Below are 57,671 nucleotides of genomic sequence, written 5' to 3'. Positions count from 1 at the left end.
GTTGTTTGAGAGGCTTGACGGTAAGTAGCCGACATCACGATGAGTTTGTTCAACTCCTTCACATCCCATCCGCTTTCTCTGAACGTAACCGCTAAAAAATCCAACAAACCCAAATGACTCGGCAGTTCTCCCTGATTTCCAAAGTCTTCAGTGGTTTTTACCAAACCCGTTCCGAAGAAATTTTGCCACAAACGATTCACCGCTACCCGCGCCGTGAGGGGATGGTCTTCGTGCGTGAGCCACTGCGCTAATCCGTAGCGATTTTTGGGCAAATCTTTGGGGAAAGCTAAAATCGTTTCGGGCGTATTGGGAAAAACTTCTTCGCCAAACGCATCATAATTGCCACGCAAAAGGACGTGCGCTTTTTTCGGTTTTGGCGATTCCTGCATCACCATCAATTCTTTCACTTTCTCGGTCGAATCGGCCAAGGTTGAGCGCAATTGTTGCAATTTTTGCCGCGCCATGAGGGTCGTCGGCTCAATGGCAGATAAGTAATATTCCTTTAAATCGGCCAATTCAACTGCCGAAAGCTGCGCTTTGGTTTTCGAAGCAAGGGCGTTCCAATTGGCTTTTTGGGCCAATTGTTTCAATTCAAACGGCGTCAAAACGCGGTCGTAAAACGTAATATCGTCCACTTTTCCGTCGGTAAATCCCCAACCGCGCCACCATCCACCTACCTGAATCCCCGACTGCTCCCGCGACCGAAACAAAATGTCTTTTTTGAGTTGGTCCATTGTAGTTTCCATCGCCAATTCGCTGCCATCCAAGTACAACCGAAGCCCCTGCGCTTGCGCTGAGCCATCATACGTAATGGTCAACTGAATCCATTTATCTCGCACCACTGGTTGCTTTGATACGCGTGTAATGGCATTTGACGGCCCAACGTGCGCCATATTGAGTTCAAACTTATTGTCTTTCAAATACAAATGCCAGCCCCTAAAATTATACAATCGCTCCGCTTGGCTTTTGTGAATAATGACCCCTTCTTTCAGATTTTTGGGGATATTTACCCAAAGACCTACGCTGAAAGGTTGTGATTTTCGGTAAGCGCCTACGCAATCCAAATCCAACCACACGTCCCCGTTGAGGGTCAAGGCCTTAGCGGCCCCTCGGTCGGCAAAAGCTGGCGTTTCCTCGCCCGACTCTCGCAACATTCGGCCCGATTGTTTGGGGTTAAGGCTGTTTTTTAAGTCATTTTCAAAAGCAAAATGGGCTACCAAACCCGTTTGTGGAATCGTTTGTTTGGCCAATTTTTGATGACCGTTTATCACCAGCCATTGGTCAAAACTTCCACCGGCCTTTGTTTTTGTTTGGGCTACGACGGCTTCCTGCTGTTTGATTTGGGTATTGATAAATGCCAACACTTTTTCCTGCTCCGAAGTCGGCAGCAACAATGTGGGTGAAGGCATGGCATCGTCCCAAGAAATCTGCCCCGCTTCTTTCACATTGTTGAAAAAGCTGAACAATTCGTAATAATTCTTCTGCGAAATAGGGTCATACTTATGGTCGTGGCACTTGGCACAGCCCACCGAAAGCCCTAAAAAGGCGTCGCCAAACGTATTGGTGCGGTCTACCACGTATTCTGTCTGAAACTCTTCTTCAATGATACCGCCCTCCAGATTCTGCTGGTGATTGCGGTTGAAGGCCGTGGCAATCAGCATTTCCTTCGTGGGCTGGGGCATCAAGTCTCCTGCCAACTGCCAATGGATAAACTTATCGTAAGGCATATTTTTGTTAAAGGCCCCAATGACCCAATCGCGGTAAGGCGACATATCTCGCAGGCGGTCTACAGTGTAGCCGTGGGAATCAGCAAAACGAGCTAAATCCAACCAATCCACTGCCATTTTTTCGCCATAATGCGGCGATTTCAACAAGCGGTCTACCTGTTTTTCGTAAGCATTGGGGGAATTATCTTTCAAAAAGGTGTCGATTTCGGCCAATGTGGGCGGCAACCCTGTCAAATCGAGCGAAAGGCGCCGAAGCAGCGTTTCTTTATCGGCCATTTTAGCGGGCGACAATTTTTCCTCTTCAAGTTTTTTAAGGATAAAATTATCTACTGGATTAATGACCCAATCTTCGTTTTCTACGTCGGGAACGTCGGGTTTTTCGGCCGCCACAAACGCCCAATGAGGTTTGTATTCGGCCCCGTCTTTGATCCATTTGACCAATACCGCCTTCTCCTGCGCCGTGAGTTGCAGGTGCGAATTGGGCGTGGGCATCATGTACTCAGGGTCAGTCGAAAGGATACGGTGATACACCTCGCTGTCTTCCAAATCTCCAGGGTCAATGGCTACTTTATTGGGGTTTTCGGGAAGATTCGCAAAGGCAAAGTCGGCAATGTCAAGCCGTAAGCCCGCTTTTTGCTTGGCTTTGTCGGGACCGTGGCAGGCAAAGCACTTGTCCGACAAAATAGGTTTGACGTGCAAGTTATAATCCAATTCGTCGGGCAATTCTTTATACGCCGCCGCCACGTCGTCGGGAAGGTCGGGTGAGCATCCAATCACCGACAGGCACACTATCCCAAAAAGCAGCAAATAATATCGAGGCATGATGACTTCTAATTTTAGGCTGACAAATTTAAAGTTTAATTATTTATTCGAATTATACAAACAAGACTAAGATTTGCACAAATCCGACTTTTAACGCTTATTTTTATGATTGAATTTATGGAACACTGACTTTGATGGTTATCCTCATTTAAGCGGTTTAACAACCTAATTCTTCTTAAAAATCTTATCACCAGTGTTCTATGTCTACGCACAAATTTGCTTTTAACTCCACTTTTTCGTTGCTCAACGTGGATTATGTACAGTTGAACAAAAGCTGGAACTATAAGCACATTATCAGTCCTTTTTACCGATTATATCTGATTAATGAAGGTCATGGAACGCTCTCCAATACCACTCAAAACGTTACGCTTGAGGGCCATTTTTTATACCTGATTCCGAGTTTTACACAGTGCAGTTATTATTGTCCTAGTGATTTGAGCCAATACTATTTGCATATTTTAGAATCAACTTCCGATGAGGTTTCTCTTTTTGTAGGCAACCGAAAAATATTTAAAGTTCCCGCCACGAGTGACGATTTTAGGCATTTCAAACGCCTGATTACCTTAAACCCCGAGCGCGGTTTATTCAAATCTACTGACCCAAAAGAGTACGAAAAACGCCCCATCATTCAGGAATTTCAGGAGCTCAACAACCGTGTATCGCTGTCGGCTTACGTCGAAACGCAGGGCATTATCTTGCAATTACTCTCCCGTTTTATCGGCACTGAAGACTTTCGTTCTGATTCCGAAACCACGCTCTCCTATAAAGTCTCGGAAACGATACGCTATATTCAACAAAACCTTCAAACCCACTTAACCGTTACGTTTTTGGCCGAAAGAGTCCACCAAAACGCTGATTATTTTTCCCGAATCTTCAAAGAAAGTACGGGCGAGCGCCCAGCCACCTACATCCAACTAAAACGCGTCGAGCGGGCTCAATTTCTAATAATTACCACCGATTTAACGTTCAATGAAATTGCCACCGAAACGGGCTTCGAAAGCCTAGCGTACTTCTCCAGAACCTTTAAAAAAGTAACGGGCCAAACGCCAAGTGTGTACAGGAAGAATAATCGGAGGGTGTAGTGGCATTATCATGCTGTAAGCATCTATCTCAGCCCCTTTCAGGGTGACCAACGGGCTACTTCCAACATACATACACTTCCTCATCGGCCATGAGTCCGTAGTGTTTGTAGTCCAATTCTTTTACGTAGTCGCTTACTTCTACGCGGAAGCCCGCAGTGGCGAGGCGGTGGCGGTAGTCGAGGCCGTAGCGGCGGACGTGCTGGTGCGCCCCCGCAATGCGTTTGCGCTCTTCGGGACTGAGGTCTTGGGTTTCGATGGTTTGGGGAAGGTTATTGTTGACCGCACCCTGAATAATGGCGTAGCCGTTGGGTTTGAGCACCCGGTAAATCTCGCGCATCCCGAGCGCATCGTCGGGCACGAGCTCAAAAACGTGATTGCAGATAACGACGTCGAAGGTATTGTCAGGAAATTTGATGTCGGTCACCGACATGACGTGGTCGGGCATGACACCGATGGCGTCGATGTAGGTCGTCATCAAATCGGCGGTTTGGTAGTCAATGTTGGGATATTGCCGAATGACGTCGTGGAGGCACTTTTCGGGCGCAAAATGCAGCACTTTTTTGGGCCCCTCAAAAAAATCCGTTTTATTTTTCAGATACAAATACACCAACCGATGCCGTTCGAGCGACTTGCAGGTATAACACAACGCATTGGGGCGGTTGAAGGGAAGAAATTGACTATAAGTACTGCCGCAAATCGGGCATTCGACCTCATTACCTAGTCCGTAAATGGCGGCTCGAGTCGAAGCCTGAACGGCCCTAAGTTTTTTGCGGCCTGTCGGGCCAACAATATTTTTGAGAAGTGATTTCATTCAGTAAAATTAACGATGGCAAGGCTTAAAGCCTCGCCATCGTTGAAGTATAGACCCCAAAGTTAGCAAATCATACCGTAAAGCTATCAGACTCAATATAGGCCTTGATTAAAGCTTCTTCGCCTTCTTTGCCAGGCTTGGAGTTGCCGTGTTCCATTCCGAAAATGAAGTTTTGGTTATTGGCCTTCATTTTGGTATAAATGTGCTTAAACACGTTTTTGTAATTGATTTCCCCCGTAGTTGGCTCTTTACGGCCGGGGTTATCACCAATTTGGAAGTACCCGATTTCGCTCCAACACCAGTCAATGTGCGGAATAATGTGCCCTTCGGTTTTCTGCATGTGGTAGATGTCAAACAGTATCTTACACGCGGGGCTATTGACGGCGCGGCAGATTTCGTAGGTCTGGTCAGACGTTTGCAAGAACAAGTTAGGGCTATCGCTCAACGGCTCCAACACCATTGTTAATCCGTGCGGGGCCAAAATATCCGCTCCGCGACGCAAAGCGTCAATCACATGGCCAGTTTGGATACCGATGGGGAGATTGCGCTCAAAATCGCCAGGCACAACCGTCATCCATTTGGCGTTGCAACGCTTGGCCGTCTCTACGGCGCGTTTGCAGCCATCCAGAAAAATGTCGACGTGCGCTTGCTTACCAGCCGCCAATGTATTCTGAGAATTACCGCCTTTATCTACCACAAAAACGCCCATTGTCATGCCCAATTTGGCCAGTGTTTCACCAATTTTGGTTTGCAGCTCTACGGGTTTTCCCATCATGCCGTTGTCTTCCAAGGCCATGAAGCCATTGTCGGCCATGAATTTGAGCTGGTCAATGGGGTCTTTGCCGGCGCTGTTGCTAAACATCCCAAAGTGGGGAGCATACGCCAATTTAAAGTTATTTTTTGCCTTGGGAGCGGCCGTATTAAAAGCGGCAGCAGTGCCACCCACCAACGTGGCTCCCGTAGCCGTAAGGGCAGATTTTACAAAGTCGCGACGAAACATAGTTGTGTCGTTTGGGAAGTTTGAGTGAATAAACGATTTGACTGCAAAAGCAATAGAGGGCGTTTTTCTAATCGAAACAAATTATTGAACGCGTTGGGTCTGCATAATGCCCTTAATATCGGCCAACAGTTCTTTGATTTCCTGAAGCACAGCTGCGTTGTCGGAAACAGGATTGGCAGGGGCTGTGTTTTTGGCCTGCATTCGTATTTGGCGTTGCGATAAAATCAAGTTACGCAGCTCCTGCGCGTTGATAATACCAACTAGTTGCATATCATTGGCCTGACCTGCACTTTGACCCGCCGTTTCAAATTTGAGGATACACAAATGAAAATACTTCAACAATGGTCCTTCTACAAAGGTCACATCCTGAATGTTTTCCAACGGTATGGTTTTCTCCACCTGTACCAAAATCCCTTTTTTGAAGCGAATGGCGGTTTCGGTGAGTTCACATTCCAGCTTGTCGTAGTAATGGCGGCTCCACCACTGCCCTACGCCCAAAAACCAAAATGGCAGCAGCACAATGCCGATGACGGTCACGAAAAAGAGCGAGCCTACGTAGAGCACCATGTAGGGCTTGACAAGCTCATTGAATTGAGCTTTGAACACAGATTTGTCAGAAGTTTCCACGAGTATGGGGGTTAGTAAATTAGTTTATCACTAAACGTGCGGTAATACTACCTCAAAAGTACTGCCTTTGTGTAACTCACTCTGCAACCGAATCGAGCCCCGATGCATGTCCACAATCCGCCGACAAACCGACAGTCCTATCCCGTACCCACGAAAAGCCGTGGCGTTTTTGGCGCGGTAAAGCGGCTCAAAAATGCGCTGTTTTTCATCGTCGGGAATCCCGATTCCCTTGTCTATCACCCGAACGAAACAACTTTTGTCGTTGAAACCAATGCGCACTTCTGCCCGTTTTTCGGAAGAATATTTACAGGCATTGTCAATCAGATTACTGAAGACGGTTTTGAGGAGAGGGCCATTGCCCAAAACGGTAATATCTTGCTCTAAATCGGGTATATCGTCAAAATCAATGTTTATCTGATAATCATTATGAAGGCTTAATAACTCCTCCTGCGTTTCAAAAATCAGCTCATCAAGCCGCACTTCCTGAAAACTGATGGACCGCTCTTTCTTTTCGGACTGTGCCAATTGGAGCAGTCCATTGGTCAACTGAATGAGCCGTTGGGTATCATTCAGCACCGAGCGCAGCACTTTACGGTATTCGTCGGGTGTGCGCTCTTCTTCCAATGAGACCTGAATTTCGGATTTCAATCCTGCCAGCGGTGTCCGCAATTCATGCGAAGCATTGGACACAAAACTTCGCTGTAAGTCAAACGACTCTTCGAGTCTCTCCAGCATCTGGTTAAAATTGATGGCCAATTGGGCAATCTCGTCCTGTCGATTCCCTTCATTGAGCGGTTTTCGAAGGTTGTAGGCCGTAATTGTACTGATTTCCTTGTTCATCGCCGAAATAGGTTTGAGCGACTGCCCCGCAAAGATGAACCCTAACACAATAGTAATCAGCACACCAAACAAAAAACTGTACACCAATGACTCCCTGAGTTTTTCGAGCTGGATTTTGCCCATGTAATCCTGCGCCGAAGCCATCACCACAAACTCCCCTTTTTCTTCATCGGTATACATCACGCCCACCACATCGAGGCTGTCGCGGGTGGTTTCGACGTACTTACGTTCACGTACACGTTTCAACAATTCAGGATTGTAGAAGTAATAAATTTCCAAACTATCGGCACTGTAGCTGGCATAAAGAACTTTATTGTCGGCGTTAAACATCAACACTTTCTCGGCGTATAGCTTAGAAAGCGTTTCTTGGTCAATAAGTTTCAGCAGTTTGGTATTGATTGGACCTACTTTTATGAGCAAATTGGCATCCGTCAAAGCCCGGTCGCGCAACCGCGCAAAAAACTCATCTTTGCGGTTTTGCTGGGCAATGTAATAAAACGACGCTGAGAATGTAGCCAAAATCAACGCGATGATGGCCGTAAACTGAAGCGCTATTTTGGTCCGGATTTTCATAAAAAATACAGCCGAAAGAATGTTGGTCAACGAAGGGTCAACTCAATAATTTGCCAATCAGGCTTTTTAATTTAGGCAAAGTCGAAGCGCCTTTTCCAGGCTCAACCACCTGTTTATTGTACTCATACCACAATTCATCACCTGGATTGAAGTACAGCCCATTGCGTTTAGGCTTTTGGGCGGCGGCGTTATCAGTGAGCCAATTGGGCGCATAGAGCACCTCCATCAAATGTGGCAATTCTTGCCACGGATAAAACCTAAGCGATGATTTGCCACCATCCACCACGCGTTTTATCTGGGCACTGCGCGTCCGGAAAGAGGCCGTTACAATAGCTTCCACCGTTCCCTGCGCCGTCACGTCAAGAATGTGTAATTCAAAAGCGCGCTCTTTGCCCGACGTTTCGATGGTGGCCTGCAATAGCTCCTGCGCAAAATAATGCCAGTCGCTCAGGTTTTCGGGCTGGCCCCGCTGGAGTTTTTCCGTTTGCCACTCCAAAGTCAAAAAATCCTGCTCATCGTCGAGCATGATTCCTCCCGATAGACGGGTTTTAGCCAACAATTTTTCCAACTCGCCACGCCATACTTTGTCCAACTCCCCTTTCCAGTGATAATCATCGTTGTCCGTAAATCCCTCGGCTTCAATCTCATCGGCATCCAGTTCGTCGCGGTGCGTATACGTTAATTTCAAATCGACCTGCAAAAGCTCCGCCACGGGAGTAAGCGTTAATGCATATTGGTATGAATAAGGCGGCGGCAATTGAGCCGAGGTTTCAAAATGAATGGTGAGCTGACGAAACAATGACATTTTTCAGGGATTGATTGAGTGAATAATCGTCGCTTTTTCAAGTCTTTACAACGATTGGGTACTTGCAAAGGTAGCCCGTTTATCTACTTTTCCCGTGGGAGTTTCGCGAAATTTTTCCACCCTAATCAGCTCCTTGGGGATTTCATAAGGGCTTAAGAAAAAAGCTAACCCTTTTTTTAAGGCTTCTACATCCACCACTTCCGAGGTTTCAAGCACTAAAATCAATCGTTGACCCAAACGCTCGTCGGGCTTCCACCACGCAAAATACCGCGTGGAGCGATTCCAAACCTGTTCAAAAGCCCTTTCTACCTTTTCCAACTGAATTTTTATACCACCACTATTGATGATATTATCGGCCCGACCCACAATTTGAAAGTGACGTTCACCCGTAAATACGACCACATCATTGGTTTGCACCCATTCCCCGTTGGTCACGTCCCCCCTGACTCGCAAACAGTTACGTTCATCAACGGCAGCTTCTATTCCCGTCAACAACTGGTACGATTTGTCCGCTTCAATAGCCTCGTTAAGGCGTTGTAAAGCCACGTGCGATACGGTTTCTGTCATTCCGTAGGTGCTAAATACCAAAGCTCGCACGGTTTTTATTTTCGTCAATAAAGGCCCGCTTATCGCCGCTCCACCAACCAAAATCACCTTCAATGAATCAAGGCGTGACGGTTGACTCTCCAACAGGGTTTCGATTTGAAGCGGTACAAATGCTGCAAAATCAACGTCGGTTTCTTCGGGCAATGCCTCAAACGGCTGCGAAGACGGCGATACAATGTACATCGTCAGGCCGATTTCCATGCCCCGCACGAGCATCATTGTGCCTGCAATGTAGGCCACGTTTAAGCAAACGAGCGCGGCATTTCCTTCCTGCAACCCCAGTGCTTGCGCAGTCATACGGGCACTGGCCTTCATTTGAGCGCGCGTAAGCATAATGGGCTTGGGCTGCCCCGTAGACCCCGAGGTATGAAGAACAAAAGCTGTTTTCTCCAACGCCCAATCACGACAAAACTCCCACGCCTGCCGAAAATACGGGTCATTGGGCGCGGGAGTTTGCAGTATTTTTGCGGGATGAATTTCGTAATACATTCTCACTTTTAAACAATAACCTCAACCACCCCCGTAGAGGCATCAAAGGAGGTTTTATACGATGTAAGCGGCTTGGTGGCGGGGCCAGTCTGCACGGCCCCTCTGTCCGTAAAAACCGACCCGTGATTTGGGCACACAAAGGTACTGTTTGAACTTACATAATTTACGGGAGTTCCTTCGTGGGTACATGCCTGAGAAACCGCAATGACGGCTCCCTGCAAAGTACGCGCAATGATGATTCCCTTGTAGCGAATAAATCCACCCGCGGTACGGAGGGCGGTATAATTGGGGTCGTTAACATTCAGCGTAAAATCATTCGTCGGCGTTTCATCACCTGGCTTGGGATCATCGGTTCCTCCAGTACTGCACCCCGACAAACATTGTTGTAATACAATGGCGCCTACACTTACTCCAACCAGTTTGAAAAATTCTTTCCGGTCCATAACCGTCGTTTTTTGCTGCGTAATCATTTGTTAATGAGTTTTATACATTCACGTTTTCTAATTAAACATTCTCTGTTTAAATGCGTTTAACAGTAACCTATTTTAAACAAAAACGATGCTGTTTTAACAAATAAAAGGTTGTTTTCTTACATTTATTCACTAATTACCTATGGAAACGTAAGGGGGCAAAAAAGATTGTAAAAATGAAAAAATTGATTGGATTGTGCGGTTGGCTGTTGTTTCAAGGCAGTATTTATGCCCAAGGTTTTTATTCTACCAACTTACCGATTGTGATGATTGAGACGGAAGGGCGAACCATTGTAGATGAACCCAAAACAACCGTCAAGATAAAAATCATTTACAACGGTCCCGACAAAATTACCTCCCTCACCGACGCCCCCAACGTATACGACGGATTTGCTGGCATTGAATTTCGTGGTTCTTCGTCGCAGATGTTCCCCAAAAAATCGTACGGTTTTGAGCTCCGCGACGCACAAGGCGAAAACAAAGAAGTAGCGCTGTTGGGAATGCCCAAAAACGAAGATTGGATTTTGTTTGCATCTTACAACGAGAAAAGCCTTATTCACAATGTGTTGGCAATGAAGATGGCCAATGATTTAGGAATGTACGCCAGCCGAACCCACTACGTAGAACTGGTCCTAAACGGTCGTTATGAAGGCATTTATGTATTGATGGAAAAGATAAAACGCAGCAACGGGCGGCTCGGAATCACCAAAATGTCGACCACCGACAACAGCGGTGATGCCCTCACGGGTGGCTATATCTTTAAAATCGACAAAACCACTGGCTCAGGAGGTAGTGCGGGTTGGTACTCTCAAATCCCGCCGTTGAAAGCAAGTCGCGGGCAACGTACACTGTATTTGTACGAGTACCCGAAGTTTGACGACATGACGGGTGAGCAACGGCTCTATCTTCGAAACTACGTCACTACCGCTGAATCAGCCCTCAACGGGGCCACATTTCGAGATTCCGTCAACGGCTATCGACGTTATTTTGACCCACTTTCATTTGCGCAGATATTTCTGGTCAATGAAGCTTCCAAGAACGTAGACGGGTACCGAATCAGCAGTTTTTTTCACAAAGAACGCGACAGTAAAAAAGGAAAAATCAAAGCGGGTCCAGCTTGGGATTACGATTTGGCGTTTGCCAACGTAGATTATTGCCAGGGCAACCAACCCTATGGCTGGGCCTATCTTTACGGCGATATTTGCCCAGACGACAATTGGCTGATGCCTTTCCAGTGGAAACGCATGTTGGAAGACCCTTATTTTGTCAATACCCTTTACGGTGAATACAAACGGATGCGCGCGGGCCCGTGGAAAACCGAACGCCTAAATGTTTATATCGACTCACTAGCCACTACGTTACAATCCTCCCAACAGCGTAATTTTCAGCGGTGGCCCGTTTTGGGGGTATATCTTTGGCCTAACCCTAAGCCTGTTCCTACCACTTGGCAAGGCGAAATCAATGAGCTAAAAAACTGGCTTTCGGCCCGACTAGCGTGGCTTGATGCCTCCATGCCCGGTACGCTGACGTCTATCGACCCTAGCCCAGCAGCTACCGAAATCAGCGTAGAATTGGCCCCCAACCCTTTTTCAGAACAAGCTCGATTGGTACTAAAAACCCCGCGACCGATGGAGATATTGACAGAAGTATTTGACATAAACGGTCGGTTGCTTGATACCAAACTTCATTTTCTGGAACATGCCAAGAACGAAATTTCATTGCCCATAACAGGACCTTCAGGCACGTATATTTTACGCATCCATACGCCCCGAGAAGTGCTTCAGAAGAAAATGATGAAACGATAAACGGTTATTCGATGCCCGCCGCGTAAGAAGGAATGGTATCCAACAAAAAAGCCTGCCCGTCTTTTACTTCAAAAACAAAATAATCCATTCCGTTGCTTATCAATACGTAGCGGGCTTTCAAAATGGAATTATAGCGAATCGCCTGTTCAAAAACCACGTCGTTGAGCGAGATGTGCGGGGCTTTGCATTCCACCAATAAAAAGGGAACCCCTTCGCGGTCATAAATTAATATATCGGTGCGTTTGGCCAACTGGTGATAGGTTAAGCCGCTTTCGGTCCGAATCAGGGCTTTCGGAAAACGATGCTCGCCCATGAGCCAATGCAAGACGTGTTGGCGCACCCATTCTTCGGGCGTTATCACCACGTATTTGCGCCGTATGATGTCGAAAATGTAGGGTTTTTCGCCGATTTTTGTAACTTTGTACTCAAAGGCGGGCAAATTTAACTGTACCATCTTTTGCGGGATTTGTAAGACATTGATTCTTACAAATCTTTTTTTTAACCTATCCTTCCCAGAAATCAACAACAAAACTAATGAAAACCAAAGAAGAAATCGTAGAAAATTGGCTCCCCCGCTACACAGGCACTCCGCTTGAATCGTTTGGAGAATACATCCTGTTGACCAATTTTATCAACTACGTACAGATGTTTGCCGACAGATACAGCGTAGAAATACAGGGTCAGGGCCGCGCCATGCAAACCGCCACTGCCAACAATATCACCATCATCAATTTCGGAATGGGTAGCGCCATGGCCGCCACGGTCATGGATTTGCTGTCGGCGGTTTCGCCCAAAGCAGTATTGTTTTTAGGAAAATGTGGCGGGCTGAAAAAGACGCAAATCGGGGATTTAGTGCTCCCCATTGCGGCCATTCGCGGCGAAGGAACCAGCAACGATTACATGCGCCCTGAAATCCCAGCGCTGCCTTCGTTTCGCTTACAACGCGCCGTCTCCTCGGTGATAAAACAGCACGAACTGGACTATTGGACTGGCACGGTGTACACCACCAACCGCCGCATTTGGGAACACGACGAAGTGTTTAAAGATTATCTGCGCGAAATCCGTACCATGGCCATTGACATGGAAACCGCTACCATCTTTACGGTCGGTTTTGTGAATCAGATACCACACGGGGCATTGCTGCTGGTTTCTGATAACCCGTTGGTTCCAGAAGGAGTAAAAACCGAAGAAAGCGACAAAAAAGTAACCTCGACATTTGTGGAACGCCACCTGCAAATCGGTATTGATTCTCTCATCGAATTGGCCAGTTCGGGCGAATCAGTGAAGCACTTACGGTTTGAGTAAAAAATTCGTTTGCCCCTTCATACAAAAGCGCAACCGGGAACTCCGATTGCGCTTTTGTTATATAAACCTACAAGGCTTTGCTATTAATTACAATAATCGCTGATTACTTTATAGGCTTGCGTATAACCCAATTCTCCCGCTTTCGAGAGGTCCATGCAACCGCTGTTTTCGTCGCCAAGGCTGTGCTTGATTAGGCCGCGTACATAATATGCTTCGGCGTATTTAGGGTTAAGTTTCAAAGCACTTGTACAATCCAAAACAGCACCGCGCTGGTCGCCCATCGCCGATTTTACCATTCCCCGCGTAAAATACGCTTCGTAGTAAGTAGGGTTTAATTCAATGGCTCGGTTTAAGTCTACGATGGCACCCTTACCGTCTCCTTGTTTGTTTTTACCCACTGCTCTTGCAAAAAGCGCTTCCGAACGCTCAGTCGACAGTTCATTAATTTTGTTGCGCTCTTGCACCACGCCTCTCAGTTCATCCAATATAGTACGCGAAATTCGTCCAGCATACACTACTTTCGAATCCGTCGGTGTATTGTTAAGATCAACCGCTTTGTTTAAATCGCTGATGGCATCGCGTTGGTTTCCTAATTTACTTTTACAAAACCCACGACCGTAATAGGCCCGGTGATTTTGAGGATCGAGCGTGATAGCTTGGTCAAAATCGGCAATGGCTTCTTCGTATTTTTCTAATTTACTCCGCGAAAATCCTCGGTTATAAAACGACTCAGCCTCATCTGGTTTTAGCTCAATGGCTTTTGAATAATCCGCCACGGAGCCGTTAAAATCATTCAATTTAATCCGAGCATATCCCCGACCTGCAAAAGCCGACGGGCTTTTGGGCGTGAGGTCAATCACCCGCGAAAAGTCGGTTAATGCGCTGGTAAAATCTTCAAGTTTCAATTTTACGTTTCCTCTTGCATACAGTGCCCCCGCGTTGTTGGGCTCCAACTCCACTGTGCGGTTCAAATCTTGCAACGCCCCCCGGTAATTTTCAAGGCGAGAACGGTTGATTCCCCGCTGATAATATCCCTGAGAGTCATCAGGGTTTAATTCAATAGACCTCGAGAAATCCTGAATAGCCGAGCGAAAGTCATCTTGCTTAGCCTTGCTGATTCCACGGTATAAATAAGCGTCTGAATATTTAGGGTTAAGTTCAATCGAACGATCAAAATCCAAAATGGCGCCTCGATTGTCTTTTAGGTTGGCCTTTGCCATGGCACGGTTGTAGTAGCTGGGGGCATTTTCTGGACTCATAGAAATGGCCTGATTGAACGCCTGCAATGCCGCCATAAAATCTCCCGCTTTACTTTTTGTCACTCCTTCTTCAAAAAACTCAGCCGCAGTTTTTTGGGCTTTTACAAGAGTTGGGAATACCAGAAACAGGGAAAAAACAAATAACAAAATAGGATTTTTTTTCATTGTAAAAGGGGTAAAATTAGAAGGTGAACAGGGATTCAGCCATCAAAACTACCTAAATTTTAAACGTTTTTCCAACTTGGCACCAAAATTATTTTCCAGTAAAAGGCATACTACCCAACCCAATACCCTACTCCGAAGAGCACCACAAACAACAAGGTAGAGAGCGCCATCTGTTTTAAATACGGGTCTAATTCACGCGGATTTTTTAAACGACTTACCGCCAAACCATTACGAATAAATAAAGGAAAGCTCAACAAAAAAAGCCATTGAGGAAGGGCCTCGAAATGGAAAAACATGTACAAAACACCACATAACATTCCTCCTCCCAACAACAACCAATGGTAGACAATCGCACGCTCACGCCCTAGTCTGACGGGCACCGAGCGCTTGCCTGTCAACGTATCTGATTCAATATCACGAATATTATTGATGTTTAAGACCCCCACGGCAAACAAACCACAACTCGTAGCCGGCAAAAGCAACGTCCAATCAAACGTTTTGGTATGTAAATAGTAAACACCCAATACTCCCACCCATCCAAAGAAAATCAGTACCGACACATCTCCTAGGCCAGCGTATCCGTACGGGCGCTTGCCCGCCGTGTAGGTGATTGCCGCAATAATGGCCAAAACGCCTAATCCCAAAAAAGCCGCAAACGTTTGCCAAGTAGCATCTTTGAGGGCTTCATACAACAGTCCGATTCCACTCACCAAGGAAATTACGGAGAAAACGATGATGGCCCTTCGCATGGCATCTACTGAGATTGCGCCCGATTGCACCGTTCGTTGCGGACCTTGCCGGGCTTCGGTGTCTTTTCCGTTGACGGTATCGCCATAGTCGTTGGCAAAATTTGAAAGTACCTGCAAACAAATCGTGGTTACCACAGCCAGAATGGCAATGGTCCAACTGAATTTTTCGTGCGCTGCCGCCAAAAAACAGCCCATCAATATACTCGATAACGCTAAAGGCAGCGTCCGCAAACGTGCTGCTTCAATCCAAGGTTTTATCATTTAATGCACTCTTTTTAGTCTTTTGCCCTCAATGAGGGGTTTTTATTCAATTTTAAACTCTTAATTGTCAAACGTTTAACAATTAACTATTAACAATTCCCCCGCACTTTTTGGTGCGTTGTTTACAATTTCCTAATTTTGCAGCGGCAAATCGGAACTACCAGCTCCTGCTGAATCCCCCAGGTCTTGACCGAAGCAAGGGTAGGTGGTCGTAGCGGTGAGATTCTCGGTTTGCCATTTTTTGTTTTTATTCCGCAAACGTCGGCGAGGTCTTGAACCTCGCCGACGTTTTTTTATACCACCGCCTCCCACAAAACTTCTACCGGATGCAGCGCTGTTCGCCCTGTACCATCATGAATCTGGTGGCGGCAACTCGTTCCGGGCGCGGCAATAATCACTTCTTCAGGTTGGCTGCGAACCGTCGGGAATAATACCAATTCTCCGATTTTCATGGACAAATCATAATGCTCTTTTTCGTAGCCAAAACTTCCCGCCATGCCGCAGCAACCACTTGGAATAAGGGTTACTTCGTAATTTTTGGGCAACGAAAGCATCTTTTTTGTCGGTACCATCGAAGCAATCGCTTTCTGTTGACAATGCCCGTGTAGCTTTATTTTTTTGCTGTCGGCTGTAAACTGCTTACTGCTTATTCTTTTTGCGTCTATCTCACGCGCCATAAACTCATCAAACTGTAATGCATTTTGGGCCAATTGCTTCGCCGCTTCCATCAGTTCTTCGCTGACCAAGTCAGGATACTCATCGCGGAAAGTCAAAATGGCAGAGGGTTCAACACCTACGAGTGGCGTTTGCTCGGTAATTAAATCCTTAAGCAGGCGCACATTTTGCTCCGCAATCTTTTTGGCATCTTTTAATAAACCTTTCGACAACTGAGGGCGCGCGCTTGGTGCATGGTCGGGAATGATGACTTCATAGCCCAGCTTTTCTAAAAGCAAAATGGCTTTCTTGCCGATTTCAACGTCGTTATAATTCGTAAACTCGTCGCAGAAAAGATAAACCCGTCGATTTAAAGACGAAAGAGGTTGCTTCTCTGCAACGTGTTTCTTAAACCATGACTTCAGGGTTGTATCATGCAGCAATGGCATTGTTCTATCAGGGTGAAAACCAACCACTTGATTAGCGATACGGCGCAACGGCGCATTCTTAAAAATCAGATTATATGCCCACGGAATGTAACTGGCAATACCCGTCATTTTGGAGAAATTCCCCACCAGCCATGACCGCATCGGCACGCCGTTGATATCATAATATTGCTGCAAAAACTCCATTTTTAGCTTCGCCACATCTACGTTTGACGGGCACTCGCCTTTGCAGCCCTTGCAGGCCAAACAGAGATCATATACCTCTTTAATTTCTTTATGGTCAAAGCGGTTGGCTTTGTCGGAACGTGTCAAAAATTCGCGCAGCACGTTCGCCCGGGCCCTCGTGGTATCTTTCTCATTGCGGGTTGCCATAAAGCTCGGGCACATAGTCCCACCGCTGAGCTGCGTTTTACGGCAGTCGCCTGAGCCGTTACACTGCTCGGCGTGTTGTAGTACATTTTGATCGGGATAACGGAAATAGGTTTTAAACTCTGGCGTTTTCTGCCCCGCTTCGTAGCGCAGAAACGTATCCATCGGCGGCGTTTCTACAATTTTGTTCGGGTTAAAGATATTGTAAGGGTCCCACGTATGTTTGATTTCTTTAAACAATTCGTAGTTTTTGGGGCCCACCATCTGCGGAATAAACTCCCCACGCAAACGCCCGTCGCCGTGCTCACCCGACAGCGAACCGTCGTATTTTTTAACCAAGGTCGCAATCTCCTCCGCAATCATCCGAAACTGCGCGTGGCCCTCTTTGGTCTTGAGATTAATGATGGGTCGCAGGTGAATTTCACCCGAGCCCGCGTGGGCATAATGCACCGCCGACATGCCATTTTTGTGCAGAATCTCGTTAAAATCACGAATATACGCGGGTTGGTCGTACACGTCTACGGCCGTATCTTCGATGACCGCAACGGCTTTTTCGTCGCCAGGCAAGTTGGCCAAAAGCCCCAAACCCGCTTTGCGAAGCGTCCAGATTTTCTTGGTATCATCGGCATGAAGCAACGGATAATGAAACCCGATGCCTTGCTTTTCAAAATCCGCAATCAATTCGGCAGCAACGGCTTCTACTTCTTCTTTGGTATTTTGGGAGACATCCACCACTAAAATAATGGGAAACGAACCGTCGGCCTTCCGCTTCACAAAGAAGGCATTTTTACTCTGCTCGGGATTCTCAGCCGCACATTCCAGAATATAGTTATCAATCAATTCTACGGCCTGAGGCTTGTATTTGAGCGCCGTAATGGTAGAGCGCAAGGCTTCGTCGATGGTATTAAAATGCGCACACACCAAGCCCTGGGCTTTGGGCGGTGGCGGAATAATGTTGAGCTTTATTTCGGTCAAAAAGCAAAGCGTTCCTTCCGACCCCGCAATCAAACGACACATGTTAAACGCTGGACCATCTTCCGTAAAGGGCTGACAATCCAACAGCATATCTAAGGCATAGCCAGTATTTCGGCGCTCAACGGATTTTTTGGGGAAGTTCTTTCGGATTTCCGCTTGGTTTTCAGAATTCGAGAGAATTTCAAATGTTGTAGCATAAATAGCTCCTTCGAGTCCTTCTTTGGGTAATGATTGAGAAGCCAAAGAGTTAAAAACGACCTCACTCCCATCAGCTAGCAATGCCTTCACTTCCAATAAATGTTCGCGGGTAGAGCCATAAACCACGGAATTGGAGCCGCAGGAATTATTTCCCACCATCCCACCAATCATGGCGCGGTTGGCAGTAGAGGTTTCGGGACCAAAATACAGGCCATAAGGCTTGAGTGCCATGTTGAGTTCGTCCCTAATCACGCCCGGCTGCACGCGCACCCAACGTTCTTCTGGGTTGATTTCCAGTATTTTGGTAAACGTCCGCGACACATCGACCACGATGCCATTCCCTACAACTTGCCCCGCCAACGACGTTCCAGCGGTGCGTGGAATGAGCGACGTGTGATGTTTGCGCGCAAAGGAAATCAGCGTTTTGAGGTCTTCAATGTCTTGGGGAATAGCCACGGCCTGCGGCATTTCACGGTACGCCGATGCATCAGTGGCATAAAGCGTACGCATCGTACTGTCGTAATGAAGTTCGCCTTTGAGGCGTTGAGCTAATTCAGAAAGTGGTAGGTGAGTCATTGGTGAGCTTTCGAAATCTTCAGCGAAAGCACAAATTTACGACCTCTGTTTTTGTTATGCTAATTTGATTTTAAACGCAGGCAATTGAAATGCCCTCAGTAGGGGAAGAATAAAAAACAAAAGCTCCGACCTTAGAAGATCGAAGCTTTTACCAAAACAGACATAACACATAAACGCCGAAGCCTTTAAAATAGTTTTAGGCTTGAAAAATAGCTTTGTAATTTTTCACTTTTATCAGAATTTCTGATAAATTATCGGAAAACCGATAATTACGCCTGTTTTTTGGCAAAAATACGCACACTGTTTCGCGGCTAATTCGGCAACAAAATGAATCAAAATTTCTTGATGGTTACCTTGCCTCAAATGCCTCCCTCAACTCCTCCCTATCATCAAAATGGTGTTTTACGCCCTTAATCTCTTGGTAGGTTTCGTGGCCTTTACCTGCTACCAAAATGATGTCGTGCGGCTGCGCCAACGATACCGCATAACGAATGGCCGCGCGGCGGTCTTCGATGACTTTCATTTTTTTATAATCCACGGGTGAGATTCCAACTTCCATCTGCGCCAAAATCGCCATGGGTTCTTCATTACGCGGATTGTCGGACGTAAGAATCACTCGGGTGCTCAATTCTCCCGCAATACGCGCCATTTCGGGGCGCTTAGTAGCATCACGATTTCCGCCACAGCCTACGACCGTAATCACCTGCTGGTCGCCTTCACGAAGTTCATTGATGGTTTCCAATACATTTTGAAGGGCATCGGGCGTATGGGCATAATCCACGATTCCTACGATGGCATCCGCGCTGACAACTTGCTCAAAACGGCCCGGTGGCGGAGTAATTGCCGATAAAGCCGTAAGAACCTGCTCCTCGTCCTCCCCCAACAACAACGCCGCACCATACACCCCCAACAAATTGTAAGCGTTGAATTTACCAATCAATTTAAACCAAACTTCTTTGCCATCAATTTCCATTTGAAGACCAAAAAGGCTATCGGAAAGCAGCTTTCCTTTGAAAGTTGCGATGGTTTGGAGCGAATAGGTTTCTTTGCGAGCTGCGGTATTTTGCACCATTACCCCGCCCCGGCGGTCGTCGATATTGACGAGCGCAAAAGCGTGTTTGGGCAACTGGTCAAAGAAGCCTTTTTTGGCTTTGATGTAATTGTCAAACGTTTTATGAAAATCAAGGTGATCATGAGTGATATTGGTAAAAATACCACCCGAAAATAGTAACCCCGCAATACGCTCTTGCGCCACAGCGTGAGAGCTCACTTCCATAAAACAATGCGTACAGCCACGCCGTACCATTTCGGCTAGTAATTCATTGATTTTGACCGAGTCGGGCGTGGTGTGCGTAGACGGAATAACGTCATCATCAATTTGGTTTTGTACCGTTGAAAGGAGCCCCACACGATAGCCCAATTGACGAAACAGCTTGAACAAAAGCGTCACGGTCGAAGTTTTGCCATTGGTACCCGTTACACCCACCAATTTGAGTTTTGACGAAGGATTATCGTAAAAATTGGCCGCCAAAAAGCCCATCGTACGGGCAGAATCTGCCACATGAATGTAAGTGATTCCATCGGCCAAATCAGCGGGTAGGTCTTCACACAAAATCGCCGATGCACCCATTTCAATCACTTTCGAAATAAACTGATGCCCATCTACTTGCGTGCCTTTTTGAGCCACAAACAATGAGCCCGCAGCTACGCGCCGCGAGTCGAATTCGATACTTTTGATTTCGGTATCAGTATTTCCAATCACCAAAAGGATTGGAACACCCGCCAATATTTCTTGAAGCGTCTTTGACATCTTTAACTGCGTTCTTTTAGTTTTAAAAAACGAGGATTTCAGAATCCTCTGGGTTGGTTTTGAGAAACCAACAGCACTCACTCATATCCTCACTTCTCCCGCTGAATATTTTTCAGCTCCAACTTACTTTCTTTGCGCACAAAGGCCTGCATTTTATCCAACAAATCCTCAATATTGTCGGCAACAATCAACAAATCGCGGTTTTCAGGTTTAAGAAACCCTTCTTCTACCATTACCTCTAGGTGCGCCAACAAGTTGTTGTAAAAACCGTTGTAATTGAGGACACCTACCGGCCCGTGAAAAATTTTCAACTGCGCCCAGGCCAAAATCTCGAACATCTCGTCGAGGGTTCCGTAGCCACCTGGCAAATTAATAACGCCATCCGACAAAGACACCATCTTGGCTTTGCGCTCATGCATTGTATCCACAAAATGAATTTCGGTGAGGGTTTGGTGGGCTACTTCCAACTCCGCCAAAAAATTAGGAATAATGCCCGTCACCTGTGCGCCGCCCGCCAACGTGCCGTCGGCCACGGCCCGCATCAGGCCAAGGTTGCCGCCTCCGTACACTAAATTAATGCCCCGTTTGGCCATAGCCAGACCTACTTCCGTAGCCAATTGGAGATATTCAGGACGCTTGCCCGCGTTGGAACCACAATACACAACGATTGATTTCATGTTTGAAAGAATATGCTTTTGAGCGCAAATATCGGGAACGAATTTGACCAATACTAACGGAGGTCATTGCTGAAAGGAACGAAAAAACTATTTTTGTTGTGAATCTGACAAGATAGATTTATATAAAAGCATGAAAGAGCTGAAAGCAATCATTGACGCGTACGATCACTTAAATCCTGAAAAAACCAAAGCTGCCATCGCAACCGTGGTGCGCGTCGAAGGCTCTTCTTACCGACGCACGGGCGCACGAATGCTGGTCATGGACGATGGCGTGTGGGTGGGCGGTATAAGCGGCGGCTGTTTGGAGGGCGACGCCCTCAAACGCGCCCGGCTGGCCATGGCCAAATCTCAGCCGAGTTTGGTGACCTACGATACCACCGAAGACGACCAACACCAAATCGGCGTAGGATTGGGCTGTAATGGCGTTATCGACGTACTGCTTTCGCCCTTAGAAATCGGCAACCCTAACAATCCCGTTGAAATTCTGAAAAGCTGCATGGCCGAGCGCCGTCAAACGCATATTTTACTGACCATCATTGGTTTGGAGGATGAATACAATGATTTGCGAGCGGGTAGCATGGTTCGCTATACTGGGTCAGAAAGTCTGAATGTGTTTGGCGACCGCGGCTTACAGCAAAACATTGAAAAAACGATTCATAATTTCGCCCAAAAAGGCCGCTCACGACCCGCTACCTTTGGCCTTGCCGACGGGCGTGAAATAGAAATATTCATTGAAATTCTCCCTCCCGAAGTTCACCTTGTTTTGATGGGGCACCAATACGACGTGCTACCCTTGGCCCGGCTGGTCAAAGAAATCGGGTGGCGAGCCACGGTGGTGGCCAATCCGCAGAAAATCATGCAAAAGCTCAGTTCCTTGGCCGATGCCATTGTTACTCCTGCCGAGTTTGATTCGATTCTCATCGATGAGCATACTGCCACCATTTTGATGTCGCATGATTTCAAAACCGATAAATACAATTTACCCAAAGTCCTGAAAACGGCCGCTGCGTACGTCGGAATGCTGGGGCCACGCGTACGTTCTGAAAAGATATTTGACGAACTGGCCCAAGAAGGAATTAAGATTTCGGAAACCGACATGGAACGCATACACGCACCTGTCGGTTTGGATATAGGCGCCATTTCGCCCGAAGAAATTGCCCTGTCCATTGTCGCCGAAATTAGGGCTGTTTTCTCCGACCGCAGCGGCGCAGCTTTGCGCTTACGCACTACCCCCATTCACGAAAGAGACTGATTTTATGGAATTAACCACCGTTACGGAAGCCACCCGCATCATTTTAGAAAACAGTATCGACTACGGTACCGAGTATGTGCCCTTTACCGACGCCCACCGACGGGTATTGGCCGAGCCGCTCGTAGCCGACCGTGACTTTCCGCCGTTTGACCGCGTCACGATGGATGGCATTGCTATTCAATGGCAGAGTTATGCCAATGGGCAACGGGCTTTCCGGGTCGAAAGTACCCAAACCGCGGGCGAAACACAGCACACTCTTTCCGACCCCAACGCCTGCATTGAGGTCATGACAGGGGCAATGTTGCCCATCAACACCGACTTAGTGATTCGGTACGAGGATTTTACCATTAAAGACGGCATTGCTCAACTCAACGCCGACGTAAGAGAAGGACAAAACGTGCATTATCAGGGCGAAGACCGCCGAGCGGGTACTGCTATTATCCACCCTCACACGCTTTTGGGTCCACCCGAAATCGCAATTGCCGCCAGCATCGGGGCGGTCCAAGTTGCCGTCAAAAAGTTGCCATCGGTGGTCATCATCACCTCAGGCGACGAACTGGTGGCGGTGGAGCAAACACCCCTGCCCCACCAAATTCGCAGTTCAAACGTGCATTGCATAGCTACCCTGTTGAAAGACTACCGCATCAACGTTGATTTTGTCCATATTCCCGACGATTTGTCGGCCACCCAACAGGCCATTCAAAACGCCCTTAGCCAGTACGACGTGCTGATTTTGTGCGGGGGAGTGTCGCAGGGCAAAAAGGACTTTATTCCTAAAGCACTGCAAGCCGAAGGAGTCGAAAAATATTTTCATAAACTCAGCCAACAGCCCGGCAAACCGTTTTGGTTTGGTCGCAAAAACAACAACGTCGTTTTTGCTCTGCCCGGCAACCCAGTCTCTTCTTTTGTCTGCGCTCGTCGGTATTTTATTCCGTGGCTACGCAAGTCATTGGGGATTCCAGCAATGGATAATATGTATGCTGCACTATGTGACGATTACGTATATAATTCACCCCTTACCTACTTCCTGCAGGTACAATTATTTCAGGAAGGAGCAACGCTGATGGCTCGGCCTCTGACGGGCCACGGCTCTGGAGATTTCGCAAATCTTATTGATAATCAAGGATTTTTGGAGCTTCCAAAAGAAAAAAATACGTTTAAAAAAGGAGAAATACTCCCAATATGGCGATATGGATATTGAATATGATTTTTAACAGATACCGCTTGATAACTATTTCAAAAAAAGTAGCCTGAAAATTTTGAATGAACAAAATCTTTGTTTACAATTGTAAACAATTCTTCCATTTATCAGATTCTTGATTGAAAAGTTTGGGGTAAAAATATTCGAAAAAATTTTCGTATAAATATTCAACGAACCCCACCCCCCCCGCGCTTAGCGTAACCCGCTAAGAGCAAATTTGTTAACGATTTCTTAATGTGACATAACGATTATATTTTTCAAATTTCTCCTCGGCCTACGAGATAAGTCGAGTTGTGGAGAGCCAGGAAAGATTTGTATTTTCGCAGACTATACCTAACGTTTTGAGAAATGTGGGGAAACAATTATCGCCTCCCTCGAATAAGCACTATATTTTTCAGAAAGAACACAAACTAAGGTATCGCTAACCCCATATAATTTCTTAAGTCTATGTATGTTATAAAACGTGATGGCCGCCGGGAATCGGTCAAGTTTGACAAAATCACCTCTCGCATCGAAAAATTGTGCTACGGCTTAGACGCACTTTATGTTCAGCCGATTGAAGTAGCCAAGAAAGTAGTAGGAGGCATCTTTGATGGCGTCACAACCGCACAGTTGGATGTTTTAGCCGCCGAAACGGCTGCTTCTATGACCACTAAGCACCCCGATTACGCTATTCTGGCAGCCCGTATTGCTATTTCAAACCTTCACAAAAACACGCTGAAATCATTTTCGGCGACCATGAAGCAGCTTTATACGTACACAGACCCAAAAACGGGAGAAAACGCATCGCTTATTTCAAAAGAAGCACACGATATTATTCGTAAACACGCCGCCTTACTGGATTCGACCATCATCTACGACCGCGACTATGGTTACGATTATTTTGGATACAAAACCCTCGAAAAATCATACCTGTTGAAAGTGAACGGCAAGATTGCCGAACGCCCTCAACACATGCTCATGCGGGTAGCGGTAGGGATTCACTTGGAGGATATTGACTCCGTCATTGAAACCTACAATCTCCTTTCGGAGCGTTGGTTTACGCACGCTACCCCGACCCTGTTCAACGCAGGTACTCCCAAGCCCCAAATGTCGAGCTGCTTCTTACTTACCATGAAAGACGACAGCATCGACGGCATTTACGATACCCTCAAACAATGCGCGTTGATTTCACAGTCGGCGGGTGGTATTGGTTTGAGCATTCACAATATCCGCGCTACGGGAAGCTACATCAAAGGCACCAACGGTACTTCAAACGGTATTGTGCCGATGCTCCGAGTGTTTAATGATACGGCTCGTTATGTAGACCAAGGGGGTGGAAAACGCAAAGGTTCTTTTGCTATTTATTTAGAACCTTGGCACGCCGATATTTTTGAGTTTTTGGACCTAAAGAGAAACCACGGGAAAGAAGAACTGCGTGCCCGCGATTTGTTTTATGCCATGTGGATTCCTGACTTGTTCATGAAGCGCGTCGAAGCCAATGATACATGGTCATTGCTTTGCCCGCATGAGTGCCCAGGATTAGCGGATACTTACGGCGATGAATTTGAGCAATTGTACGAAAAATACGAACGTGAAGGCAAAGCCCGCAAAACCATCAAAGCGCAGGATTTGTGGTTTGCCATTATGGAGTCCCAAATCGAAACGGGAACGCCATACATGCTTTACAAAGACCACGCCAACCGTAAGTCAAACCAGAAGAATTTGGGTACCATTAAGTCGTCGAACTTGTGTACCGAAATCATGGAATATACCTCTCCCGACGAAGTGGCAGTGTGTAACCTTGCCTCTATCTCGTTACCAAAATTTGTGGAACAGGGAGAAGACGGATTTTTGCATTTCAACCACGAGAAGTTGTTCGACATTACAAAAGTAGTGACGAAAAACCTTAATAAAATCATTGACCTCAACTACTACCCCGTACCAGAAGCCGAGCGTAGCAACAAGCGCCACCGCCCCATCGGTATTGGTATTCAGGGTCTTGCTGATGCATTTTTGATGATGCGTATGCCTTTCGAATCAGAAGAAGCACGTCGCCTCAACGAAGACATTCACGAAACCATCTACCATGGTGCCCTAGTGGCCTCTATGGAATTGGCCAAAACGCAGGGTCCGTACGAAACGTGGAAAGGTTCGCCGATTTCGCAGGGTATTTTTCAGTTTGATATGTGGAATGTAACGCCAAAAAGCGGACGCTGGAATTGGGATAAATTGCGCAAAGAGGTGGTTAAATTTGGCGTACGCAACTCGCTGCTTTTGGCTCCAATGCCAACCGCTTCAACCAGCCAAATCTTAGGCAACAACGAGTGTTTTGAGCCATTTACCTCCAATCTTTACGTTCGTCGGGTATTGTCGGGAGAATTTATCGTCGTCAACAAATACCTTTTGAAAGACCTCGTAAAAGAAGGTTTGTGGAACGATTCCATGAAAAACAAACTCATGGCCCACAACGGTTCGGTACAGAAAATCGAAGAAGTACCTGCCAACCTCAAAGAACTGTATAAAACTGCTTGGGAAATCAAACAAAAGACCATCGTAGATATGGCCGCCGACCGAGGTGCGTACATTTGCCAGTCGCAGTCGCTCAATATTTTCATGGACAATGCCAACTACGGCAAACTGACTTCCATGCACTTTTATGCGTGGAAAAAAGGACTCAAAACTGGAATGTACTACCTCCGTACGCAAGCCGCCGTTGACGCGGTTAAGATTACGGTGGAGAAAAACGCCGAAGCTGTTTTGGAGCCAGTCACTACTGCCGTTGAGGAGAAAGAACTGAACTATGAAAAATACGCTCAGGACAATGCCCCTCAGGCAGCCGCCCGCGACAGTCAGGCCGAAAGTCAGTATGTGCTTGATAAGCCTGAGCAGAAAGAAGGCGAGAAATAATCCTTACTGATTTCATTCCAACAGCAGGCAATCAATCGTTGTATCTTTGTACACAATTGATTGCCTGCTGTTATTTTTATGTATCTTTGCGCCCTAAAAATTACACGTTTTAGCCCCAAAAAGTTATGTTTGGAGATATGATGGGAATGCTTGGAAAGGTCAAAGAATTCCAAGCCAAAATGAAAGAGGCCCAAGAAGGTCTTGGGCAATTGACCGAGTCGGCCGAAACAGGCGCGGGTCTCGTAAAAGCAACGGTCAACGGGCGTAAACAAGTCGTAAGCCTTACCATCGACCCCGATTTGATGAAGCCAGAAGACCGCGAAATGTTGCAGGATTTGATTACCGCGGCCATTAATCGGGCTTTAGAAAATATCGAGGACCAAATCAAAGTTCACATTCAGCAATCTACGGAAGGCGTTTTGCCCAATATCCCGGGATTGGATTTGAGTAAGTTTATGAAGTAAATGCCAATCGACAAAGTAGCCCTCGTCATTCTTAATTATAACGGGAGAAACTTCTTGGAGAAGTTTCTCCCGTCTGTTGTTAAATATACCGAATCCGCCGCGATTTATGTTGCCGACAGCGCCTCTACCGATGGTTCGGTGGGTTGGGTTGAACAAAATTTTCCGGCCGTAAAAACGGTTATTTTACCCAAAAACTACGGATATGCAGGCGGCTACAATCGCGCCCTGAAAAACATCTCTGCTGAGTATTATATCCTTCTCAATTCTGATGTGGAAGTCACGCCTCACTGGCTGACTCCCATCGTCAATCTGCTGGACCAAAACCCTCAAATTGCAGCCTGCCAACCCAAACTGTTGGCCCACCATGACAAAACGCAATTTGAGTACGCAGGTGCCGCAGGAGGCTATATCGACTGGCTGGGGTACACGTACTGTCGCGGTCGTATATTTTACCACAACGAGACTGACACGGGTCAGTACGACACCACCGTCCCTATCTTCTGGGCGTCGGGCGCGGCTTTGGCGATTCGGTCCAAGCTTTTCCACGAAATGGGCGGATTTGACGAGGATTTTTTTGCCCACATGGAAGAAATTGACCTTTGTTGGCGGCTGCATTCGGCAGGCTATCACGTATATTGTTGTCCGCAATCGGTGGTTTATCATGTAGGTGGCGGCACCCTTCCTCCTACGAGCCCTTTCAAGACCTTCCTCAATTATCGCAATAGCTTGGCCATGCTTTATAAGAATTTGCCAGCCAATCGAACCTGGCTTATTCTCTTTTTGAGGCTTATTTTAGACGGAATTTCGTCAATTCGTTATTTGCCGCATGGTCAATGGCGAGATATATGGGCCATTGTAAGAGCTCATTTTGCATTTTATAGGTGGATTTTGGGTGAACTTCCCCAAAAACGCCGTCGAATTCAACAGAAAATCGCCCAAACAAAAGGCCATCAAACACTCCCAATCTCTTCTAAGAGCATCATTTGGGCGTATTTTGTCAAAGGGTGTAAAACCTTCGACTCATTTTCAAGGCTTTAATCAAAAAAATACTTGCTTTGTATTCTGTCAAAAAGCCGATAAAATCCTTTAATTTTGCGGCTCATTAAATTTTAGTCAATCTGCGAAAGCAAACAACATGGCATTATTTGATTTTTTAACCAGCGAGATTGCAATAGATTTAGGAACAGCGAACACGCTGATTATTCACAAAGACAAAATCGTTGTGGATGAGCCATCTATCATTGCTTTGGACAAGAATAACGGGAAGGTGTTGGCGATTGGTCACAAAGCAATGCAAATGCACGAAAAGACCAATGAAAATATAAAAACCATACGCCCGTTAAAAGACGGTGTTATTGCCGACTTTACCGCTGCGGAATTAATGATTCGTGGGATGATCAAAATGATTACGCCCAACAATCGCTTCTTCACGCCATCACACCGAATGGTTATTTGTATTCCATCGGGTATTACAGAAGTAGAAAAACGAGCTGTAAAAGACTCGGCAGAACACGCAGGCGCGAAGGAAGTTTATATGGTGCATGAACCCATTGCGGCGTCAATTGGTATCGGTATCGATATTACACAGCCCAACGGTACCATGATTGTGGATATTGGCGGTGGAACAACCGAAATTGCCGTTATTGCCCTTTCAGGTATTGTATGTGAGCAATCCATTCGTATTGCTGGCGATGTTTTTACCAAAGACATTGTTGATTATATGCGCCGTGAGCACAACCTGCTGATTGGTGAGCGTTCGGCGGAGCAAATCAAAATTGAAGTAGGCTCGGCCTTACCCGAACTAGACAATCCTCCAGCAGATTTTGAAATTCGGGGCCGCGATTTGATGACTGGTATTCCGAAAGAGATCAAAGTTACGTACAGCGAAATTGCGTATGCGTTGGATAAATCGATTTCCAAAATCGAAGAAGCCGTGATGAAGGCCCTTGAAATTTCCCCTCCTGAACTTTCGGCCGATATTTACACCAATGGAATTCACTTGACTGGTGGCGGTGCGCTTTTGCACGGTCTCGACAAACGATTGGCCACTAAAACAAAGTTGCCAATCCACGTCGCCGACGACCCCCTCAAGGCCGTTGTGAAGGGCACGGGTGAAATCCTGAAAAACCTAGAATTGTATAAGTCGGTATTAATTCAATAGTAGCGAGCAGCGAGGCGCGGCCGCCGCTGCGGTGAGAAGCGGCCGCCGCCGCGGTGAGTTTTAGTTCCCTTCTCACTCCTCGCTCCCCCGTTGTCACTCCTACCTCAATGCTTCAACTCTTTGAGTTTATTGCCCGTAATCGAAACTTTATCCTCTTTGTTTTGCTTGAGGTGTTTAGTTTTTGGTTGCTCGTCAATAACAATAACTATTGGAGTGTAGAATACTTCAACACCGCTAACTCGCTAAATGCAAAAGCGTTAGAGGCTTCAAATACCTTACGAGAATACACCAACCTCCGGCAAGTAAACGAGGCATTGGCCGAGGAAAACCGACGCTTAAATGAACGCGTAACGGCAATGCAACAGCTAAATCCCAGCAATGCTCCTGTGGGCTATAAAGCCGATTCAGCCTTTGCTTCCCGATATAAGTTTGTAACGATTGCCAAAGTAATCGACAACAGCACCCACCGCGCCGACAATTACCTGACCATCGACAAAGGTTACGCCGACGGTGTCAAAGTAGGTATGGGGGTGATTTCATCGACGGGTGTTGTAGGAAAAGTAAAATCTTGTAACGAACATTTTTCTGTCATTACTTCCATTTTGCATTCGCAATACATGATTTCTACAAAACTCCTGCGAAGTGGTGAAAATGGAAACGCTGAATGGGAAAACAATAGTACTCCTTCCATTATCCAGTTAAAAGATATTTCACGCTACAAACCCATCAGCAAAGGAGATACCGCCGTCACATCTGACTACAACGCCGTATTTCCGCCCGGCGTACCTGTAGGATATGTAAAAAGCTTTAAAGTGGCTCCCGACCAGGCATTTTTTGAGATTGACTTACAACTAGCGACCGACTTCTCCAAAGTCTCCTATGTATATTTGGTAGATAACAAGCTTTCGGATCAACAACAATCCCTTCAGGAAAGCCTTATTAATAAACGTAAATGAATCCAAACGAAATAGCCCGCAGTGCCTTAAGATGGTTAGTGTACGTGCTACTGCATATATTTGTAGCCCGCCACTTGGTATTGTTTGACTATGCATTTTGTTTTATTTACATAGGTGCAATCCTGTTTTTACCGCAAGAAATTAACCTAACGGTCCTGCTACTCATCGGTTTTGCAACTGGTGTAGCCGTTGATTCGTTTGATAATACCCTCGGCCTCCATGCGGCCACTGCCGTTTTTGTGGCCTATTTACGCCCGATTATCATTCGTTATCAGTTTGCTCAAAAACTCTCAGAAGGGCGCTTAGAACTTTCATTGAAGGGGCTTGGCCTCCCTGCCTTTTTGTCTTACACTCTCATACTGGTTTCGGTTCATCATCTACTTTTGTTTTTTGTCGAAGCGGGTAGCCTCAGCTTACTGCCTTACACCCTTTTAAAGATAGTTTGCAGTATTTTATTTACTACCCTGACCATTTTGCTCACGCAACTTTTTTCCCGTTAGGTGAAAAAACATCCTCACTTCTGACATTTTGTCTAAAAAACGAATTATTTATTTTCGTTGGAATAATTTTTGTCGTATATTATATCAGCTAATTATGGGCAAGTTGTTCTACAGCTAATCCTGAAAAAATAACCTTTCATGAGGGGTTTTTGTTGATTGGTAAAAGAAGAGTTGCGCGGAAGGTGGGTCGTTTGCTAAAATTCGTAAATTTACGGCAGCCATGTCAGTCATTATGTCAGAAGAAATCGAAGAAATACCCCTAGCCTCCTCAGAAACGTCTTACAACGACACTGAGAAGAACGATATATTCAATCGTGAGTTTATGCCCCATATAAACTCCATGTATAATTTTGCCTTTAGGCTAACAATGGACGAAGATGACGCCAACGATCTCGTCCAAGATACCTATTTAAAAGCTTTCCGTTTTATTTCTTCCTTTGAGCGGGGAACTAATGCAAAAGCGTGGTTGTTCAGAATCCTGAAAAACAGTTTTATTAATGATTATCGTAAGCGGAGCAAAGAGCCGTCGAAGGTCGATTACCAAGAAGTAGAAACAACCTACAACTCGGAAGAAGCTGCCGAAGTCGACCACACTACTGACTTACGCGTCGAAACTGTTCAAGACATGATTGGCGATGAAGTAGCCACTGCGCTCAACTCATTGCCCGTCGATTTTCGTACCGTCATTATCCTTTGCGACATTGAAGGGTTCACGTACGAAGAAATGGCTAAGATTCTGGATATTCCGATTGGCACTGTTCGCTCTCGTTTGCACCGCGCACGGAATCTCCTTAAAGATAAGCTCAAAGTGTACGCTTCCTCCATGGGGTACGACACCGACGAGGATTGATTTAAGGACGGTATTGAGTGATATCCAATTTTTTCAAGCTATGTCTTTGAACTTTTTTTGATGAAAATTCATTCTAAGTAAAGACAACTTAATAGTAAGATTCAAAGAAAAAATTGAACCTTTGCAATGTTATTGGATATGCATTCGTCAGCCTCCGCCAGTGAGAATAATGAAACGAGGAAGCCTCAAAAACAGTACTGCGAACACCACGCAGAATGTCTGAAAAAAATTCAGGCTGTTTTGGATGGAGAAGCTTCAGAAGCCGAGAAGGAACACTTCAGGGTAAACATGGATGATTGCCTTCACTGCATCAAAATGTACCACCTCGAAAAGTGCGTTAAAGAATCCCTTCAGGCGAAAGTCGATAAACGACTCTGCCCCGATAATCTCGTACAGGCAATCAAAGCAAAATTAAACATCACCGCCTAAGTTTTGGAAGGAAAGCTCATCATCTTCTCTGCTCCGTCTGGTTCTGGTAAAACAACCATCGTACGACACTTACTCTCAAAGTACAACAACCTGGGTTTTTCGATTTCGGCCTGCACCCGCGACCGCCGCGGCAGGAATGAAGTACACGGCAAAGACTATTACTTTCTTACACCCGATGATTTTAAACAACGCATTGATAACAATGAGTTTGTGGAATGGGAAGAAGTATACCCGGGTGGTTATTACGGAACCTTAAAATCAGAAATTGAGCGTTTGTGGGCCGCAGGGAAACACGTCATTTTTGACGTGGATGTAAAAGGAGGACTCAAACTCAAAGAATACTTTGGAGAACGCGCCCTTGCCATTTTTGTAAAAGCCCCGAGCGAAGAAGCAATCAAGCAACGCCTCATGATGCGCGGCACCGAAACCGAAGACAGCCTCTCTAAGCGGCTCTTTAAAGTAAAATTTGAAATGTCATTTCAAGACCGTTTTGACGTAATTTTGGTCAACGATAACCTTGAAGCCGCTCTAACGAAAGCGGAAGAACTAGTAGAAAACTTTCTAGGATAAAATATAACAACGATTATTACAGGAAAAGCCGGATAAATAATATCCGGCTTTTCCTGTTACTGACTAATAGGGGTGTTGTTGCAAACAAATAAACTTAACTTATATTCTTTCAATCAATTCTTTTACCTGACGGATTTTACGTCCCACAATGTGGTCAATAATGGCTGCTGCGTGTTCTCTACCATTCTCAATGAATACTTTTTCGGTATGGATTCCCGCCACCACCGTACCGCATAAATAAAGCCCTGCCACATTGGTTTCAAACGTTTCGGGGTCATAAACGGGCACCATGCTCAGCTGGGTTAGTTCTATACCACAACGTTGTAGCAAAGCTCCATCTGGGACATAACCAATCAACATCAAAACAAAATCAGCATCAATCCATTCGGACTCTCCCGTCTCTATATTTTCGATTTGGACGCGTTTTGGTTCAATGGCCGTGGTGAGGCTATTAAACCGCGTTTTGATTTTACCTTCTCGCACGCGATTTTTTACATCTGGAACAAGCCAGTATTTGACCGTTGGGCGAAAATCCTCTCCCCGATGAACAATCGTGACGTCGACATCATGACGGTACAATTCTAGGGCCGCTTCCACGGCCGAATTGGCCGCGCCCACGATAACAACTTTGGAGAACGAATATAAGAAAGGTTCGTCATAATAAGGAGTAACGTGCGGCAAATTTTCCCCAGGAATTCCCAAATGACGCGGAAAATCAAAATAACCAGTCGCAATAATTACTTTACGGGCATGATAGGCTTCACCCTTGGCAGTTTGAACTTCAAAGAAATCATCTTGTTTTACTACTTGCGTAACTTCCGTAAAAAGTTTAAAATTGAGGTGATAATACCCCGCAACCTTACGGTAATATTGTAACGCTTCACTGCGATTGGCTTTTACTTCAGAAATGGGAAAGGGAATCCCTCCAATTTCAATATTTTCGGCGGTTGAGAAAAAGCGCATCCGTTTGGGGTAGCGCCTAATCGACTCCGTAATGCTACCTTTTTCTAAAATGAGATGGCTCAACCCTGCTTTTGCAGCTTCAATACCTACGGCCAATCCGCACGGTCCTGCGCCTATAATCAATACGTCGTATACTTGCATAAAAGAAGAAAATGATAAATGTTCGTATTATTGCATCACTAATGCGCTAAGTCCAAACCGTTCAATTTTATAACACCTTATTTCCACTGAAAAATTCACTTCAAAACTAAATTCCTGTATGAAAAACCCGTTACTCCTGGCCATTGTTTTATCTGGCAGCTGTACTCTTACTAACGCCCAACAACGCCCTTCGGCCCCAGCTCCCACCAATACTACAGCCGCAGCCCCTGCCAAAGAAGAAAAATCATCTAATAACCTTACGTTCAACCCAGATTCTTTCGTGGCCACTGACCACGAAACGACCATCAAGGGCCAGAAAATTCCTTACCGAGCCACCACCGGCACCATGCCCGTGTGGGACGAAGACGGCAAAGCCATTGCAGGTTTGTTTTATACCTTCTACGAAAGGTCTGATGTCAAAGACCGCACCACGCGTCCTTTGGTCATTTCGTTCAATGGCGGCCCTGGTTCGGCGGCCGTTTGGATGCACATTGCCTACACTGGACCGCGATTGCTCAACATCGACGATGAAGGCTACCCCGTCCAACCTTACGGCATCAAAGAAAATCCTTATTCTATTTTGGATGTGGCAGATATTGTATTCGTAAACCCCGTCAATACTGGTTATTCACGGCCTACGAGCAAAGACGTTCCTGGCTCAAAATTCTTTGGCGTTCGTGCCGACATTAAGTACCTCGCCGAATGGATTGGGACTTTTGTAACCCGCAACAACCGCTGGGCATCGCCCAAATACCTCATCGGCGAAAGCTACGGCACCACACGCGTATCTGGGTTGGCGCTCGAACTCCAAAGCTCGCAATGGATGTACCTCAACGGGGTGATTCTGGTCTCTCCTACCACGCTCGGCATCGAACGCGGCGAGGTATCAGAATCCGCACTGCGGCTGCCGTATTATGCCGCTACCGCTTGGTACCACAAAGCATTGAGTCCTGATTTGCAGCAAAAAGATTTGACCGACATGCTACCCGAAGTGGAAAACTTCACCATCAATGAGTTGCTTCCAGCCATTAGCAAAGGTGGATTTTTGGAAGATGCCAAACGAAAAGAGATTGCCGCCAAAATGGCGCGGTATTCGGGCATTTCCGAAAAAGTGATTTTACAGAGTAATTTTGACGTACCAACGAGTTATTTCTGGAAAGAACTATTGCGCGACAAAGGATTTACCGTTGGCCGGTTGGACTCACGGTATAAAGGAATCGACCGGCAAGATGTAGGCGACAAGCCAGATTTTAATTCGGAGCTGACATCGTGGCTACATTCTTTCACGCCCGCCATCAACATCTATTTACGCAATGAGTTGAATTACAAAACAGACATGAAATACTACATGTTTGGCCCCGTGAATCCGTGGGACCGCAGCGGCGACCAATCGGCCGAAAACCTGCGTCAGGCTATGGCCCAAAACCCATACCTGCACGTAATGGTACAGTCAGGCTACTATGACGGGGCTTGCGATTACTTCAACGCCAAGTATAATATGTGGCAAATGGACCCAAGCGGCAAACTCAAAGACCGTATGAGCTGGAAAGGCTACCGCAGCGGCCACATGATGTACCTCCGCAAGGAAGACCTTCAAACGGGCAACGAAGACATTCGGCAATTTATCAAACAATCTTTGCCTAAACCAGGGCAACCCGCTAAGTATTAGCAAATATTTGTAAGAGCAGGCTTCACGTCTGCCCCCCATAATGTTATAAAAGAGGCGTGTGTTTCACGCCTCTTTTGTTTTGCATAGTTATCCACACTACTCCTACTTTTATCCACCTAATCAGTAAAATTTAGCCCCTAATTGCTTGATAGTGTTGTACCTATTCAGTATTCACTATGAAGTCCTCTTTACTCTTTCTTCCTTTTCTTTTTATTGGTTTTGCGCAGGCTACTGCTCAAACAAAATCTATCAAAAACTCGCCCGCTTTGGGCGATGCAGCCCCCGAAACCGTGGGTATATCCTCAGAACGCCTCAGCCGTATGGATGGTGTTTTGCAAAATGCCGTCACGCAAGGAGCGGTGCCGGGCGTGGCCGCGATAGTAGTTCGCAATGGCAAGATTGTTTACCATAAAGCCTTCGGCATGGCCGACAATGAATCCAACCGTTCGCTTAAGCGCGACGATATTTTTCGAATCGCTTCCATGACCAAAGCCATCACTTCTACCGCCGTGATGATGCTCTGGGAAGAAGGAAAGTTTCAATTGGACGACCCGATTTCTAAATACATTCCTGAATTTAAGAATCAGACGGTGCTGAAAAATTTTAAGTTTTTGGATAGCACCTATACCACCGAACCCGTCAAGTCTGAAATCACGATTCGTCACTTGCTGACCCACACCTCTGGGCTTGGCTACGGCGTCATTGACGGCGATGAGCGGTTCAAGGCCATGTATCACAAAGCAGGTATCGTAGATTTGTTTACGACCCAACCCGTCAAAATCAGCGACAACATCAAGAAGCTCGCAAAACTACCTTTGCACCATCACCCTGGCGAAAAATACGTTTACTCAGAAGGTTTAGACGTGCTGGGGTATTTTATCGAAATCATGTCGGGAATGCCTTTTGATGAGTTTTTACGCAAAAGATTGTTTGACCCATTGGGCATGAATGACACCTATTTTTATTTGCCAGAAGCCAAAGCATCTCGCTTAGTGGCTATTCAAAAACCCCAAAATGGCCAATGGGTGAGGTATCCAAACACATTTTACGACACCGAATACCCCGTCAAAGGCGCGAAGGCCTTCTTTTCGGGCGGGGCAGGATTATCGAGTACCGCCAAAGATTACGCGACTTTTTTATTGATGTATCTCAACGGTGGCGAAGTGAGTGGCAAACGTTTTTTAAGTCGTAAAACCATCGAAACCATTCTCAGCAATCAGGTAGGTGAACTGTTGGGCGGCGACAAAGCCAACTCTTCTTACGGATTGGCGTTTGGATTGCTAAACAAAGCGGGGGCCGAAAAAGGAGCTAAAGGCAGCGAAGGCACCTTTGAATGGGGCGGTTATTTCAACACAAATTATTTTGCGGACCCCAAAGAAAAAATCATCGGTGTAATCATGAAACAAACCCAAAGCAGCGGCGACAATCTCAATAATCTGTTTCGGCAAATCATTTACCAATCCATTGATGATTAATCGTTGACGAATAGTGCCGAAGTAAGAGGCCTGGTATAAAATTCAAGGTTAGTCACTCTAACATCCATCATACCTCTTGCGTCTGACTTCTATCTTCAGCAATGAGCAAATTTTGTAAATCAATCAGTAAACCCAAAAAATGCGATGAAAACGACATTCTTTCTTCTTTTATCAGTCGTATGGGCTACGCTGTGCGTGTATGCCATCGACCCCAAAACACTAGAGATTGGTGCGCAAGCTCCCGATTTTAAGCTCCCAGGCACCGACGGAAAAACGTACAGTTTGGCGAGTTTCAGCAAGGCGAAAGTGCTGGTTGTTGTTTTTACTTGCAATCATTGCCCTACCGCACAAGCCTACGAAGACCGCATTATTCGCCTCACCAACGACTATAAAGCCCAAGGTGTACAAGTGGTAGCTATCTCCACCAACGACCCATCGGCGGTGCGTTTGGATGAGCTGGGGTACACCGATTTGAGCGACACATTTGAAGAGATGAAGATTCGGTACAAAGACAAAAAATTTAATTTTCCTTACCTCTACGACGGTGCTACGCAGATTACATCCTTAGCCTACGGCGCCGTGGCTACTCCTCACGTTTTCATTTTTGACCAAAATCGTAAGCTACAATACACAGGTCGTTTTGACGACGTGGAGAAACCCACCGAAACACCCAAGGTCAATAATGCCCGCGACGCCGTGGAAGCCTTACTCGCCGGAAAGCCCGTGGCAGTTCCTAAAACCAAATCATTTGGCTGCTCCGTCAAATGGAAAGAAAAATCGGATTGGATTGAACGGGGCAAAGCTGAATGGGCCAAAGAAGAAGTAAAACTCGAAACCATCAACCCCGACGGGCTACGCAAACTATTAAAAAACGACACCGACAAACTCCGCGTCATCAACGTTTGGGCCACTTGGTGCGGGCCTTGCGTGGTAGAATTTCCTGAGTTTGTGACCATGAACCGCATGTACCGTGGGCGCGATTTTGAGTTTGTCAGCATCACCACCGACAAGCCCGCCCAACGCGAAAAAGCCCTAAAATTCCTCAAAGCCAAACAAGCCTCCAACCTCAATTATATTTTAGACGGTATGGACGTGTATCAATTTATCGAAATCGTTGACCCAAAATGGCAAGGCGCCTTGCCTTATACCCTCATCATTGAGCCTGGCGGCAAAGTTATTTATACCAAACAGGGAGCAATCAATGCACTCGAAGTCAGAAAGAAGATTGTAGAAAGCCCGACAATAGGGCGATTTTATTGAATAAACAAACAAAAACCCCAACGCCAAATACGTTGGGGTTTTTGTTTGTTGGGTATTTCTCGAAATACGCAGAAACAAAACATTCTTTAAATAATTATATTTTAGAGATTTATCATAAATGCATAAAGAGAAACTTTTTATCCAAAAAAAATGTCTATATACTTGTATAACAAAACATTTTTTTTATATTTGTAATACAAATCAACTCGGATTTTAGAAAGCAAATCTTTCTTTTATACATATCTACCTCTTTTGCCCATCTTTTGATAGAACGGCAAATCATCCACTAAAGCACGAATCGGGGGCAGATACCATCTCTAAGTTTTATCCAACTTCTCAGCTTTGCCGTTAGGCGTTGATTCTCATTCAAATTAATATTTAAGGCTCGCTGAGCACTCATTCATTCAACTAAAAACCGCCTTCAAAACAGGCATCCTACTTCAAACAACTCTCCGTTGGGTTGTTGTACACTTCATTTAAAATTTCCACTGACATGAACCGTTTTTCAGTTTTATATACGCTCAAAAAGCACCACCAGCATCTTACTTTCAACACCCGCGCCGAGGCCGAAGACGCCCTAAAAAAACTCTCCCGCCACCGCCGAGGAGTTCCGATTGGTATTTATGATGCCAAGACCGAATTGTTTTTTTGGGGACCTAACCGCCAAAAAAAATACAGTCAACTGAGTTTTAGTGAGCAGGCCCAAGAAGACAATGCCATGATTGCGATTGTTCAGAATTTACGCTTGCAGGCAGAGATTGCTTCCGATGAAAACCAGATGGATTTGGACATTATGCTGAGGCCCATGCCTCGCCTAGTTCATTCCTAAATCGCAACCCTCCGAGAAATGTAATCAAAGAAAAATTAGTTCAGATATTTCAAAGGCCTCGCCACCATCCAACCGCTTAGCGGTATGCCCAAAAATCAATTTCTATGGTGAGTGGGTTAAAAGCTACCCAAAGAAAGATTTAGGCAAATCAGGTCGGATTATTTTTTTATTCTCGGTAAATTAACTACATTGATTAAACATTAACTCACATTACGCTTAAACCCTTCATTTCTCGGCTTAACGCTGTTTGACCTCTAAAAACGTGGGCTTTCTACTGGCTTCGCGGGTCATTTATTGTTTCAGAGATGCATTTTCTTGATAATCAAAGACGATTCCACTGCGCTTAAAACCAGCATAAGCGCAGTGATTTTGCCAATACTCGGGCTGTTTATCTATTTAAATGTATGAAACTATATATCAAGTACATGGTCAGCCTGCGATGCAAGATGATGGTGAAAGAAGAACTAAAAAAACTAGGCGTACGGTACGTGACGGTAGACTTGGGGATGGTGGATATTTTGGGGGAAATTTCCTCACTACAACGCGAGAAACTCAAAATCAACCTTCTCAAATCGGGGCTAGAGTTGCTCGACGACCGAAAAAGCATCCTGATTGAAAAGATAAAAATTGTGATTACGGAAATGATTCATTACTCTGATGAATTACCCAAAGTAAATTATTCTGATTATATCAGCGAAAAAATAGGTTATGATTACACCTACCTTTCCAATATTTTCTCCGAAGTGAAAGGCATTACGCTCCAGCAATTCATCATTATTCATAAAATTGAGCGCGTCAAAGAACTACTGCTATACGATGAACTCAATCTCACTGAGATTGCTTATAAACTTCACTACAGCAGCGTAGCGCACCTCTCCAACCAGTTTAAGAAGGTTACTGGCCTTTCACCTTCTTTTTACAAACAACTAAAACAGAGACGAGAAGACAATTTAGAGAACATGTGATTTGTGTAAAATTGGAACATACATCTATAACGCTTCGGCCTTAAATTTTCCTGACCTTTGTTATGTGATAATCCAATCACTTCATTAAACCGAACACCATGGCCACACCACAAACAAAAGACGCCGAAACATTTAAAATCACTGGAAATTGGGATTCAATGGCACGACTGCTAAAAGATAAATTTGCCCAACTTACCGACGCCGACCTGAAATTTGAGCCAGGTAAAGAAAGCGAACTGATTAAACGAGTAGAACTTCGATTGAATAAAAAACGCGAAGAGGTCATTAACATCATCAAAAAAGGGCAAACGGAGAAGGCATAAATCTTACCCATCGAAAGCGGGCTAGCCGTCTTAAACGAATCCTTAAAATACCGCTTTTTTCTTCGGTTTGATCTCAACATCAGTTACAATTGGAAAATTCAGAAGTGGAAAAATCGAGGGTATTTATCATACTTGAAATCATCGAATATGTCCCTAATTCCATTGTCATCAAAACCATTCTAAAAAAAAACACTGGTAATGTAAGTGTTGTTTCATTTGATTCTGGACAGGCATTGACGGAAAAGATTTCGCCTTTTGATACCTTCATTCAGGTGATTGACGGGAACGCAGAAGTAATCATTGATGGCACCTCTCATTTGCTGGCCACGGGTCAGTCCATCATCGTACCTGCCCACACCCGCAATACCATCAAGGCAAGCGAACGTTTTAAAATGATTTCGACCATCATCAAAAGCGGATACGAAGACTTCGTTTAGGGGGTATTTTTTAGTAGATTAATTTCCTTTTATGGGTAACAAAGAAGTAGGACGGCTGGATTATATTTGGCATCATCCTCACTGTCTGGATTGTGTTTAAGTCCGTACCTATCGGGGTTTATAAATTTGATCCCTATCCTTTTATTTTGATGAACCTCAATTTATCGTGCATTGCGGCCTTGCAGGCCACCGTAAAGCCGCCGATTCACTAGCCAAGGTCAATCTTTATCACCCTATTTTAACTACCGCTTTGCTAGAATGGGTATTTAAGGCGTTTACTCTTTTCTGAAAGTAATGCACAAATGTTTGTGGAGCAGCACCGTTTGATTGGTATTAAGCAAGTGCTGCTCCCGAAGAATCTTCTTTTCCTGTGGGTTAGTAGTCTTACCAGATAGTTTTTGAGATGTCAAAAACGAACGTAAATGTAGGAATAAGCCCAAGAATAAATACCAAACCAATGAGCTGATACTTAATTGATTGGGATATACTTTCTGAAAACGCAAACCTGCCAAACCCGCCATAGACCGCAGCCGCTGTACATTACAGAGGTATACCCGGCCGTTGTAAAGGTGCGCATCATCATAGCCAATGACTTCGGCTTCGTTCGACAAAAACATGTCACTCCGCTCAGCTTCCACCAAAAGGTTAGCCATGCGCCCACTCAAACTGCTATTGTTAGGTTTTGTAATAATCAACAGCCCGTTGGGTTTAAGAATGCGGGCGATTTCTTGCAACAGAAATGTTTGATTAGGAATGTGCTCAATGGTTTCCATCAACAACACATAATCGGCCGAATTTGACTCGATAGGCAATGTTTTGTCCAGATCGATAGGCGAACAAATCAACGAATCACTCTTGAGAATATCAGGATGCTTATCAAAAGGCTTGACCTTCGCCCCTGCATTATGCCACAGATTTGCCACATATCCCGAACCCGCAGATACATCTATCACCCGCTTATCGCGTACGTCGTGCTCAGCAAGATAACGGTGTATAAACTCTAAGGCATTGCCTTTGGAATGCGGCACATGCTTGATTTGCTCTTTGTAATTGGACATAATTATCGGAAAATATCAATAGGACGGGTTTTGAATTTAACCTTCCATCGATCAATTTGTTTTTTAAGTTTTAGCGTAAATGTCTCGTCGGGATCGGGCAGCGTACCTAAAAACTTGGGCCCAATTTTGAGGTAATTTTTAAAAAATGTATTGCTACTCAAGCCCCATTTTAAGATAAACTCGGTTCGTCCGTCGTTGCGTTTGACCCGCCCCGTGCTTCTGCTCGCAAAATGGTATACCCGACTTTTACCGATTCCTTTGTAAAAACGGACGCCATAGTGCCACAATTTAATCATAAAATCGGGGTCGCTGTACATTCCCGGAAAAAACTCTATGCTCAAGCCCCCCACGGCACGGTACACAAACGTTGGCAAGACCATCGGATACCATTGGCTGCCGTTCCAGTCTTCTTTCGGATAGCTGGCGTATTCCGACAAAAATTTTGCTTCATCAAATTCTGACGGATGTGTACCGTAATTTTTGTCGGCAATTACGCAGGCATTTCCTTTATCAAAGCCTTCAATCATGGTTCCGCTGATGCACCATTTATCGTCTTTCTGCTTTTTTATTTCTTCCAACAGAAAGAAGTCCCAATCGGGACATAAATACATATCATCGTCAATAAAAACCAGATAATCGGCTACGGCCAAATGAGAAGCCGCATTAAAGCCGTAGCATACTCCGGAGTTCTGACTGCTTTTGGTATAGCCAATGTCTCCCTGCGCTAAAACCCAGTCTTCAGAACCATCTTTTCCTTCGTTGACATGCACAATAATTTGGTGCTTATATCGGCTGTTTTTTCTAATACTATTTACCGCACACTTCAAGTAATCGAGGTTATTCCAAGAGGGAATAAGTATTGAAAAAACGGGAGAATACGCCAAAGACACTTTTTTGTACGTGAACTCCATAGCATTATTTACCATCCTTTTCGGAGAATATAGGCGATATATTCAACGTCTTCTTCGGTCACTTTGGCGTGAAGCGGCAACACCAAATAGCGGTCTTCAATGGCGTCCATTTTGGGAAATTGCCCTGGAGTTCGGCCTCCAAAGATGGTGTATTTATCATTGCGATAATGTACCTGACCCGATTCTACCCCGTGTTCACGTAGGTATTTCACCAGATTTTCACGGTTGTCAACCTCAGCGGTCAACAACCAAGCGGCGTGCTCACGGTCGGTGTATTCGCTTCCGATGACCCGTATCCCTTTAATATCTTTCAATAAATTGCAATACAAACGGTATAATTTTTGGCGGTGCGCCAAATGCTCATCAAACTCCTCAAGAGACGCCAACCCGAGACTCGCAGCAATATCGGTCATCTGATATTTATAACCCACCTCCACGATGTCGTTTTCCCAAATACCTTTTTGTTTGCTGCTACGGTCGATACCGAACCAACGCAAACGTTTGGCTTTTTCCACCAATGACTTATCTTTGACCACCAACATGCCCCCATCGCCCGTTGTGATGTGCTTGATGGCCTGAAACGAAAACATCGTAAAATCGCTTTGACTACCAATGTACTCACCTTTGTATTTTGCTCCTACGGCATGGGCGGCGTCTTCTATGATGGCAATATTGTGTTTTGCTCCCAAGGCCCAAAGTTCGTCCATATCGCAGGGTAGTCCGCCGTAATGCACGCAAACAATGGCTTTGGTTTTTGGAGTAATAAGACTTGCTACATGGTTGACGTCAATATTGAGGTTTTCGTCGACATCAGCAAAGACGATTTTTACCCCCATGTAGAGAAACGGAATATTGGTGGCAGTGCAAGTAAAAACTGGTGCAATCACCTCATCGCCGGCCTGTAAACCCGCCAGCAAGTACGATAAATGCAGCGCATCAGTACCCGACCCTACCGCTAAACTCTTGCAAGGGGCCGTGAATTTTTCTTCAAAGCGGTTTTCAAATTCTTCTACCCTAGGCCCTTGCCCAATCCATCGAGTATTCAGAACTTCGGTCACATTTAAGGCCGCTTTAGCAGGGATGTTTGGATGGAATAACACAATACCATCTCCTGTATCCATTACAGGAAACTCGTTCATAGGTTTTTCAGTAATCATAAAGATAGGTTTTTCAAGTTAGGCTTTAGAGAGGAACGACTATGGAATACGGGCAATTTATTATTTCAAAGCATAAAGGGTTAGATAGATAAAATCATCCATTCCATAGACAAAATTAGTCATTACATAGATAAAAAAACAATAGTGATTAAAAATCTACTATAAATAGTGTCCGTTTTTATATTGATATAAAAATTATTAATTAGACTTTAACACCAAAAATCAATAATACTTAGCATGCCGAATTATTCTCGTAAACGGCTATATAATTTGAAACTAGCTCTTCGCAAAAATTAGATTTTTTATGTTCTTTTGCCCAAAATAATATAGCAGAACGCATTGTAAACTAGGTAGTTTAAATATTTGATAGAGAAGAATATCTACCATCCGACGCAAGAATAGTCAGCAACTTTGGGAAGAATTGTGTTATCGGGCAGGAGGTAATGAGTTACCTAAAAATCGAAAGCCCCCCCCTTCTTAGGAAGGGATTAAGAAACACTTTGAAAAAAGTTAGTAACTCTAACAGAAATTGAAGGTAGGCAGGGCTTAACCTATTGGACGTTTTAGGATAATTTTGAAAAAACTAAACAGCTTCTCATTAGAATCGACCGCAACTCCGAACATAGCAAGCGTTTTGGAAACGCTTTGAAAGAAAACATTGTGACTCCGACGGGAATCGAACCCATATCAAGCGTTTAGGAAACGCTTATTCTATCCGTTGAACTACGGAGTCTATTTTAAAACCACAAGCCCCCAAATCAAGCGTTTAGGAAACGATTATCGGGCGGCGTTCCGCGCTATCCGTTGAACTACGGAGTCTATTTTAAAATCACAAGCCCCCAAATCAAGCGTTTAGGAAACGATTATCGGGCGGCGTTCCGCGCTATTCGTTGAACTACGGAGTCTGATTTTCGGCAAATGTCTGAAAACTATTCGGCAAAATCAACGTCTGTAAAGGGTACATTGAGCCAATTTGGGTAAATAACGTAGTGTTTTTGTTTTATCAACTCAAATAGTTTAGTTCGCAGTTCGCCCAAATTCTCGCTGTTTTGGGCTGAGATAAACACCACGTGCTCTGCCGAAGCATTGTAATAACTCTTTTTGAGCTTTTCAAGCACCATTTCCTTGGTTTGCTCCACCACTATTTCGCCTTCTTCAGTTTCAACCACTTCGTCAAAAGCTTCTTTTTTGGGATGGTACGCGTCAATTTTATTAAATACCATCACCGTCGATTTATCACCTGCCCCGATTTCGGCCAAGGTCTGATTTACAACTTCGATTTGCTCCTCAAACGACGGGTGTGATATATCAACAACGTGCAGCAAAATATCAGCCTCACGCACTTCGTCGAGGGTCGATTTAAACGACTCAATGAGTTTCGTAGGTAGTTTACGGATAAACCCTACCGTGTCGGTCAACAGGAAAGGGATATTTTCAAGCACTACTTTACGCACCGTAGAATCGACGGTGGCAAAGAGTTTGTTTTCGGCAAATACATCAGTTTTGGCCAAGCGACGCATGAGCGTAGATTTGCCCACGTTGGTATAGCCCACCAGCGCCACACGCACCAGCCGGTTACGCTCTTTGCGGCGAGTAACGCTCTGCTTGTCAATCTTTTCGAGCTTTTCTTTCAGGAATGCGATGCGGTCCTGCACAATTCGTCGGTCAGTTTCAAGCTCTTTTTCCCCGGGGCCACGCATCCCGACACCACCTTTCTGACGGCTTAAGTGCGACCACATACGGGTCAATCGTGGGTACATGTATTGATACTGCGCTAATTCCACCTGAGTTTTTGCCTGAGCGGTTTGGGCGCGCATGGCAAAAATATCAAGAATCAATAAGCTACGGTCGAGCACTTTTATGTCTTTAAATTCAGCTTCGAGGTTACGTACCTGCGAAGGAATCAGCTCATCGTCAAAGATAATCATGTCTACGGGGTTGGCAGTCACAAAGGTTTTGATGTCTTCGAGCCGACCTTTTCCGACAAAGGTGCGATTATCTGAATATTCGAGTTTTTGCGTAAATGTCTTGACCGTCTCTACCCCCAAAGTAGAAGCCAGAAATGCCAACTCTTGCAGGTATTCCTGGGTTTGTTCGGCAGTTTGGCGTTGGGTAGTGATGGCAACTAATACGGCGGTTTCCTGTTTTTTGGCGGTTGAATTCATCTATACTTACTTCCCGTCAATCCGGGATTAATGGTTATCCGTTGTTGGTTAAACGGGTATGAATAAACGGTATTATTTTAGAGAAAGTTTCGTTAATTGCCACGAAGTTAAGCCTTTATTTAGACTTTTGTACTTTACAAAACGGCACTGCAAAACACAACCAACGCCAAACGAACCAATCTGTGCGGATTTTTATGTCAGTAATAGCCAAAATGGCCCAGTGGGGAGTTATTATTTATGCTGCCGTCGCCCTATTGATTTGGTGGCTACATCCGCTGGTGTTATTTCGGCCCACGACCTTGGCTACTAGTTATGCGTATAACTTCAAGATTCCGTTTGAGGAAATCACTTTTGAACCCGAAAAAGGCCAAGTCAGACTAAACGCTCTCTGGTTTGGCACGAGAGATTCGGTCGGGCTTAAACGCTCTACGTTCATCCCTGGAAAAGTCGTTTTGTTTTTCCACGGAAATCGCGATAATCTAGCCCGTTGGGGCCGCGAATATGCTGAACGATTTACCAAAAGAGGATACAACGTTTTGATGTACGATTACCGAGGCTACGGCAAAAGCACTGGCAAACGCTCCGAAGAGACCCTCCACCGCGACGCGCAATACGTGTATGATTTCCTCAAAGAGCGCTTTTCAGAAGACTCCATTATCGTATACGGCTACTCCATCGGCTCGGGCATGGCTTCGCGAATAGCGGCTAACAATCGCCCAAAAAGGCTGATTCTGGAAGCACCTTATGCAAGTATCCCAGCGCTAGGCCATACGCAGTTGCCGATTTTCCCGTACGAATGGCTCACGCGGTACAAATTCCGCACCGATAGTTGCTTTGCGCACATTTATTGCCCTATTCATCTTTTTCACGGCACCGACGACGTAACGGTGCCTTACACAAACAGCCTTATTTTGTTATCATCGCACTCTCCTGTTAAGGCTCAATTAACGACACTTCCCAAGGGTCATCACCTGCATTTGGATAGCTTTCCGATGTATCAGTCTACACTAGACAGTTTGTTAAGGGTTGACAACCAGTAGTTCCAATTGAGAACACAAGCGCTTGATTAACATATTGATAATCCGCTTGTTTAGTTCTTCGTCCAACGGGCGGTAGGCTTCGTATTGCTCAGGCGTAAAATGCCCCACAACGACACCGACCAATAGGCTCCGGAAATTGATGTCTTTGCGAATCGTTTTTTCGATGTATATGACTTTGTCTTCGGGTGAATAATTCTCAAAATTAACTTTGCGCTTACTTACTTGATGGCGAAAGAGCAAGACAAAAAGGTCATTTTGGGCCTTGAGAATGGGCCGAAGTACTTCGTTTTGAATTTGTTCAGGGATAGACATATCGAATAAAATCGTTGGTAATGAACAATAGACTATGGACTAAAAAACTTACCTTTGCGCCAGACAAAACCCATATTTATGTCTGAAACCAGCACAATTTCATCGCCTGCCACATTGGCGCAAGAGGCGATTCAATTACTAAAGCAACTGATTGCTACGCAGTCATTCAGCAAAGAAGAAGAAGGAACGGCAGCGCTGATTGAGGCTTTTTTGACGCGTAAAGGCATTCCTTTTCAACGTAAAAAAAACAATATCTGGGCGTTTAATCGCTTTTTTGACCCCAAAAAGCCCACCGTATTGCTCAACTCCCACCACGATACCGTCAAACCAAACCCTTCTTGGACCCTGAACCCCTACGAGCCGCTCGTGCAAGATGGTAAACTGTTTGGTTTGGGAAGCAATGACGCCGGCGGGCCACTTACGTCGCTCATTGTTACGTTTTGTTATTTTTATGATAACCCGCATCTGACCCATAATGTTGCGCTGGCCGCCACCGCCGAAGAAGAAATATCGGGCCGCGAAGGACTGGAAATGATTGTAGATGACCTGCCACCAATTGCCTTTGCCATCGTGGGCGAACCCACCGAAATGCACCTCGCCGTAGCCGAAAAAGGGCTATTGGTATTAGATTGCATTGCGCACGGGAAATCAGGCCACGCAGCCCGTGAAGAGGGAGAAAACGCGATATACAAAGCCATTCAAGACATTCAGTGGATTACCAATTATAAATTCCCCAAAGTATCCCCTACGCTCGGCCCCATCAAAATGTCGGTGACCATCATCAACGCTGGTAGCCAGCACAACGTGGTGCCCGATACCTGTAAGTTCACCGTCGACGTCCGTGTCACGGAGCAATACACGCTGGAAGAAATCATCGAAACTATTCGTCAAAACATCCAATCGGAGGTACATCCGCGTTCGATTCGCCTGCGCCCATCGAGCATTGCTGTGGAGCATCCTATTGTGCAGGCTGGGCTCAAATTGGGCCGTACGGCTTACGGCTCTCCCACTACCTCCGACCAAGCGCTGTTGGATTGTCCCTCTTTAAAAATGGGCCCAGGCCACTCCGAGCGCTCACATACCGCCAACGAATTCATCTACCTGCACGAAATTGAGCAAGGCGTAGCGCAGTATATTAAGATGTTAGAAGAAGTGATTTTGTAAGAAATTGAAACATATTTGGCAAACTGGTCAGGCGCTTCGCGTCACGTATTGTAACCGAATTGCTTTTCAACAAAACATGACCATATCTTGACTATAAATGAACATTAATTAACCATGACAACTCGCAGTTTATCCGACCTTCCCGAAAGCCGCATCCAACAACTTCTCGCTTTCGACCGATTGCTCAACATCATGGATGATTTGCGGGCGCAGTGTCCGTGGGATAAAAAGCAGACAATGCACAGTTTGCGGCATTTGACCATAGAAGAAACCTACGAGTTGTCGGATGCCATCATGGAGAATGATTTGCCCGAAATCAAAAAGGAATTGGGCGATATTTTGCTGCACATTGTTTTCTACGCCAAAATTGCTTCCGAAACTAACGACTTTGAGATAAAAGACGTACTTCACGGTATTTGCGAAAAACTCATCGTGCGTCACCCGCATATTTATGGTGATACAATAGCCGATACAGAAGAGCAGGTAAAGCAAAATTGGGAACAAATCAAACTCAAAGAAGGCAACAAATCGGTATTGGGCGGCGTGCCTGCCTCGCTACCAGCGCTTGTCAAAGCCATGCGTATTCAGGAAAAAGCCCGTGGTGCGGGGTTTGACTGGGAAGAAAAGCAGCAGGTGTGGGAAAAAGTAGAGGAAGAAATGCAGGAATTCAAAGAGCATTTCAACGCAGACGACAATTCGGTGATTGACAAAGAAAAAGCCGAAGGTGAGTTTGGCGATTTGTTGTTTTCATTGGTCAATTACGCCCGTTTTATTGATATAAATCCTGAAACGGCTCTGGAACGTACCAATAAAAAATTCATCAAACGTTTCACCTACCTCGAAACCCAATCCCGCGCCGACGGCAAACAGCTACATGAAATGACGCTGGCCGAAATGGATGAATATTGGAATAAAGCCAAAGCCCTATAAAATTCTATCAACGGATTGAGTCTCAACTCCGTTACTTTTTCTCAAATGAACGTCTATTGAATAATCAGGGCCCTGATTACTCAATAGACGTTCATCATTAAAGGGGAAAACAATGCACTTCAAGCTGTTTATTTTGGTGCTTTCTCTGTTTGTGCTCACTGCACAGGCCCAAACCCCTTTTACCGCTTCTTGGGATTTTGAAGAAAATACCAGCGGCTCTGTCAACAGCCCAAATGTGAATATTTCATCAGTCGGACTAAGTGGGAATGTGAATCAGGCAGGCTATCCAGCGGGTGCATCAGGAACCGCCATCAGCATCCGCCTCTGGTCAATAGGCAGCCTAAATACCAATAAATATTTAGAGTTTTCAATTACTCCCAAAAACTATCGATGCGCCATTACATCGGTTTCTTTCGCCTGTAACCGCTCGCCGCAAGGGCCCACGCAAGTTGCATTGCGCTCAAGTCAAGATGGATTCAGCGGCAATCTGGGTTCAGGTTCGGTAGGCGAAAACTTCGGTACGCAGAATTATTCCATTTCGTTCAGCGGTCTCGAAAACACCGTAACATTTCGTATTTATGCTTACAGCGCCATGGATGATTTAGGTACGCTTCGCATTGATAATCTGCGCGTTAACGGCAACGTCACCGTTGTACCTTTGCCAGTAGAGCTTACTTATTTTCGGGGAGAGGTAGTTGATAATCAAGTGGAATTAAATTGGGAAACGTCTTGGGAACAAAACGCCAGTCACTTTGACGTTCAGCGAAGCCGCGATTTAAGTGAATTCGTCACGTTTCAATCATTGACCGCCGCCGGCGATATCAGCGAGCGAACAATCTATACCGCCACCGACGCCGCACCCGTTCCGGGTGTGATCTATTATCGACTGCGCCAAGTAGACCGCGACGGGCAATTTGTATATTCCAAAATAATCCCCATTCATTTTGACATAAATGCGCCCCAACTTTGGGTGTTTGGCAATCCGACTTCAGCCCGAAATATTCAGGTGAGGCTTCGCCATTTTCTGCCTTCCGAAATTAAATTATTCTCGTTTAATGGGCAAGCTATTCCGCTTCAGTGGCAGTCTTTGGGGATTGAAGATTACATTTTTCAAACAATTGCCCCCGACGGGTGGTATTGGTTAGTGGGTGAGCATCAAGGTAAACGCGTCAGTCAGAAAATTTGGTTGGCTGACTAGTAACTCACTCGCATAATTTATCCATTCGCAACAATTATGAAAAAGGCTCTCATCGGGTTTCTGATGCTCTTTGCAGGTATTCAATTCCTGTATGCGCAATCTTTACCCACACTTCCTCAACTCACCGAGCGCCAAGCACGGCTCCAACGCACTGGAACTTGGACGCTGGCTGGGTGGTCGTTGGCCAATCTAGCGGTAAGCGGCATTGCCATCGGCAAAGCCGAAGGTAGCGCGCGGTATTTTCACGAGATGAACTTGTATTGGAATGCCGTCAACGTAGGGATTGCAGGCGCGGGTTTGTTGAGCCTGCGTAAAAAAAGCCCTCCTCCTACCCTTTCTTCAACCGTAAAAGAACATTATACGTTACAAAAAACGTTGCTTTTCAATTCGGGGTTGGACGTGGCCTACATCACAAGCGGATTTTGGTTATTGGACAAATCAAAAACTGAGACAACCGTTACTCGCCAGAACCGCTTCCGGGGATTCGGGCAGGCAGTGGTGGTGCAAGGTGGTTTTTTGCTAATTTTTGACGTAACCAATTACCTCCTTCATCGCTCCGACAACGCTCGTCTACATCATCTTTTGGACAAAGTATCTCTCAACAGCAATGGAGTAACGCTACAATTTTAAGCTATCTTTACCGCTAAAATGTTAGCTAAACTCTACCTTGACGACAATGATACGTTTCCTCCTTGCGCTGCTGTGCTTGCTGGTAGCCTTTGCACCTCTTTGCATGGCTCAAAGTACCCCTGACACATTGCAGGTAAGTTCAACCGAAACCTCTTCTGAAGAAGACGAAGAAGACCCCGCTTATCCAGAGGTAGCCGAATCTGAACAAGACAGTACCAAGCAGTTTTTTATCCGTTTCAATGCCGACGGAACGGCTTCTACGGGAAACGTTGAGCGAATATTATTGCAGCTTACATCAGCATTGGATTGGAAACCCAGCAATCAATTTAAGCTATCTAGCAGTCCATCTTTTATTTATGGACAACAAAATAAACTGTTGACCGAGCGCGAATTTTTTGCTGATGTCCGGGGGTCGTTTTGGCACCAAAAACAAGTTTATGGCCTTGCTTTTGTAGCTTGGGATAAAAGCAATTTAAGGCGCATCCTCAATCGGTGGACGCAGGCCGCCGGGATTGGCGTAAAGTTGATTCAGCGAAAGAGGGCTTATTTTTCGGTTACCAACCTCATTTTACACGAAGTGACCGATTTTACCGAGCGAGATGACATTGATGTTTGGCGAAATTCAACCCGCTTATTGGGAGAATTTGCCCCCGATAAAGCGGGGAAGTTTACCATTATAAGCATTGCATTTCTGCAACCAGCCATCTCGGTCAAAAACAATTTTCGCTGGAACGGCTCTTTAACTTTTGCTTACAAAATGAGTAATCACTTGAGCTTACGCACTAAATTTGAAAATGCGTACGAAAGCTACGTAGTACTCGGACGTAAAACCAACGATTTCCGCTGGACCATCGGACTGTCTTTTGAAAATTAATATCTCATTGTTGTGAACCCTGAATTGCCACTCAACAATTCGTCTATTTTCGTCTACGGCACTTTAATGCAGGGCTTTACCAACCCGTTTGCCAAGAAAATTCGTCAAAACGGCATTTGGCGCGGTAAAGCATCTTTTGCAGGTGCATTGTATGATTTGGGCGACTATCCTGGAGCCATTTATCAGCCTCAAAGCCCCCATCGCGTACAGGGTGAAGTATGGGAGTTGGAGGAGTTTCAAAAAACAATCGCCGCATTGGACCGCTACGAAGGAATCCAAGCTCGGAACCCCGAATACGTTCGACAGTCTATTCCCGTCACTCTTGAAAACTGCGCCGACGGCGTTTGTTGGACGTATCTTTTTTGTCAATCGGTCGAATCATTTATCTTTATTCCGCATGGTGACTATCGAAAATGGTTATCGGACGGTAAACAACATTTGTAATTAATGGGCGTTTTCATAACTATTGTCTTATTACCCTAACGTGTGAAGCATTTTAGCCATTTTCTCCTTTTATTTTTTTTCCTACTCACTGGTCAGCTTTTTGCCCAAAAAGGCTATGTTCTGGGCAAAGTACTGGATGTTGCGACCAAGCAGGGTGTCAATTTGGCGACCATCACCAATCTCAAAACCCGCGACATGACCCGCACCAATAAGTACGGTGTGTTTTTTTTGGATGCCTCCGTGGGGGACTCCATCGAAATCGCCAGTCTCACCCACGAGCGCGGTGCTTTCCGCTGGAATGGCGATGCCGAAGAGCTAACGTTTATGTTGAAAAAACTGGATAAAGCCATCGAGCTTCCCGAAGTACGGGTAACTTCCAAACGCGAGCAAGAACTGCAAAAGGAGATTGCCCGGGTGGTAGCTGAGCCAGAGGCCCGCAAAAATTTATCGTTTGGCGAAGCCATCAAAATGGCACAATCTCCCATCAGTCTGCTGTACGAGTTGTTTAGTAAATCGGCCAAAGAAGACCGAAAAGTGGCCATGCTGATGCAGGAAAAACGCCGCCGCGATTTGGCCAACTACCGCTTTGCCATGATTGCGGGTCAGGCCACCGAGCTGAGCGGTGAGCGGCTAGAGCGGTTTCGTTATTATTGTAATTTTTCGGAAGAGTTTTTGCTCCTTTCGAGCGACTATGAGCTTACCTACGAAGTACTCCAACACTGGTATTCATTCAAAAGATTCAAAAAATAAGCCAAAAAACTTGCAGTTTTAACGCCTTTTTTCGATTATTCACCTCTTTTAGTCAAATCCCTTATTTTCACCTAAAAACCATAAAATCATGAGTGCATTCTCAGATGTTGTTGAAAAGTCGCTGGAACAATTAAGCAGTGTTGGAGTAGCGGCCGACGAAGCCCTTGTGACAGCAGTAGCCAAAGGCTTAGGACCGTCTATTTACAATCAGGATTCTTCTTTAGTGGCGTCATCAGATCAGGAAGAACTAGACCGTGTAAAAACCAACTTTTTGATTGGTAAATTGGGATTGGCCGACGGCCCCGAACTGGACGCCGCCATTGCCGAAACGGTCGCCACGCTCAAAGGTGTAAACCGTAAATTACGAGTGGTATTTTATTATCTACTTGTCAAAAAATTTGGAAAAGAAGCTATCTACTCATAAGCCATACGAATCTCTTTTTCACAATAAAGCCGTCTGATAGAGACGGCTTTATTGTGTCTATGGCAGCGACAAAACCGCTTTTATGCTGGGTTGATTCGCCTTGTAGCATTTTCAGAAGAAAACACTTCTTCGTCCCCTTCCTCATCTGTCAAAATATTAAAGCTAAAATCCAGCGGGTCGAATGTGCCCAGTAGTTTCTCCAAAAATGTATTATCATTCAAGTAAAAATTCAAAAAATTATCACTCCGTTCCTGCAAACTTCCGTTCGGGAAAAGCTTTGATTTTAGGCCCAATAACTGATTGACCTCCGTCTCATAGTTGCGCTCTTCTGCTTTTTTTAGGCGTTTTTCTACGTTTTCCAAGGTATTAAGCACCTTGGTTTTTTCGGCATTTACCGCACCTTCCAAGGTCTTATCAATGGAAATAGCTTTACGCAAAATAGCCACAAAAACCTCCTCAATAGCACGTTTTTCCTCGGTGAGTTCCAACGACAACGAAGATGTTTTTTCAACAAACGTCTTTCGTAGTTTTACATCATCCCAAAATAATTCCTCAACGGTTACGCCCAATTTTTCGGCCCGTTTTTGACTGGCCGAATTAATGTATAATGCAAAATTTCGCGGCAGCAACATCGGAAAAGGCACTTGAAAATGATCAAAAATCCCCTTCAACTGCAACCAATACGGCACTTCTGAAGGCCCGCCGATGTAAGCAAGGTTGGGTAAGATAATCTCCTGATACAGTGGCCTCAAGACCACATTTGGACTAAAACGCTCGGGATGTTGATGCGCAATGGCGATAATTTCTTCCTTCGAAAACACCAAATCACTGTTGAGCACCCGATAAATATCTCCCTCTTTGACGATGCGCTCACGCAGGCCATCTACCAAATAAAAAAAGTTAATTTCGCGGGGCGTTATCTGCGTATGGTAGCCTTCTGCCTCGAGTTTTTGAGTAGTGGCATTGCTGATTTTGTGGGCTTCCTGGTGCAGAAGTTCAGATTCAACGACGGGTAGAAACAAACGTTTTAGTTCGGCATCGTCGCCATCAATGCAGACCAAACCCTCGGCTCCAAAAAGCTCATTCATATAGCACCGAACGGCATCCGCCAGGGTATCGCATTGCAAATAAGCTTTTTCAAACACAGGAACCCGCTCAGGCAAGATTTTGAGCGCTTCGCCCAGTTCGCGGGGCGTCATACGCCCTACTGCACCGCGCTGCTGGGTTTGCCAAGTATATTTTTTACCAAAAAGATTAAAGTAACTGATTTCATCAAAATCATGGTCTTCTGTAGCCATCCAATATACTGGCACAAACTTGGCGTCGGGATAAGCAGCCTGTAATTTTCGCGCCAAATTGACGGCGGTGACAATTTTATAAATAACGTACAATGGCCCCGTAAATATATTTAGCTGGTGACCAGTGGTGACTACAAACGTATTGGGGTCATTGAGAATGGTTAAATCTGGTTTGACCGATATATTTTTATACTGCCGTTCAAGTGCTTTTACGAGTACTGCTCGGTGCTCAGACGGAAACTGACTTTTGTCTTTTATCTGTTTTTCAAAATTGCTTAATGTCGGAAAATGTCCGTAAAAAGGCTGTAAATGAGCTTTTTGGGAAATATAGTCTAAGAAAAGCGGTGGGAACGCGCCCGTAGTTTCAAGTGGTAAGGGTTGACAATGCATGTTTGAGGGAAAATTTGACATTAGACAGACACCGGATCAGTTCGCCAAAACGGTTAGACATTGAGAATCAACATTCCGCTTCCAAGTCTAAACACGTAAACGAAACACCTCTCCGTAAAGTTTCCCTATCTTTGCAACTACTGCTCTTAAATGCTAAACCCCAATTCTTTTGAACATTATCGTCATCATACCTGCCTACAACGAACAGGAAGCCATTGGAAAAGTTATTGCCGAAATTCCGAAAGAATGGGTGCGGGAAATCGTCGTGGTCGACAATCGCTCCACCGACCAAACGGCGGCCCGCGCGGCCGAAGCGGGCGCGACCGTAGTGCCTGAGCCTTTGCCAGCCTACGGTAGAGCTTGTTTGCGCGGCATGGCGTACGTGCAATCGCTCAAACTCCCACCCGACATCATTGTTTTTGTAGACGGCGACCATTCTGATTATCCCGAACAACTCCCTGATTTGGTGAAGCCTATTCTGGAACAAAACTACGACATGGTGATTGGCTCACGGGCCTTAGGAAAGCGCGAAAGTGGCTCCATGACGCCCCAACAGGTATTCGGCAATTGGCTCGCTACGTTTTTGATGCGCTTACTCTACGGCGTCAGCTATACGGATTTGGGGCCGTTTAGAGCCATCAAATGGGATAAACTTTTGGCGTTGGATATGCAAGACACCACCTATGGCTGGACCGTCGAGATGCAGCTCAAAGCCGCCAAACACCGGATGAAAACCACCGAAGTGCCCGTAAAGTACCGAAAGCGTATTGGTTTTTCGAAGATTTCGGGCACCCTAAAAGGCGTTATTCTGGCTGGTTACAAGATTATTACTACAATTTTCAAGTATTGGTAAAACCCACAGGTTTCTACCGATTTATCCCGTAATTTTGCGAAAAATTTCAGAAGATGTCCCAACGCATTATCATAGACGTTCTTGGATGGATTGGTTCGGTACTGGTCGTAGCGGCGTACGCGCTCAATATCAGCGGCCGTTTGCATCCCAACTCCCATTTTTATTTATGGGCCAATTTGGCTGGCAGTATTTGTCTGATTGTCAATACCCTGTTTCACAATGCCATTCCTTCTGCCGTAGTCAATATAGTGTGGGTAGGAATTGCGATTTGGGGCATGGTGAGAAGGGGAAAAGAAAGTAACGTTTCTTAAAATCAGAATTATACAACAAAAATTCACCAGTACATTAATTTAATATACAACAATGCAAGTTTGGAAATTTGGCGGAACGTCGGTAGGAAAACCCGAACGGATGCACTCAATCAGAACACTTATTACGGCCGACAGCGGCCGCAAAATTGTGGTATTGTCGGCCCTATCTGGTACGACCAATGCGTTGATTTCGATGGGAGAATCGGCAAAAGCGAACAATGACGCCGAAGTACAAGAAAAAATAGATGCCTTGAAGGCGCACTACGATGCGTTTATCAAAGAATTATACAGCACCGAAGAAAGTCTGAAAAAAGGACAGACCATCGTCGACAATGAATTCAATTTCATTCGTTCGGTGTTGAAAAGCCGTCCTTTTACCCTCAAACAAGACAAAGAATTGGTGGCACAGGGCGAAATCATGAGCACGCAACTGTTTCAGGGCTATCTGGAAGAGCAAGGCGAAAGCTCGGTACTGCTGCCAGCGCTTGATTTCATGCGCATCGACACCGACGGAGAGCCTGAACTCGAAACCATTGAGGCGCTTTTGGGCGACATGCTCGACCACCAGACTGACAAACAACTCATCATCACGCAGGGGTTCATTTGCCGTAATCCTCGTGGCGAAGTAGACAACCTCAAACGCGGCGGTTCTGACTATACTGCGTCTTTGATTGGCGGGGCGATTCGGGCCGAAGAGATTCAAATCTGGACCGACATCGACGGAATGCACAACAACGATCCACGTATTGTAAAACGTACATTCCCCATCCGTGAGTTGACTTTTGAAGAAGCCGCCGAATTGGCGTATTTCGGAGCCAAAATTCTCCACCCAAGTACCATCACGCCCGCCAAAATGCGCGGCGTGCCCGTACGTTTGAAAAACACGATGGAGCCGCAGGCATTTGGTACGTTGATTGCAACGACCACCACCGACCGCGAAATCAAGGCCATTGCCGCCAAAGACGGTCTCACGGCCATTTATATTCACTCAACGCGTATGCTGAATGCCTACGGTTTTCTGCGTCGGGTGTTTGAGATTTTTGAAAAATACAAAACCCCCGTCGATATGATTACGACCTCCGAAGTATCGGTGTCGGTCACCATCGACAACGATACAAACTTAGCCAAAATCACGGCAGAGTTGAGCGAAATCGCCGATTTAGAAGAGCACGATCGCGATTTGTCCATCATCTGCATCGTAGGGGATTTCAAAGCTGACAAAGAAGGAATCGCCCTGAAAGTATTTGAAGCCATGAAACATATCCCGATTCGGATGATTTCTTATGGTGCATCAGAGCATAATCTGTCAATTCTGGTGTGGACCAAA

General features: G+C 45.5%; 55 protein-coding genes and 1 tRNA gene (2 of these 56 running past the window's edge). 34 read left to right on the top strand and 22 right to left on the bottom strand.

Annotated elements, in window-relative coordinates; all coding sequences use genetic code 11:
- Positions 1-2,549, bottom strand: partial view of a DUF1553 domain-containing protein gene (locus GVN20_RS02695; RefSeq protein WP_166556841.1) — the 5' portion only. Its footprint begins 664 nt before the window's first position; only the first 2,549 of its 3,213 coding nucleotides appear in the window; its start codon is at positions 2,547-2,549; its stop codon lies off the left edge, out of view.
- 200 nt (positions 2,550-2,749) lie between these two features.
- Here GVN20_RS02695 and GVN20_RS02690 point away from each other — a divergent pair, with 200 nt between their 5' ends.
- Positions 2,750-3,631, top strand: a complete 882-nt coding sequence (locus tag GVN20_RS02690) for a helix-turn-helix domain-containing protein (protein WP_166556840.1) — start codon at positions 2,750-2,752, stop codon at positions 3,629-3,631.
- A 55-nt stretch (positions 3,632-3,686) separates the two neighbouring features.
- On the opposite strand, the gene GVN20_RS02685 is transcribed toward GVN20_RS02690, so the two are convergent.
- The 7 genes from GVN20_RS02685 to GVN20_RS02655 all read right to left on the bottom strand — a co-directional run bounded on the left by GVN20_RS02685 (position 3,687) and on the right by GVN20_RS02655 (position 9,852).
- The gene (locus GVN20_RS02685) at positions 3,687-4,442 is read right to left on the bottom strand and encodes a class I SAM-dependent methyltransferase (protein WP_166556839.1); all 756 of its coding nucleotides are present in this window, start codon (positions 4,440-4,442) and stop codon (positions 3,687-3,689) included.
- A 70-nt stretch (positions 4,443-4,512) separates the two neighbouring features.
- Positions 4,513-5,442, bottom strand: coding sequence for a hydroxypyruvate isomerase family protein (locus GVN20_RS02680; RefSeq protein ID WP_166556838.1), 930 nt, complete (start codon positions 5,440-5,442; stop codon positions 4,513-4,515).
- A gap of 81 nt (positions 5,443-5,523) precedes the next feature.
- Positions 5,524-6,069 carry a PH domain-containing protein gene (locus GVN20_RS02675; RefSeq protein ID WP_166556837.1) on the bottom strand — a complete coding sequence of 182 codons (546 nt, stop codon included), beginning with the start codon at positions 6,067-6,069 and terminating at the stop codon, positions 5,524-5,526.
- 30 nt (positions 6,070-6,099) lie between these two features.
- Positions 6,100-7,482 carry a HAMP domain-containing sensor histidine kinase gene (locus GVN20_RS02670; protein ID WP_166556836.1) on the bottom strand — a complete coding sequence of 461 codons (1,383 nt, stop codon included), beginning with the start codon at positions 7,480-7,482 and terminating at the stop codon, positions 6,100-6,102.
- A 37-nt stretch (positions 7,483-7,519) separates the two neighbouring features.
- Entirely contained in the window at positions 7,520-8,287 is a 768-nt protein-coding gene (locus tag GVN20_RS02665; protein ID WP_166556835.1) for a hypothetical protein, read from the bottom strand.
- Between the two features lie 45 nt (positions 8,288-8,332).
- Positions 8,333-9,382, bottom strand: a complete 1,050-nt coding sequence (locus GVN20_RS02660; protein WP_166556834.1) for an AMP-binding protein — start codon at positions 9,380-9,382, stop codon at positions 8,333-8,335.
- Between the two features lie 8 nt (positions 9,383-9,390).
- The gene (locus tag GVN20_RS02655; protein ID WP_206023182.1) at positions 9,391-9,852 is read right to left on the bottom strand and encodes a ubiquinol-cytochrome c reductase iron-sulfur subunit; all 462 of its coding nucleotides are present in this window, start codon (positions 9,850-9,852) and stop codon (positions 9,391-9,393) included.
- Between the two features lie 176 nt (positions 9,853-10,028).
- Between GVN20_RS02655 and GVN20_RS02650 the strand changes: the two genes are divergently transcribed.
- Positions 10,029-11,657, top strand: coding sequence for a CotH kinase family protein (locus GVN20_RS02650; protein WP_166556833.1), 1,629 nt, complete (start codon positions 10,029-10,031; stop codon positions 11,655-11,657).
- 4 nt (positions 11,658-11,661) lie between these two features.
- Here GVN20_RS02650 and GVN20_RS02645 read toward each other — a convergent pair whose 3' ends face one another.
- The gene (locus tag GVN20_RS02645; RefSeq protein ID WP_166556832.1) at positions 11,662-12,111 is read right to left on the bottom strand and encodes a type I restriction enzyme HsdR N-terminal domain-containing protein; all 450 of its coding nucleotides are present in this window, start codon (positions 12,109-12,111) and stop codon (positions 11,662-11,664) included.
- An 80-nt stretch (positions 12,112-12,191) separates the two neighbouring features.
- Between GVN20_RS02645 and GVN20_RS02640 the strand changes: the two genes are divergently transcribed.
- Positions 12,192-12,962 (top strand): AMP nucleosidase, encoded by a 771-nt coding sequence (locus GVN20_RS02640; RefSeq protein ID WP_166556831.1) that lies wholly within the window; start codon positions 12,192-12,194, stop codon positions 12,960-12,962.
- Between the two features lie 83 nt (positions 12,963-13,045).
- Here GVN20_RS02640 and GVN20_RS02635 read toward each other — a convergent pair whose 3' ends face one another.
- The 5 genes from GVN20_RS02635 to GVN20_RS02615 all read right to left on the bottom strand — a co-directional run bounded on the left by GVN20_RS02635 (position 13,046) and on the right by GVN20_RS02615 (position 21,101).
- Complete coding sequence (locus GVN20_RS02635) at positions 13,046-14,386, bottom strand: tetratricopeptide repeat protein (RefSeq protein WP_166556830.1); 1,341 nt, start codon at positions 14,384-14,386, stop codon at positions 13,046-13,048.
- Between the two features lie 110 nt (positions 14,387-14,496).
- Positions 14,497-15,396: a 1,4-dihydroxy-2-naphthoate polyprenyltransferase gene (locus tag GVN20_RS02630; protein WP_206023181.1), complete on the bottom strand. Its 900-nt coding sequence runs from the start codon at positions 15,394-15,396 to the stop codon at positions 14,497-14,499.
- Between the two features lie 293 nt (positions 15,397-15,689).
- The gene (locus GVN20_RS02625; RefSeq protein ID WP_166556829.1) at positions 15,690-18,614 is read right to left on the bottom strand and encodes an FAD-binding and (Fe-S)-binding domain-containing protein; all 2,925 of its coding nucleotides are present in this window, start codon (positions 18,612-18,614) and stop codon (positions 15,690-15,692) included.
- Between the two features lie 349 nt (positions 18,615-18,963).
- Positions 18,964-20,424 (bottom strand): UDP-N-acetylmuramoyl-L-alanyl-D-glutamate--2,6-diaminopimelate ligase, encoded by a 1,461-nt coding sequence (locus GVN20_RS02620; RefSeq protein WP_166556828.1) that lies wholly within the window; start codon positions 20,422-20,424, stop codon positions 18,964-18,966.
- Between the two features lie 89 nt (positions 20,425-20,513).
- Complete coding sequence (locus GVN20_RS02615) at positions 20,514-21,101, bottom strand: TIGR00730 family Rossman fold protein (protein WP_166556827.1); 588 nt, start codon at positions 21,099-21,101, stop codon at positions 20,514-20,516.
- A gap of 130 nt (positions 21,102-21,231) precedes the next feature.
- Here GVN20_RS02615 and GVN20_RS02610 point away from each other — a divergent pair, with 130 nt between their 5' ends.
- From GVN20_RS02610 to gmk, 11 genes are all read left to right on the top strand, one after another.
- Positions 21,232-22,353: an XdhC family protein gene (locus GVN20_RS02610; protein ID WP_166556826.1), complete on the top strand. Its 1,122-nt coding sequence runs from the start codon at positions 21,232-21,234 to the stop codon at positions 22,351-22,353.
- Complete coding sequence (locus GVN20_RS02605; RefSeq protein ID WP_229598948.1) at positions 22,268-23,554, top strand: molybdopterin molybdotransferase MoeA; 1,287 nt, start codon at positions 22,268-22,270, stop codon at positions 23,552-23,554. Before GVN20_RS02610 ends, GVN20_RS02605 begins: the two co-directional genes overlap by 86 nt.
- Positions 23,555-24,001: 447 nt before the next feature.
- Entirely contained in the window at positions 24,002-26,443 is a 2,442-nt protein-coding gene (locus GVN20_RS02600; RefSeq protein WP_166556824.1) for a ribonucleoside-diphosphate reductase subunit alpha, read from the top strand.
- Between the two features lie 125 nt (positions 26,444-26,568).
- Complete coding sequence (locus GVN20_RS02595; protein WP_114067594.1) at positions 26,569-26,907, top strand: YbaB/EbfC family nucleoid-associated protein; 339 nt, start codon at positions 26,569-26,571, stop codon at positions 26,905-26,907.
- A complete protein-coding gene (locus tag GVN20_RS02590; protein WP_166556823.1) occupies positions 26,908-27,945 on the top strand; it encodes a glycosyltransferase family 2 protein in 1,038 nt (345 codons plus the stop codon).
- A gap of 97 nt (positions 27,946-28,042) precedes the next feature.
- Entirely contained in the window at positions 28,043-29,068 is a 1,026-nt protein-coding gene (locus GVN20_RS02585; protein ID WP_013926777.1) for a rod shape-determining protein, read from the top strand.
- 107 nt (positions 29,069-29,175) lie between these two features.
- Entirely contained in the window at positions 29,176-30,024 is an 849-nt protein-coding gene (gene mreC, locus GVN20_RS02580; RefSeq protein ID WP_166556822.1) for a rod shape-determining protein MreC, read from the top strand.
- The gene (locus GVN20_RS02575) at positions 30,021-30,524 is read left to right on the top strand and encodes a hypothetical protein (RefSeq protein WP_166556821.1); all 504 of its coding nucleotides are present in this window, start codon (positions 30,021-30,023) and stop codon (positions 30,522-30,524) included. Before mreC ends, GVN20_RS02575 begins: the two co-directional genes overlap by 4 nt.
- Positions 30,525-30,744: 220 nt before the next feature.
- Positions 30,745-31,374, top strand: a complete 630-nt coding sequence (locus tag GVN20_RS02570; RefSeq protein ID WP_166556820.1) for a sigma-70 family RNA polymerase sigma factor — start codon at positions 30,745-30,747, stop codon at positions 31,372-31,374.
- A gap of 138 nt (positions 31,375-31,512) precedes the next feature.
- Positions 31,513-31,803: a hypothetical protein gene (locus tag GVN20_RS02565; protein WP_229598947.1), complete on the top strand. Its 291-nt coding sequence runs from the start codon at positions 31,513-31,515 to the stop codon at positions 31,801-31,803.
- 3 nt (positions 31,804-31,806) lie between these two features.
- Positions 31,807-32,373, top strand: coding sequence for a guanylate kinase (gene gmk / locus GVN20_RS02560; RefSeq protein WP_166556818.1), 567 nt, complete (start codon positions 31,807-31,809; stop codon positions 32,371-32,373).
- A 99-nt stretch (positions 32,374-32,472) separates the two neighbouring features.
- Here the strand turns inward: gmk and GVN20_RS02555 are convergent, their stop codons facing one another.
- The gene (locus tag GVN20_RS02555) at positions 32,473-33,477 is read right to left on the bottom strand and encodes a YpdA family putative bacillithiol disulfide reductase (RefSeq protein ID WP_166556817.1); all 1,005 of its coding nucleotides are present in this window, start codon (positions 33,475-33,477) and stop codon (positions 32,473-32,475) included.
- Positions 33,478-33,595: 118 nt separating this feature from the next.
- Here GVN20_RS02555 and GVN20_RS02550 point away from each other — a divergent pair, with 118 nt between their 5' ends.
- The 8 genes from GVN20_RS02550 (at position 33,596) to GVN20_RS29640 (ending at position 40,647) form a co-directional block, all read left to right on the top strand.
- Positions 33,596-35,146 carry a S10 family peptidase gene (locus GVN20_RS02550; protein WP_166556816.1) on the top strand — a complete coding sequence of 517 codons (1,551 nt, stop codon included), beginning with the start codon at positions 33,596-33,598 and terminating at the stop codon, positions 35,144-35,146.
- 176 nt (positions 35,147-35,322) lie between these two features.
- A complete protein-coding gene (locus GVN20_RS02545) occupies positions 35,323-36,621 on the top strand; it encodes a serine hydrolase (RefSeq protein WP_166556815.1) in 1,299 nt (432 codons plus the stop codon).
- 144 nt (positions 36,622-36,765) lie between these two features.
- The gene (locus GVN20_RS02540) at positions 36,766-37,881 is read left to right on the top strand and encodes a redoxin domain-containing protein (RefSeq protein ID WP_166556814.1); all 1,116 of its coding nucleotides are present in this window, start codon (positions 36,766-36,768) and stop codon (positions 37,879-37,881) included.
- A gap of 493 nt (positions 37,882-38,374) precedes the next feature.
- A complete protein-coding gene (locus tag GVN20_RS02535; protein WP_166556813.1) occupies positions 38,375-38,710 on the top strand; it encodes a hypothetical protein in 336 nt (111 codons plus the stop codon).
- Between the two features lie 404 nt (positions 38,711-39,114).
- A complete protein-coding gene (locus tag GVN20_RS02530) occupies positions 39,115-39,675 on the top strand; it encodes an AraC family transcriptional regulator (protein WP_166556812.1) in 561 nt (186 codons plus the stop codon).
- A 98-nt stretch (positions 39,676-39,773) separates the two neighbouring features.
- Positions 39,774-39,998: a hypothetical protein gene (locus GVN20_RS02525; RefSeq protein ID WP_114067607.1), complete on the top strand. Its 225-nt coding sequence runs from the start codon at positions 39,774-39,776 to the stop codon at positions 39,996-39,998.
- 89 nt (positions 39,999-40,087) lie between these two features.
- Positions 40,088-40,435 carry a cupin domain-containing protein gene (locus GVN20_RS02520; protein ID WP_166556811.1) on the top strand — a complete coding sequence of 116 codons (348 nt, stop codon included), beginning with the start codon at positions 40,088-40,090 and terminating at the stop codon, positions 40,433-40,435.
- Between the two features lie 59 nt (positions 40,436-40,494).
- Positions 40,495-40,647: a DUF1003 domain-containing protein gene (locus GVN20_RS29640; RefSeq protein ID WP_166557271.1), complete on the top strand. Its 153-nt coding sequence runs from the start codon at positions 40,495-40,497 to the stop codon at positions 40,645-40,647.
- A 63-nt stretch (positions 40,648-40,710) separates the two neighbouring features.
- Here GVN20_RS29640 and GVN20_RS02510 read toward each other — a convergent pair whose 3' ends face one another.
- The 5 genes from GVN20_RS02510 to hflX all read right to left on the bottom strand — a co-directional run bounded on the left by GVN20_RS02510 (position 40,711) and on the right by hflX (position 45,726).
- Positions 40,711-41,493 carry a class I SAM-dependent methyltransferase gene (locus GVN20_RS02510; RefSeq protein ID WP_166556810.1) on the bottom strand — a complete coding sequence of 261 codons (783 nt, stop codon included), beginning with the start codon at positions 41,491-41,493 and terminating at the stop codon, positions 40,711-40,713.
- Between the two features lie 2 nt (positions 41,494-41,495).
- Positions 41,496-42,404 carry a glycosyltransferase family 2 protein gene (locus tag GVN20_RS02505; protein ID WP_206023180.1) on the bottom strand — a complete coding sequence of 303 codons (909 nt, stop codon included), beginning with the start codon at positions 42,402-42,404 and terminating at the stop codon, positions 41,496-41,498.
- Positions 42,405-42,412: 8 nt separating this feature from the next.
- Entirely contained in the window at positions 42,413-43,543 is a 1,131-nt protein-coding gene (locus GVN20_RS02500; RefSeq protein ID WP_229598946.1) for a DegT/DnrJ/EryC1/StrS aminotransferase family protein, read from the bottom strand.
- A 679-nt stretch (positions 43,544-44,222) separates the two neighbouring features.
- Positions 44,223-44,294 (bottom strand) — tRNA-Arg (locus GVN20_RS02495).
- Between the two features lie 196 nt (positions 44,295-44,490).
- Positions 44,491-45,726, bottom strand: a complete 1,236-nt coding sequence (gene hflX / locus GVN20_RS02490; RefSeq protein ID WP_114459758.1) for a GTPase HflX — start codon at positions 45,724-45,726, stop codon at positions 44,491-44,493.
- 194 nt (positions 45,727-45,920) lie between these two features.
- Between hflX and GVN20_RS02485 the strand changes: the two genes are divergently transcribed.
- Positions 45,921-46,766 carry an alpha/beta hydrolase gene (locus GVN20_RS02485; RefSeq protein WP_166556807.1) on the top strand — a complete coding sequence of 282 codons (846 nt, stop codon included), beginning with the start codon at positions 45,921-45,923 and terminating at the stop codon, positions 46,764-46,766.
- Here GVN20_RS02485 and GVN20_RS02480 read toward each other — a convergent pair.
- A complete protein-coding gene (locus tag GVN20_RS02480; RefSeq protein ID WP_166556806.1) occupies positions 46,746-47,078 on the bottom strand; it encodes a glyoxalase in 333 nt (110 codons plus the stop codon). The genes GVN20_RS02485 and GVN20_RS02480 overlap by 21 nt on opposite strands.
- A 78-nt stretch (positions 47,079-47,156) precedes the next feature.
- Between GVN20_RS02480 and GVN20_RS02475 the strand changes: the two genes are divergently transcribed.
- From GVN20_RS02475 to GVN20_RS02440, 8 genes are all read left to right on the top strand, one after another.
- Entirely contained in the window at positions 47,157-48,242 is a 1,086-nt protein-coding gene (locus GVN20_RS02475) for a M20 family metallo-hydrolase (protein WP_166556805.1), read from the top strand.
- A gap of 114 nt (positions 48,243-48,356) precedes the next feature.
- Positions 48,357-49,172 (top strand): nucleoside triphosphate pyrophosphohydrolase, encoded by an 816-nt coding sequence (mazG, locus tag GVN20_RS02470; RefSeq protein ID WP_166556804.1) that lies wholly within the window; start codon positions 48,357-48,359, stop codon positions 49,170-49,172.
- Positions 49,173-49,284: 112 nt separating this feature from the next.
- The gene (locus tag GVN20_RS02465; protein WP_166556803.1) at positions 49,285-50,370 is read left to right on the top strand and encodes a hypothetical protein; all 1,086 of its coding nucleotides are present in this window, start codon (positions 49,285-49,287) and stop codon (positions 50,368-50,370) included.
- A 36-nt stretch (positions 50,371-50,406) separates the two neighbouring features.
- Complete coding sequence (locus GVN20_RS02460) at positions 50,407-51,000, top strand: DUF6992 family protein (protein ID WP_166556802.1); 594 nt, start codon at positions 50,407-50,409, stop codon at positions 50,998-51,000.
- 46 nt (positions 51,001-51,046) lie between these two features.
- Positions 51,047-51,874 (top strand): DUF481 domain-containing protein, encoded by an 828-nt coding sequence (locus tag GVN20_RS02455; RefSeq protein ID WP_166556801.1) that lies wholly within the window; start codon positions 51,047-51,049, stop codon positions 51,872-51,874.
- A gap of 12 nt (positions 51,875-51,886) precedes the next feature.
- Entirely contained in the window at positions 51,887-52,318 is a 432-nt protein-coding gene (locus GVN20_RS02450) for a gamma-glutamylcyclotransferase family protein (protein WP_166556800.1), read from the top strand.
- 42 nt (positions 52,319-52,360) lie between these two features.
- The gene (locus tag GVN20_RS02445) at positions 52,361-53,068 is read left to right on the top strand and encodes a hypothetical protein (RefSeq protein WP_166556799.1); all 708 of its coding nucleotides are present in this window, start codon (positions 52,361-52,363) and stop codon (positions 53,066-53,068) included.
- Between the two features lie 88 nt (positions 53,069-53,156).
- Entirely contained in the window at positions 53,157-53,492 is a 336-nt protein-coding gene (locus tag GVN20_RS02440) for a DUF2853 family protein (protein WP_166556798.1), read from the top strand.
- A gap of 80 nt (positions 53,493-53,572) precedes the next feature.
- Here the strand turns inward: GVN20_RS02440 and bshC are convergent, their stop codons facing one another.
- The gene (bshC, locus tag GVN20_RS02435; RefSeq protein ID WP_166556797.1) at positions 53,573-55,180 is read right to left on the bottom strand and encodes a bacillithiol biosynthesis cysteine-adding enzyme BshC; all 1,608 of its coding nucleotides are present in this window, start codon (positions 55,178-55,180) and stop codon (positions 53,573-53,575) included.
- A 169-nt stretch (positions 55,181-55,349) separates the two neighbouring features.
- On the opposite strand from bshC, the gene GVN20_RS02430 reads away from it, so the two are divergent.
- The 3 genes in view from GVN20_RS02430 to GVN20_RS02420 are tightly spaced (at most 53 nt apart) and all read left to right on the top strand, a layout consistent with a single transcriptional unit that may run on beyond the window.
- Positions 55,350-56,033 (top strand): glycosyltransferase family 2 protein, encoded by a 684-nt coding sequence (locus GVN20_RS02430; RefSeq protein WP_166556796.1) that lies wholly within the window; start codon positions 55,350-55,352, stop codon positions 56,031-56,033.
- A 53-nt stretch (positions 56,034-56,086) separates the two neighbouring features.
- Positions 56,087-56,344, top strand: coding sequence for a CBU_0592 family membrane protein (locus tag GVN20_RS02425; protein WP_166556795.1), 258 nt, complete (start codon positions 56,087-56,089; stop codon positions 56,342-56,344).
- A gap of 52 nt (positions 56,345-56,396) precedes the next feature.
- Positions 56,397-57,671, top strand: the 5' portion of a protein-coding gene (locus tag GVN20_RS02420) for an aspartate kinase (protein WP_166556794.1). 84 nt of this gene lie beyond the right edge of the window; only the first 1,275 of its 1,359 coding nucleotides appear in the window; its start codon is at positions 56,397-56,399; its stop codon lies beyond the right edge, outside the window.

This window comes from Runella sp. CRIBMP, from assembly GCF_009905605.1.
GTDB lineage: Bacteria > Bacteroidota > Bacteroidia > Cytophagales > Spirosomataceae > Runella.
Note: the sequence above shows the minus strand (reverse complement) of the source record. Positions and strands in the feature narration are given on the sequence as shown.

What these genes read in the sequence shown, in the direction of transcription:
- GVN20_RS02630 (WP_206023181.1), bottom strand. Translation starts at nt 15,396, where the DNA reads ATGATAAAACCTTGGATTGAAGCAGCACGTTTGCGGACGCTGCCTTTA.
- GVN20_RS02555 (WP_166556817.1), bottom strand. Translation starts at nt 33,477, where the DNA reads ATGCAAGTATACGACGTATTGATTATAGGCGCAGGACCGTGCGGATTG.
- GVN20_RS02645 (WP_166556832.1), bottom strand. Translation starts at nt 12,111, where the DNA reads ATGGTACAGTTAAATTTGCCCGCCTTTGAGTACAAAGTTACAAAAATC.
- hflX (WP_114459758.1), bottom strand. Translation starts at nt 45,726, where the DNA reads ATGAATTCAACCGCCAAAAAACAGGAAACCGCCGTATTAGTTGCCATC.
- GVN20_RS02640 (WP_166556831.1), top strand. Translation starts at nt 12,192, where the DNA reads ATGAAAACCAAAGAAGAAATCGTAGAAAATTGGCTCCCCCGCTACACA.
- GVN20_RS02685 (WP_166556839.1), bottom strand. Translation starts at nt 4,442, where the DNA reads ATGAAATCACTTCTCAAAAATATTGTTGGCCCGACAGGCCGCAAAAAA.
- GVN20_RS02615 (WP_166556827.1), bottom strand. Translation starts at nt 21,101, where the DNA reads ATGAAATCAATCGTTGTGTATTGTGGTTCCAACGCGGGCAAGCGTCCT.
- GVN20_RS02620 (WP_166556828.1), bottom strand. Translation starts at nt 20,424, where the DNA reads ATGTCAAAGACGCTTCAAGAAATATTGGCGGGTGTTCCAATCCTTTTG.
- GVN20_RS02690 (WP_166556840.1), top strand. Translation starts at nt 2,750, where the DNA reads ATGTCTACGCACAAATTTGCTTTTAACTCCACTTTTTCGTTGCTCAAC.
- GVN20_RS02440 (WP_166556798.1), top strand. Translation starts at nt 53,157, where the DNA reads ATGAGTGCATTCTCAGATGTTGTTGAAAAGTCGCTGGAACAATTAAGC.
- GVN20_RS02680 (WP_166556838.1), bottom strand. Translation starts at nt 5,442, where the DNA reads ATGTTTCGTCGCGACTTTGTAAAATCTGCCCTTACGGCTACGGGAGCC.
- GVN20_RS02480 (WP_166556806.1), bottom strand. Translation starts at nt 47,078, where the DNA reads ATGTCTATCCCTGAACAAATTCAAAACGAAGTACTTCGGCCCATTCTC.
- GVN20_RS02550 (WP_166556816.1), top strand. Translation starts at nt 33,596, where the DNA reads ATGAAAAACCCGTTACTCCTGGCCATTGTTTTATCTGGCAGCTGTACT.
- GVN20_RS02475 (WP_166556805.1), top strand. Translation starts at nt 47,157, where the DNA reads ATGTCTGAAACCAGCACAATTTCATCGCCTGCCACATTGGCGCAAGAG.
- GVN20_RS02545 (WP_166556815.1), top strand. Translation starts at nt 35,323, where the DNA reads ATGAAGTCCTCTTTACTCTTTCTTCCTTTTCTTTTTATTGGTTTTGCG.
- GVN20_RS02485 (WP_166556807.1), top strand. Translation starts at nt 45,921, where the DNA reads ATGTCAGTAATAGCCAAAATGGCCCAGTGGGGAGTTATTATTTATGCT.
- GVN20_RS02460 (WP_166556802.1), top strand. Translation starts at nt 50,407, where the DNA reads ATGAAAAAGGCTCTCATCGGGTTTCTGATGCTCTTTGCAGGTATTCAA.
- GVN20_RS02655 (WP_206023182.1), bottom strand. Translation starts at nt 9,852, where the DNA reads ATGATTACGCAGCAAAAAACGACGGTTATGGACCGGAAAGAATTTTTC.
- GVN20_RS02505 (WP_206023180.1), bottom strand. Translation starts at nt 42,404, where the DNA reads ATGGAGTTCACGTACAAAAAAGTGTCTTTGGCGTATTCTCCCGTTTTT.
- GVN20_RS02600 (WP_166556824.1), top strand. Translation starts at nt 24,002, where the DNA reads ATGTATGTTATAAAACGTGATGGCCGCCGGGAATCGGTCAAGTTTGAC.
- mreC (WP_166556822.1), top strand. Translation starts at nt 29,176, where the DNA reads ATGCTTCAACTCTTTGAGTTTATTGCCCGTAATCGAAACTTTATCCTC.
- GVN20_RS02530 (WP_166556812.1), top strand. Translation starts at nt 39,115, where the DNA reads ATGAAACTATATATCAAGTACATGGTCAGCCTGCGATGCAAGATGATG.
- GVN20_RS02670 (WP_166556836.1), bottom strand. Translation starts at nt 7,482, where the DNA reads ATGAAAATCCGGACCAAAATAGCGCTTCAGTTTACGGCCATCATCGCG.
- GVN20_RS02625 (WP_166556829.1), bottom strand. Translation starts at nt 18,614, where the DNA reads ATGACTCACCTACCACTTTCTGAATTAGCTCAACGCCTCAAAGGCGAA.
- GVN20_RS02500 (WP_229598946.1), bottom strand. Translation starts at nt 43,543, where the DNA reads ATGAACGAGTTTCCTGTAATGGATACAGGAGATGGTATTGTGTTATTC.
- GVN20_RS02565 (WP_229598947.1), top strand. Translation starts at nt 31,513, where the DNA reads ATGCATTCGTCAGCCTCCGCCAGTGAGAATAATGAAACGAGGAAGCCT.
- GVN20_RS02660 (WP_166556834.1), bottom strand. Translation starts at nt 9,382, where the DNA reads ATGTATTACGAAATTCATCCCGCAAAAATACTGCAAACTCCCGCGCCC.
- GVN20_RS02540 (WP_166556814.1), top strand. Translation starts at nt 36,766, where the DNA reads ATGAAAACGACATTCTTTCTTCTTTTATCAGTCGTATGGGCTACGCTG.
- GVN20_RS02635 (WP_166556830.1), bottom strand. Translation starts at nt 14,386, where the DNA reads ATGAAAAAAAATCCTATTTTGTTATTTGTTTTTTCCCTGTTTCTGGTA.
- GVN20_RS02650 (WP_166556833.1), top strand. Translation starts at nt 10,029, where the DNA reads ATGAAAAAATTGATTGGATTGTGCGGTTGGCTGTTGTTTCAAGGCAGT.
- bshC (WP_166556797.1), bottom strand. Translation starts at nt 55,180, where the DNA reads ATGCATTGTCAACCCTTACCACTTGAAACTACGGGCGCGTTCCCACCG.
- mazG (WP_166556804.1), top strand. Translation starts at nt 48,357, where the DNA reads ATGACAACTCGCAGTTTATCCGACCTTCCCGAAAGCCGCATCCAACAA.
- GVN20_RS02665 (WP_166556835.1), bottom strand. Translation starts at nt 8,287, where the DNA reads ATGTCATTGTTTCGTCAGCTCACCATTCATTTTGAAACCTCGGCTCAA.
- GVN20_RS02610 (WP_166556826.1), top strand. Translation starts at nt 21,232, where the DNA reads ATGAAAGAGCTGAAAGCAATCATTGACGCGTACGATCACTTAAATCCT.
- GVN20_RS02525 (WP_114067607.1), top strand. Translation starts at nt 39,774, where the DNA reads ATGGCCACACCACAAACAAAAGACGCCGAAACATTTAAAATCACTGGA.
- GVN20_RS02425 (WP_166556795.1), top strand. Translation starts at nt 56,087, where the DNA reads ATGTCCCAACGCATTATCATAGACGTTCTTGGATGGATTGGTTCGGTA.
- GVN20_RS02570 (WP_166556820.1), top strand. Translation starts at nt 30,745, where the DNA reads ATGTCAGTCATTATGTCAGAAGAAATCGAAGAAATACCCCTAGCCTCC.
- GVN20_RS02510 (WP_166556810.1), bottom strand. Translation starts at nt 41,493, where the DNA reads ATGTCCAATTACAAAGAGCAAATCAAGCATGTGCCGCATTCCAAAGGC.
- GVN20_RS02575 (WP_166556821.1), top strand. Translation starts at nt 30,021, where the DNA reads ATGAATCCAAACGAAATAGCCCGCAGTGCCTTAAGATGGTTAGTGTAC.
- GVN20_RS02465 (WP_166556803.1), top strand. Translation starts at nt 49,285, where the DNA reads ATGCACTTCAAGCTGTTTATTTTGGTGCTTTCTCTGTTTGTGCTCACT.
- GVN20_RS02590 (WP_166556823.1), top strand. Translation starts at nt 26,908, where the DNA reads ATGCCAATCGACAAAGTAGCCCTCGTCATTCTTAATTATAACGGGAGA.
- GVN20_RS02595 (WP_114067594.1), top strand. Translation starts at nt 26,569, where the DNA reads ATGTTTGGAGATATGATGGGAATGCTTGGAAAGGTCAAAGAATTCCAA.
- GVN20_RS02585 (WP_013926777.1), top strand. Translation starts at nt 28,043, where the DNA reads ATGGCATTATTTGATTTTTTAACCAGCGAGATTGCAATAGATTTAGGA.
- GVN20_RS02455 (WP_166556801.1), top strand. Translation starts at nt 51,047, where the DNA reads ATGATACGTTTCCTCCTTGCGCTGCTGTGCTTGCTGGTAGCCTTTGCA.
- GVN20_RS02535 (WP_166556813.1), top strand. Translation starts at nt 38,375, where the DNA reads ATGAACCGTTTTTCAGTTTTATATACGCTCAAAAAGCACCACCAGCAT.